Source organism: Pedobacter folensis, assembly GCF_056490665.1.
Window position 1 is genome coordinate 57,672 of the sequence record NZ_JBWJIF010000005.1, and the last position, 57,671, is coordinate 115,342.

The 57,671-nt window shown below is 38.3% G+C and carries 53 protein-coding genes (2 of these 53 cut by a window edge); 28 read left to right on the top strand and 25 right to left on the bottom strand.

Translation table 11 applies throughout. The features are described from left to right. The 14 genes from AC04QZ_RS22830 to ubiE form a co-directional block, all read right to left on the bottom strand. A protein-coding gene (locus AC04QZ_RS22830) for an amidophosphoribosyltransferase (RefSeq protein WP_086547436.1) crosses the window boundary here: on the bottom strand, positions 1-1,099 show its 5' portion. The gene continues 803 nt to the left of window position 1, outside the view; 1,099 of the gene's 1,902 nt are visible here — the first part of the coding sequence; the start codon lies at positions 1,097-1,099; its stop codon lies beyond the left edge, outside the window. A gap of 262 nt (positions 1,100-1,361) precedes the next feature. Beyond that, positions 1,362-2,180 carry a glutamate racemase gene (gene murI, locus AC04QZ_RS22835; protein WP_478359597.1) on the bottom strand — a complete coding sequence of 273 codons (819 nt, stop codon included), beginning with the start codon at positions 2,178-2,180 and terminating at the stop codon, positions 1,362-1,364. Between the two features lie 318 nt (positions 2,181-2,498). Further along, positions 2,499-3,077 (bottom strand): OmpH/Skp family outer membrane protein, encoded by a 579-nt coding sequence (locus AC04QZ_RS22840; protein WP_478359598.1) that lies wholly within the window; start codon positions 3,075-3,077, stop codon positions 2,499-2,501. Positions 3,078-3,140: 63 nt separating this feature from the next. Then, positions 3,141-3,671: an OmpH/Skp family outer membrane protein gene (locus tag AC04QZ_RS22845; RefSeq protein ID WP_086547439.1), complete on the bottom strand. Its 531-nt coding sequence runs from the start codon at positions 3,669-3,671 to the stop codon at positions 3,141-3,143. A 102-nt stretch (positions 3,672-3,773) separates the two neighbouring features. Then, a complete protein-coding gene (bamA, locus tag AC04QZ_RS22850) occupies positions 3,774-6,317 on the bottom strand; it encodes an outer membrane protein assembly factor BamA (protein ID WP_086547440.1) in 2,544 nt (847 codons plus the stop codon). Between the two features lie 148 nt (positions 6,318-6,465). Continuing rightward, positions 6,466-7,206: an isoprenyl transferase gene (locus AC04QZ_RS22855; protein WP_478359599.1), complete on the bottom strand. Its 741-nt coding sequence runs from the start codon at positions 7,204-7,206 to the stop codon at positions 6,466-6,468. A gap of 19 nt (positions 7,207-7,225) precedes the next feature. Next, positions 7,226-8,023, bottom strand: a complete 798-nt coding sequence (porG, locus tag AC04QZ_RS22860; RefSeq protein ID WP_478359600.1) for a type IX secretion system protein PorG — start codon at positions 8,021-8,023, stop codon at positions 7,226-7,228. A gap of 2 nt (positions 8,024-8,025) precedes the next feature. Then, positions 8,026-8,907, bottom strand: coding sequence for an NAD kinase (locus tag AC04QZ_RS22865; RefSeq protein WP_086547443.1), 882 nt, complete (start codon positions 8,905-8,907; stop codon positions 8,026-8,028). A gap of 9 nt (positions 8,908-8,916) precedes the next feature. Beyond that, a complete protein-coding gene (locus AC04QZ_RS22870) occupies positions 8,917-9,579 on the bottom strand; it encodes a CBS domain-containing protein (protein WP_478359601.1) in 663 nt (220 codons plus the stop codon). Next, positions 9,580-10,344, bottom strand: a complete 765-nt coding sequence (locus AC04QZ_RS22875; protein WP_086547445.1) for an alpha/beta fold hydrolase — start codon at positions 10,342-10,344, stop codon at positions 9,580-9,582. 182 nt (positions 10,345-10,526) lie between these two features. Continuing rightward, entirely contained in the window at positions 10,527-10,973 is a 447-nt protein-coding gene (locus tag AC04QZ_RS22880) for a GatB/YqeY domain-containing protein (RefSeq protein WP_086547446.1), read from the bottom strand. A gap of 108 nt (positions 10,974-11,081) precedes the next feature. Beyond that, positions 11,082-11,840, bottom strand: a complete 759-nt coding sequence (locus AC04QZ_RS22885) for an SDR family oxidoreductase (protein ID WP_478359602.1) — start codon at positions 11,838-11,840, stop codon at positions 11,082-11,084. A gap of 90 nt (positions 11,841-11,930) precedes the next feature. Then, entirely contained in the window at positions 11,931-12,728 is a 798-nt protein-coding gene (gene porT, locus AC04QZ_RS22890; protein ID WP_478359603.1) for a type IX secretion/gliding motility protein PorT/SprT, read from the bottom strand. Continuing rightward, a complete protein-coding gene (gene ubiE, locus AC04QZ_RS22895) occupies positions 12,725-13,456 on the bottom strand; it encodes a bifunctional demethylmenaquinone methyltransferase/2-methoxy-6-polyprenyl-1,4-benzoquinol methylase UbiE (RefSeq protein ID WP_215131244.1) in 732 nt (243 codons plus the stop codon). The genes porT and ubiE overlap by 4 nt, the downstream gene beginning before the upstream one ends. Before the next feature lie 166 nt (positions 13,457-13,622). On the opposite strand from ubiE, the gene yihA reads away from it, so the two are divergent. The 3 genes from yihA (at position 13,623) to AC04QZ_RS22910 (ending at position 16,945) form a co-directional block, all read left to right on the top strand. Continuing rightward, complete coding sequence (gene yihA / locus AC04QZ_RS22900; protein WP_086547449.1) at positions 13,623-14,246, top strand: ribosome biogenesis GTP-binding protein YihA/YsxC; 624 nt, start codon at positions 13,623-13,625, stop codon at positions 14,244-14,246. Positions 14,247-14,317: 71 nt separating this feature from the next. Continuing rightward, positions 14,318-15,175 (top strand): UbiA-like polyprenyltransferase, encoded by an 858-nt coding sequence (locus tag AC04QZ_RS22905; protein ID WP_086547450.1) that lies wholly within the window; start codon positions 14,318-14,320, stop codon positions 15,173-15,175. Between the two features lie 63 nt (positions 15,176-15,238). After that, positions 15,239-16,945 carry a M3 family oligoendopeptidase gene (locus AC04QZ_RS22910; RefSeq protein WP_478359604.1) on the top strand — a complete coding sequence of 569 codons (1,707 nt, stop codon included), beginning with the start codon at positions 15,239-15,241 and terminating at the stop codon, positions 16,943-16,945. Positions 16,946-17,349: 404 nt separating this feature from the next. Here AC04QZ_RS22910 and AC04QZ_RS22915 read toward each other — a convergent pair whose 3' ends face one another. Further along, positions 17,350-18,567: an MFS transporter gene (locus AC04QZ_RS22915; protein ID WP_478359605.1), complete on the bottom strand. Its 1,218-nt coding sequence runs from the start codon at positions 18,565-18,567 to the stop codon at positions 17,350-17,352. Between the two features lie 287 nt (positions 18,568-18,854). Between AC04QZ_RS22915 and AC04QZ_RS22920 the strand changes: the two genes are divergently transcribed. Beyond that, on the top strand, positions 18,855-20,804 hold the full coding sequence (locus AC04QZ_RS22920) for an amino acid permease (RefSeq protein ID WP_478359606.1): 1,950 nt from the start codon (positions 18,855-18,857) through the stop codon (positions 20,802-20,804). Between the two features lie 134 nt (positions 20,805-20,938). Continuing rightward, the gene (locus AC04QZ_RS22925) at positions 20,939-21,454 is read left to right on the top strand and encodes a transposase (RefSeq protein ID WP_478359607.1); all 516 of its coding nucleotides are present in this window, start codon (positions 20,939-20,941) and stop codon (positions 21,452-21,454) included. Between the two features lie 157 nt (positions 21,455-21,611). On the opposite strand, the gene AC04QZ_RS22930 is transcribed toward AC04QZ_RS22925, so the two are convergent. Both AC04QZ_RS22930 and AC04QZ_RS22935 read right to left on the bottom strand, forming a co-directional pair. Beyond that, positions 21,612-21,737: a hypothetical protein gene (locus AC04QZ_RS22930; protein ID WP_478359608.1), complete on the bottom strand. Its 126-nt coding sequence runs from the start codon at positions 21,735-21,737 to the stop codon at positions 21,612-21,614. A gap of 30 nt (positions 21,738-21,767) precedes the next feature. Then, positions 21,768-23,726 (bottom strand): KUP/HAK/KT family potassium transporter, encoded by a 1,959-nt coding sequence (locus AC04QZ_RS22935; RefSeq protein ID WP_086547454.1) that lies wholly within the window; start codon positions 23,724-23,726, stop codon positions 21,768-21,770. A gap of 180 nt (positions 23,727-23,906) precedes the next feature. Here AC04QZ_RS22935 and AC04QZ_RS22940 point away from each other — a divergent pair, with 180 nt between their 5' ends. From AC04QZ_RS22940 to AC04QZ_RS23000, 13 genes are all read left to right on the top strand, one after another. Next, positions 23,907-24,437 (top strand): T9SS type A sorting domain-containing protein, encoded by a 531-nt coding sequence (locus tag AC04QZ_RS22940; RefSeq protein WP_478359609.1) that lies wholly within the window; start codon positions 23,907-23,909, stop codon positions 24,435-24,437. A 75-nt stretch (positions 24,438-24,512) separates the two neighbouring features. Next, entirely contained in the window at positions 24,513-25,124 is a 612-nt protein-coding gene (locus AC04QZ_RS22945; RefSeq protein WP_478359610.1) for a fumarylacetoacetate hydrolase family protein, read from the top strand. 3 nt (positions 25,125-25,127) lie between these two features. Next, positions 25,128-26,861, top strand: coding sequence for a M23 family metallopeptidase (locus AC04QZ_RS22950; protein ID WP_478359611.1), 1,734 nt, complete (start codon positions 25,128-25,130; stop codon positions 26,859-26,861). A 173-nt stretch (positions 26,862-27,034) separates the two neighbouring features. Beyond that, positions 27,035-27,499, top strand: a complete 465-nt coding sequence (bcp, locus tag AC04QZ_RS22955) for a thioredoxin-dependent thiol peroxidase (protein WP_086547458.1) — start codon at positions 27,035-27,037, stop codon at positions 27,497-27,499. 57 nt (positions 27,500-27,556) lie between these two features. Then, complete coding sequence (locus AC04QZ_RS22960) at positions 27,557-28,402, top strand: transketolase (protein ID WP_086547459.1); 846 nt, start codon at positions 27,557-27,559, stop codon at positions 28,400-28,402. Positions 28,403-28,530: 128 nt separating this feature from the next. Continuing rightward, a complete protein-coding gene (locus AC04QZ_RS22965) occupies positions 28,531-29,487 on the top strand; it encodes a transketolase family protein (protein WP_029274068.1) in 957 nt (318 codons plus the stop codon). Positions 29,488-29,570: 83 nt separating this feature from the next. Then, the gene (locus AC04QZ_RS22970; RefSeq protein ID WP_478359612.1) at positions 29,571-30,131 is read left to right on the top strand and encodes an RNA polymerase sigma factor; all 561 of its coding nucleotides are present in this window, start codon (positions 29,571-29,573) and stop codon (positions 30,129-30,131) included. A 33-nt stretch (positions 30,132-30,164) separates the two neighbouring features. Further along, positions 30,165-30,821, top strand: a complete 657-nt coding sequence (locus AC04QZ_RS22975) for a hypothetical protein (RefSeq protein ID WP_478359613.1) — start codon at positions 30,165-30,167, stop codon at positions 30,819-30,821. 5 nt (positions 30,822-30,826) lie between these two features. After that, a complete protein-coding gene (locus AC04QZ_RS22980; protein ID WP_478359614.1) occupies positions 30,827-31,267 on the top strand; it encodes a hypothetical protein in 441 nt (146 codons plus the stop codon). Between the two features lie 70 nt (positions 31,268-31,337). Continuing rightward, positions 31,338-32,534: an aspartate aminotransferase family protein gene (locus AC04QZ_RS22985; protein WP_478359615.1), complete on the top strand. Its 1,197-nt coding sequence runs from the start codon at positions 31,338-31,340 to the stop codon at positions 32,532-32,534. Positions 32,535-32,586: 52 nt separating this feature from the next. Then, positions 32,587-33,264, top strand: coding sequence for a response regulator transcription factor (locus AC04QZ_RS22990; RefSeq protein ID WP_086547461.1), 678 nt, complete (start codon positions 32,587-32,589; stop codon positions 33,262-33,264). A gap of 106 nt (positions 33,265-33,370) precedes the next feature. Beyond that, positions 33,371-34,675: a sensor histidine kinase gene (locus AC04QZ_RS22995; RefSeq protein WP_478359616.1), complete on the top strand. Its 1,305-nt coding sequence runs from the start codon at positions 33,371-33,373 to the stop codon at positions 34,673-34,675. Positions 34,676-34,872: 197 nt separating this feature from the next. Then, positions 34,873-35,346, top strand: a complete 474-nt coding sequence (locus tag AC04QZ_RS23000; RefSeq protein ID WP_478359617.1) for a hypothetical protein — start codon at positions 34,873-34,875, stop codon at positions 35,344-35,346. 108 nt (positions 35,347-35,454) lie between these two features. Here the strand turns inward: AC04QZ_RS23000 and AC04QZ_RS23005 are convergent, their stop codons facing one another. The 4 genes from AC04QZ_RS23005 to AC04QZ_RS23020 form a co-directional block, all read right to left on the bottom strand. Beyond that, entirely contained in the window at positions 35,455-35,883 is a 429-nt protein-coding gene (locus tag AC04QZ_RS23005; RefSeq protein WP_478359618.1) for a hypothetical protein, read from the bottom strand. Between the two features lie 115 nt (positions 35,884-35,998). Then, entirely contained in the window at positions 35,999-36,685 is a 687-nt protein-coding gene (locus tag AC04QZ_RS23010; RefSeq protein ID WP_478359619.1) for an RluA family pseudouridine synthase, read from the bottom strand. A gap of 103 nt (positions 36,686-36,788) precedes the next feature. Next, a complete protein-coding gene (gene panB, locus AC04QZ_RS23015) occupies positions 36,789-37,604 on the bottom strand; it encodes a 3-methyl-2-oxobutanoate hydroxymethyltransferase (protein ID WP_478359620.1) in 816 nt (271 codons plus the stop codon). 120 nt (positions 37,605-37,724) lie between these two features. Next, positions 37,725-37,850, bottom strand: a complete 126-nt coding sequence (locus AC04QZ_RS23020; RefSeq protein ID WP_478359621.1) for a hypothetical protein — start codon at positions 37,848-37,850, stop codon at positions 37,725-37,727. A gap of 35 nt (positions 37,851-37,885) precedes the next feature. Here AC04QZ_RS23020 and carA point away from each other — a divergent pair, with 35 nt between their 5' ends. The 5 genes from carA to AC04QZ_RS23045 all read left to right on the top strand — a co-directional run bounded on the left by carA (position 37,886) and on the right by AC04QZ_RS23045 (position 42,999). Then, positions 37,886-38,998: a glutamine-hydrolyzing carbamoyl-phosphate synthase small subunit gene (carA, locus tag AC04QZ_RS23025; RefSeq protein WP_478359622.1), complete on the top strand. Its 1,113-nt coding sequence runs from the start codon at positions 37,886-37,888 to the stop codon at positions 38,996-38,998. Between the two features lie 225 nt (positions 38,999-39,223). Continuing rightward, positions 39,224-39,988 (top strand): ABC transporter ATP-binding protein, encoded by a 765-nt coding sequence (locus AC04QZ_RS23030; protein ID WP_478359623.1) that lies wholly within the window; start codon positions 39,224-39,226, stop codon positions 39,986-39,988. Positions 39,989-40,066: 78 nt separating this feature from the next. Beyond that, positions 40,067-41,188 carry an ABC transporter permease gene (locus tag AC04QZ_RS23035; protein WP_478359624.1) on the top strand — a complete coding sequence of 374 codons (1,122 nt, stop codon included), beginning with the start codon at positions 40,067-40,069 and terminating at the stop codon, positions 41,186-41,188. Between the two features lie 115 nt (positions 41,189-41,303). Beyond that, entirely contained in the window at positions 41,304-42,260 is a 957-nt protein-coding gene (locus AC04QZ_RS23040) for a Fic family protein (RefSeq protein ID WP_478359625.1), read from the top strand. Positions 42,261-42,315: 55 nt separating this feature from the next. Next, positions 42,316-42,999: an XAC2610-related protein gene (locus AC04QZ_RS23045; RefSeq protein ID WP_478359627.1), complete on the top strand. Its 684-nt coding sequence runs from the start codon at positions 42,316-42,318 to the stop codon at positions 42,997-42,999. Positions 43,000-43,178: 179 nt separating this feature from the next. Here the strand turns inward: AC04QZ_RS23045 and AC04QZ_RS23050 are convergent, their stop codons facing one another. From AC04QZ_RS23050 to kbl, 4 genes are all read right to left on the bottom strand, one after another. Then, positions 43,179-43,754, bottom strand: coding sequence for a TetR/AcrR family transcriptional regulator (locus AC04QZ_RS23050; RefSeq protein WP_086547471.1), 576 nt, complete (start codon positions 43,752-43,754; stop codon positions 43,179-43,181). Between the two features lies 1 nt (position 43,755). Then, complete coding sequence (locus tag AC04QZ_RS23055; RefSeq protein WP_478359628.1) at positions 43,756-44,166, bottom strand: Rieske (2Fe-2S) protein; 411 nt, start codon at positions 44,164-44,166, stop codon at positions 43,756-43,758. Further along, positions 44,166-45,206: a phenylalanine--tRNA ligase subunit alpha gene (gene pheS, locus AC04QZ_RS23060; protein WP_478359629.1), complete on the bottom strand. Its 1,041-nt coding sequence runs from the start codon at positions 45,204-45,206 to the stop codon at positions 44,166-44,168. Before pheS ends, AC04QZ_RS23055 begins: the two co-directional genes overlap by 1 nt. 148 nt (positions 45,207-45,354) lie before the next feature. Next, positions 45,355-46,542 (bottom strand): glycine C-acetyltransferase, encoded by a 1,188-nt coding sequence (kbl, locus tag AC04QZ_RS23065; protein ID WP_086547474.1) that lies wholly within the window; start codon positions 46,540-46,542, stop codon positions 45,355-45,357. A 248-nt stretch (positions 46,543-46,790) separates the two neighbouring features. Between kbl and AC04QZ_RS23070 the strand changes: the two genes are divergently transcribed. From AC04QZ_RS23070 to AC04QZ_RS23090, 5 genes are all read left to right on the top strand, one after another. Continuing rightward, complete coding sequence (locus AC04QZ_RS23070; protein WP_478359630.1) at positions 46,791-49,238, top strand: DUF5686 and carboxypeptidase regulatory-like domain-containing protein; 2,448 nt, start codon at positions 46,791-46,793, stop codon at positions 49,236-49,238. Positions 49,239-49,363: 125 nt separating this feature from the next. After that, entirely contained in the window at positions 49,364-50,299 is a 936-nt protein-coding gene (gene trhO, locus AC04QZ_RS23075; RefSeq protein WP_478359631.1) for an oxygen-dependent tRNA uridine(34) hydroxylase TrhO, read from the top strand. A 355-nt stretch (positions 50,300-50,654) separates the two neighbouring features. Then, a complete protein-coding gene (locus AC04QZ_RS23080; RefSeq protein WP_478359632.1) occupies positions 50,655-53,558 on the top strand; it encodes a ligand-binding sensor domain-containing protein in 2,904 nt (967 codons plus the stop codon). A gap of 365 nt (positions 53,559-53,923) precedes the next feature. Then, a complete protein-coding gene (locus AC04QZ_RS23085) occupies positions 53,924-56,938 on the top strand; it encodes a SusC/RagA family TonB-linked outer membrane protein (RefSeq protein ID WP_478359633.1) in 3,015 nt (1,004 codons plus the stop codon). Between the two features lie 12 nt (positions 56,939-56,950). Next, on the top strand, positions 56,951-57,671 hold the 5' portion of the coding sequence (locus AC04QZ_RS23090) for a RagB/SusD family nutrient uptake outer membrane protein (protein ID WP_478359634.1). It continues 764 nt past the right edge of the window; 721 of the gene's 1,485 nt are visible here — the first part of the coding sequence; its start codon is at positions 56,951-56,953; its stop codon lies beyond the right edge, outside the window.

Here is a 57,671-nt window from a genome sequence, read left to right on the forward strand (position 1 = left end):
GAATAAACGAGAATACCGTATTTTTTAAATCGTAATTAACCGCCTGAAGAATTTTATCACTCAATAAACGGCCTAACTGTTTACGCTCGCGGTAAATTTCTACATCACTTCCTTTTGAGAAATAAATACGTTCGAACGAGCAAGATAATCTTTCGGTAGGCTCACGGAATTGCTCCATGCTCACCTCTCCGTTTTTCTTGATAATTAAAGCATGACCTGGATCTATCTCTTTAACATCTTTAAACTGGATATTAAATGCAGTTTGTAAAGCTGGTCTTTCAGAAGCCGCTACAACAATTTCATCATCATAATAGTAATACGCCGGACGGATACCTGCCGGATCGCGCATAATAAACGAATCGCCATTACCCACCATACCACAGATAGAATAACCTCCATCCCAGGTTTTGGCCGAGCGGCGAAGAATGTTCGCGATATCTAAGTTATCTGATATTTTGTGCGTAATTGCAACGTTATCATGCCCTTCCTTTTTATACTGATCGAAAAGCTCCTGATTTTCATCATCTAAAAAGTGACCGATTTTTTCCAATACCGTTACGGTATCTGCTTTTTCTTTTGGATGCTGACCTAACTCGTACAATTGCTCCAATAACTCATCAACATTCGTCATGTTAAAGTTACCCGCAATCACCAGGTTACGTGTCATCCAGTTGTTTTGCCTTAAAAAAGGGTGGCAATTTTCGATACTGTTTTTACCATGCGTACCATAACGCAAATGGCCCATTAACACCTCGCCAATAAAGCTTACGTTGTTTTTGAGCCATTCTGTATCCTGCATTAATTCAGGAGTGTTTTCTTGGATATCAACAAATTTGTTCTGCACATATTCGAAGATATCAGCTACCGCATTAGATGCCATGCTCCGGTATCGGCTAATGTACCTACTGCCCGGTTTCATATCCAGCTTAATGGTAGCAATACCTGCGCCATCCTGGCCCCGGTTATGCTGTTTTTCCATTAAAAGGTATAATTTGTTAAGGCCGTAAAGTGCTGTACCGTACTTTTGCTGGTAGTAAGAAAGTGGTTTTAACAGGCGAATAAAAGCGATTCCGCATTCGTGTTTTATCTGATCACTCATTGTGTGGGTTTGAAGCCGCAAAGTTATCCTTTTAACTCGTTACAACCTAAAGAAAAATGTTTTCTTTTATTATGATGAGTTTAATCTGACAGATACGCTAAATGTATTCTAATCTGCCTTACCTACTTAAAATCATGTATTATTAATTAGAACCTTTCTAAATAATTTGCATAGTTAGTGTAAAATTCACAATTTCCAGTTAGCAGTTTACAATTGGCAGTTAACCATTAACCGATTTAAACGGTTAACCAATTAACCAACTTCACATTTTACTCGATTTCAACGGCGCTCCAAAGAATATCGAGGCATGTTCATCAAAAGCCAAAGGATCGCCACTGGTATAGAAATGCCTTTCGCCCTGTTTGGCTAGTTTTTGTTCGATCTCTGGATGCCTTTCTAAATAATCGATCAAACTATTGGCAACGATCTCGCCCTGCGTTAAAACGTTGATGTGATCAGGAAATACTTTTATCAGCCTGGGCATCAACAAAGGATAATGGGTACAGGCCAATAATACACAATCGATGTCTTTTGACTGGCTCAATAACTGATCACAATATTCATTGATAAAAAAATCTGCTCCTGGTTGCAGGTGTTCATTGTTTTCGATCAGCGGCACCCACATCGGGCAACTTTGCTGATAAACTTTGATCCCGGGAAAAAACTTATTGATCTCTAAAAGATAGGATTGAGAATTAACTGTTCCCCTGGTTCCCATTACACCAACCTGTTTCGTGCTGGTATACGCGTCAATCACTTCTGCGGTGGGCCTGATAACGCCCAGCACCCTCCTATCTGGGTATTTAGCCGGAAGATCGATTTGCTGAATCGTTCTAAGCGCTTTTGCCGAAGCAGTATTGCAGGCCAGGATGACCAAATGGCACCCTTTTGCAAAAAGCCATTCTACGCACTCTAAAGTATATTTATAAATGGTATCAAAAGAATGGTCGCCATAGGGCGAACGGGCATTATCGCCTAAATAGATATAGTTGTAATCGGGCAATTTATCGGCAATAGAACGGAACACCGTTAATCCACCGTAACCTGAATCGAAAATACCTATGGGCGAAGAGTTTTGCATGGGTGCTGTTGAAAAGTTGTAAAGTTAGTTGGAAATATTAGAAAACTTAGTTGGAAGGTTGAAATGTTTTACTCAATAAAGTATCTGTATTTCAATTTCTAATTTGCCGTCATTTCGAGCGGAGTACAACGAAGTCGAGAACCCGAAGGCCCTGCAAAGCAAAATCTATCCCGAGGTAGATCTCTCCACTTCACTGCGTTCCGGTCGAGAAGACGATTTATCTTCCAACAAAAAAGCGGAACTAAGTTAAACTTAATTCCGCAATATCATATTTCCTGACTTGAGACTTAGGACTCAAGACTGGGGACTGATAAAAGACTATTTCTTAGGAGCAGCTGGTTTTGCAGCAGTTGCTGAAATACCTAATTTAGATTTAACTGCAGCAGTGATATCGTCACCACCTTCCCAGAATACTAAATTGTTACCACCTTGTCCGTTTGCGATATCGAAAACGTAAGCTAAACCTTTTTCTTTAGCTACAGCAGAAATTGCAGTTGCTACTTTTGCCTGTATAGGTTGAAATAACTCACCTTGTTTAGTACCTATATCTTGTGAAGCTTTAGTACGCGCATCTTCAATTCTCTTACCTAAATCACCTAATTCAATTTGTGCCTGCTGTAATTCTTTGCCTACAGCTTCTTTGTTGGCTTCGCTCAAAGTTTTTTCTTTGTCTTGCGCAGCTTTTAATTTAGCCTGATATTCTTTGATCATTGCATCAATATCGCCTTGCTTTTGTTTACCTAAGGTTTCTAAAGTGGTTTGAGCTGTTTTAGCCTCTGGTAAATTTGCAAATACCTCCTCAGAATTAATGTGACCCAATTTTTGTTGTGCACTTGCCATATTCGCTGTAAACAATAACCCTGCTGCTACAAAGAATACGTTAATTAACTTTCTCATCGTTTTATTTTACTTTTTTATTTTTTTCTAATTGTTTTTCTTCAAAAATCAGGGGCGAATATACTAATTATTTACAGTCCCTGGTTTATAACCTAATTTTACAATTACGTCATTACTCACATCGTAACTGCTGCTTGCATAAATCATCATTGTTGCCTCACTGCTCTTGTCGAAAATGAAGTCTAAGTATTTAGATTTTGCAATCTGTTTAATCGCCTCGGCAACTTTATCCTGAATAGGTTTAATCAATTTTGCCCTGCTTTGAAAAAGATCACCATCGGGTCCAAACTTAGATCGTTGAAATTCTTTAGCCTGTTTTTCTTTTTCGATAATTTCATTTTCACGGCGCTTGCGCATATCATCGGTTAACAAAACCTGATCGGCCTGATAGGCCTTATACATTCTGTCGATTTCAGAAAAATTCTGATCCACTTGTTGCTGCCATTGTTTAGAGGCAACATCTAACTGACTTAATGCCGATTTATATTCTGGTAAATGCTTCAAAATATACTCCGTGTCTACATAAGCAAACTTCTGTGCAAAGGCACCAAAAGAAGTGCAAAGCAGGAATGCGATAAAAAGATACTTTTTCATTTGTGTGTGTGTGTTAATGATACAGTTAATAACCTAAGCTTTCTTTAAACTCCTATTGCAATGATTTATTGCATAATTAGTTAAATTTTTGTTCTTTATCAATTAAAATCCACCTAATTGTTGTGCGATACTAAAATGGAACTGACCTTTGTTCGCATCTGGTAATCCAGGTATAGCATCAAATCCGTATCCGTAATCAATACCTAACAAACCAAATATAGGTAAGAATATTCTGGCACCCACACCAACTGATCTTCTAATATTGAAAGGGTTAAAATCACTAAACCTGTTCCAGGTGTTACCACCCTCGGCAAAGGCCAGAACGAAGGCTGTAGCTTGCTGACTTGCAATAACCGGGTAACGTGCCTCTAATACATATTTAGTGTAAATCGGGCTACCAGATTGTTGCGCCACATTTGGATCAGAACCTACCGGAATTACTGTATTATTAGAATAACCACGCATGGCAATTAACTCAGATCCCTGTAAGAAATCGAATCCCTGCATACCATCACCACCTAGTTTGAAACGCTCGAATGCTGATTGGCCAACTGCTTTATTGTATTGACCCAAGAAACCAAACTGTGCTTGTGCTTTAATTACCAGGTTACCTACCACACGCTGATACCATTGTGAATCGAATTTCCATTTATGATATTCTGTAAAACGGTATTTTTCTTTATCAGATGCAGTTGCATAATTCACCTTGTTAAATAGTGAATATGGTGGCGTTGCCTGGATAGTGAAACGTAAGAACGACCCTGATTTAGGGAAGATTGGCGAATCTCTTGAATCGCGGCTAATCTCTTGTGATAAGTTTAAGTTATAAGAAGTACCCGTGCTAAATAAATATCCTGAATAGTTATTTAAGATATATTGTTGCAGGTTAACAGCATGGCTTAACTGGAAATAGTTATCTGGCCAGTTTAATCTTCTACCCAAACTAACAGTTACACCATTTAAACGTATTTTTTGAAACTGAACATCTCCACTACTTAATCCATTAGATTGTAATGAAGTAAACGCACTTACACCAAAACTTACTGGTTTCTCGCCACCAAACCAAGGTTGCGAGAATGAGAAACTATATGATTGATAGAATTTACCATTTGTTTGCCCACGTAAGCTTAGTTTTTGTCCATCACCTTTTGGTAAAGGTTTGTAAGCTTTTAAATTAAATAAGTTACGTAACGAGAAGTTATTAAAGGTTAAACCTAATGTACCAATGATACGGCCACCACCAAAACCACCTGATAACTCAATCTGATCTGAAGGTTTCTCTTCTACAGCATATTCAATATCTACTGTACCATCTGCCGGGTTAGGGCGAGGTGTAGGAACCGTTTTAGACTCGTCGAAGTTACCTAACTGACCAATTTCGCGAATGGTACGGATTAAATCACTTTTGTTAAATTTCTGTCCTGGTTTAGTACGGATCTCACGTAAAACAACCTTATCGTTTGTGATGGTGTTACCTTTTAAAGTAATGCGGTTGTTGGTATATTGCGGACCTTCGTACATGCGTAATTCCACATCAACCGTATCGCCGTAAATTTTGGTCTGTACCGGATCGATATTAAAAGTTAAATAGCCATTATCGGTATACATACTGTTAATGTCGCCACCGTTTTCGCCACCACCGTTTAATTTTTTATTTAATTTTTCTTCGCTAAAAACATCACCTTTTTCGATGGTTAATACTTTTTGCAAAATACTATCCGGATAAATGGCATTACCTGCCCAGGTAATATTACCAAAATAATACTTTTTACCTTCGTAAAGGTCCATTCTGATGTTCACCTTTTTCTTGTTGTACTGGTAAATGGTATCCTTTAATAATTCTGCATCACGATAACCTTTCTCGTGCATTTTGGCAATCATTTTTACCTTGTTCTCTTCGTATTTCTCTTTTGCGAATTTTCCAGAGCCCCAAAAGCGCCACCAGGCAAATTGTTTAGGGTTTTTAAGGTATTTTCTAAGTTTTGCCGATTTAAAATCTTTGTTTCCGGTAAAATCGATATGCTGTACTTTAACACGGTGACCTTTATCAATATTGGCTTCTAATACCACACTGTTTTCTGCATTCGGATCTTTACGTGTTTTGTAATCGATCTGGGTAAAGAAAAAGCCCTTATCCAATAAGTATTTTTTAACAATGGCTGAGGTCGTGTTGTAAAGGTTATCGTTTACGATTTTACCTGTTTTATCATTTAGCTTTTCCTGAATGGCCGTTTTTTCAGATTTACGGATACCTTTTAAATCGATAGAGCTTAAACGCGGGCGTTCAACTACTTCAATTTCAAAATAAACAGAATCCTGAACAAATTTTTCGATGTTAAGTTTAACATCATCAAACAAGCCCTGTGCCCACAACGTTTTAATGGCATCAGAAGTTGCCTCGCCGGGAAGAACGATTTTATCGCCTTTGGTTAATTTAGATAAGGTAATTAATACTTCTTTATCTAAATATTGGGTTCCGGTTACCGTGGTACCACCAATGATATATTCTTTTGGACTAAAATAATCGAGATCTAAGCCACCAACCTTTAAAGAGGGGGTTACCGGTGCCTGACCTTGTGGACGTACTTGAGCGAAGGCCGGAGCGGCTAAAACTAGTAGGATTAAAACTTGAAATATTCTTTTCATTAAAATTATTTGTTCAGTAATGGCCAAAAGGTAACGATATTTTATAAAGCAAAATGTCTTTATGTTGTTCCCTATTATGGTTTCATTTATCGTATAAAAGTGGTGCTAAGTTAGTTTAAACGCTTGTTAAAAAGTGTTAAAAGAAAAATTAGTTTAATTGCTCGCTAATTTTGCCAAAACGGCGTTCGCGTTTTTGATAGTCTACAATAGCCTCGAAAAGATCTTCACGTCTGAAATCCGGCCATAAAACATCCGTAAAATAAAACTCGGTATAAGCCATTTGCCAAAGCAGATAATTGCTGATCCGGTGTTCGCCACTGGTCCTGATCATGAGTTCAGGATCGGGTATATTTACGGTTGTTAGTTTTGATGAAAACAGGTCTTCGTTAATATCATCCAACGAAATGGTATTGTCTTTTACAGCTGATGCAATTTTTTTGGCGGCCTCTAAAATCTCCCACTTGGCGCTATAACTTAAGGCCAGTGTTAAGGTACATTTTTCGTTATGGGCCGTTTTCTCCATGGCTTCTTTTAAATCATCAATACACTCCTGGGGTAAAGATGAAATATTGCCAATGGCATTTAGCTTAATATTGTTTTTATTAAGTGTTTCGGTTTCTTTGTTGATGGTCGAAATCAGAATCTGCATCAAAGCATCTACTTCTTCTTTGGGTCTGTTCCAGTTTTCAGTAGAAAAAGCATATAAAGTGAGGTACTCAATACCCACCTCAACACAACCTTCTACAATGTCTTTTACAGAAAGTACACCTTGTTCATGTCCGAAAACCCGCACTTTACCCTGGCCTTTTGCCCATCTTCCATTACCATCCATGATTACGGCAATGTGCTTTGGCAGGCGGCTATAGTCTATTTGTTCTTTAAATCCCATTAATTATGTCAAAATCAGCTTAAAAGGAATAGCATTTTGAGGATACAAAGGTAAAAGATATGCCAACACTAACAAATAGATAAGTGTCCCTTTTTCGAAAATCGCCTCTTTGGATACCTGGCTGTCCGATTTGGTTGCGCGAAGGATCAGATAAATTAACCTGATTCTGGCCATTTCCAACAATCACCTGGTTAACCGGATAGCGGCCGCTCACATCATCAATATAATCTGTAGAGGGTGTTCTGTAGCCCAATTCGGTAAAAACACTCCAGGTATCTTTATAATTATACCTGAGCCCCAAGCCATATGGAATAGTTAAAACCGCATTTTTATATCCATTTTCCTGCCCTTCGGTGGCTAATCGGTCTAACCGGTATTTATCACCATCAACTTTTACGGTAGGTTTAAAAATAACCAAACCAGCCCCAACAAAAAGATATGGGGTAAACTGCCTGTTTCCTCCACCAAGATTAAAATTGAAAAAATTAAAATCGACCAGGCCGCTAAATTCGTTCAACGATGTTTTAAAACGCAGGTTTCTTTCGCGAAACTGTTCATTACTAGAGTTGGCATCATCTGCCTTGATCTGTCCGTAGGTATAATTTAAGCGAACGCCTACATATTGGTTAAAGTTCCGCTTTACATAAGCACCGCCCGAAAAACCGCTGATTTGTAAAGGATTGTTCTGATTGAGGTCACCCATATAACCTGCTCCACCACCCATTAGCCCAACTTCCCATGTACCTTCCTGCGCACGAACAATTTGCCCGCTAAAGATAAATAAGAGGAGAATTAACAGAGGTTTGGCTGGCGTCATACTTAGTAGTTACGGGTATCAATGCCCCATAATAATTTATTCCTTAACGTGTTTAAGTAAGTTTCATTGTTAAGGCGGATAAGATTTACGCAAAAATCTGCCTTTTTTATGCTAATTTTTACTGATCGTTCTACAGTTACGGTTCGGCTATCGCACGAAACCAAAAATTTAGATTCCCTGGCTTCTACCTCAAAAGAGAGCTTATTGTCATCGGGCAAAATCACCGGTCGCACGTTTAGGTTATGCGGTGCAATAGGGGTAATTACAAAGTTTTCAGAATCGGGGTAAATAATCGGGCCGCCGCAGCTTAATGAGTATGCTGTAGAGCCCGTTGGGGTAGCAATAATTAATCCATCAGCCCAATAAGAATTGATAAACTCATCGTTCATGGATGCATGGATAATCATCATTGCCGAATTATCGCGACGGTGAATGGTAATATCGTTGAGTGCAAAATTTTCTTCGCCAAATAAACCATTATCAGATTCCAAGGTTAAAAGTGAACGCGAATCTAGGGTATATTCTTTATTGATCAGGGCTTTAAGTGCCGATGCGATTTCGTTTTTATTGATACTGGCCAGGAAACCCAGGCGACCAAAATTGATCCCGATTACCGGTATGCCCGAATTGCGGATTAACGATAAGGTATCGAGTAAGGTACCATCTCCGCCTAAACTCAGCAATACATCGGCAAGCTCCTTTAATTCGGTATGATTATGAAAAATAACGGTATTTGCCGGTAATTTAATTTTACCATGAAGCGATGTTTTAAATTTAGAATATAAAACCGGCTGAATATGATGTTCGGCTAAATGATTAAAAACCTCTTGTACATAGGGCAAGACCGTATCATTAAAATCTCTGCCGTAAATTGCAATCCTCATAAAGCAGGTTTATACATTTAAATAGTTCATGAAAGAATCGTAACGCTCCTGCGATCCATCATCAATCTGGGTGTTATTGTATACCTCTTTAACCAGATAATCATATCTTTCGAAAGAGGCTACCAATGAAGTAATTTCTGTTTTGTTTACTTTGAGCGTTACTTCTAAACGTGTAGAATCTTCGAAAGAATTCACATAAGAAGAGAGCACCTGTGCATTATCGGCTTCAACAATTTGTGCAATATGTGCGAGCGAATTATCGCGGTTACTAATCTCTAACACGATGATTCCGCCAGGTTCATTTACGGCATACTGTTCGGCCACAGCATTAACCATGTTATTGATCGAAATTAAACCCACATAATTTTTCTGTTGATCTAAAACAGGAACAGCTGTCAGTTTTAGCTGACTCAATAACCTGATTACATCATAAGTATGTACATTGCTCAACACGAAAACATTAAGCATGTTTACAGCGCTATCGCTTAAAAGGGTCTCGTGATTATCAATATTTAGCAAATCATCTTCAGAAACCAAACCCAATAAGGTGACCTCGTTAACAACCGGCAAATGCTTTAGTTTAAAATCGTTCATACGATCTAAAGCTTTTTGCACCGTGTCAGCGGTCCTTAACGATGGGATTGCATCTGATATGATTTCTGCTGCAAACATTTATTTTAACAATATTCTATCTAAAAATTTCTCTAAAAATGCATTAAATATTTGCGGGTGCTCCATCATCGGCGCATGCCCACATTTATCAACCCAGTTTAATTCCGAATTCGGCAATAACTCATGAAATTCCTCTGCCACTTCTGGTGGTGTAACCTTATCGTTTTTACCCCATATTAAGGAAACCGGTATGGTAATTTTCGATAATTCTTTAGCCATATTGTGGCGGATGGCCGATTTTGCCATGGTTAAAATCCTGATCACCCTGGATCTGTCGTTCACGGTTTTAAAAACATCATCAACGAGTTCTTTGGTTGCCGTTGCCGGATCGTAAAAAGTAAATTCTACTTTTTCTTTAATGTAATCGTAACTCTCTCTGCGTGGGAAAGATCCTCCAAAAGCATTTTCATATAAACCAGAGCTACCGGTAAGTACCAGGGCTTTAACAAACTCCTGATGGGCAACTGTAAATACTAAACCTACGTGGCCACCAAGCGAGTTGCCTACAAGCACTACCTGGTTTAAATTTTTATATTTTAAAAAGCGATGAAGATATCTCGACAATGCTTTTACGCCCAATGTTAAAATAGGCAAATCGTAAATGGGTAAAATTGGAATAATTACACGATAGCGATCTTTAAACTGTTCGATAACCAGTTCCCAATTGCTTAGTTCGCCCATTAGGCCATGTAGCAATACCAGTGTCTCGCCTGTTCCAGCTTCGATGTATTTAAATCCGTCTTCTTCTATTATCGGGTAAGTCATATATATTCTAGGTGGTATTGTGCTACTAAGTTAATAGAGTAAAATTAAATTTATGCATTTATATGCCATTTTTCTGAAATAAAATCGAAAACGGTATAAAAACGTCATTTGCATTGCGTAGAGCGATAAGCGGCCTGCGATTATTAAGCTTCTGCCTTACGCCTTTATGCCCTCTACCTCAATTAAGCCAGTTTTTCTTTAACAATCTCCGCAATTAATTTACCATCAGCTTTACCTGCAAGTTCCTTATTTGCCATGCCCATTACCTTCCCCATATCCTTAACCGATGTAGCACCAGATTGTTTGATTACAGCTTCGATAATTGCAGCAACTTCTGCCCTATCTAACTGTTTTGGCAAAAATTGGTTAATCACTTCAATTTCTTCTTCTTCCACCTGATACAAATCTTCGCGATTTTGTTGCTTGTAAATATCAGCAGATTCGCGGCGTTGTTTAATCAGTTTCTGAAGGATTTTAAGTTCAGTCTCTTCTGTAATTTCTTCTGAAGATCCTTTTTCTGTTTTAGCTAAAAGTAAAGCAGCTTTTATAGCTCTTAAACCTCTTAACTGTGCATTGTTTTTAGCCAACATGGCTTTTTTTATTTCCTGATCTATTGTGTTTGAAATCATTTTTTTATTGCTTAATCGGTTAATTGTTATCAGGTTAATCGGTTAACTGTTTTAATCGGTAATTGCAGGATTGCTGAATGGTTAACTGCAAATTGCCAACCGAAAACTTTATACTCTATTTATAATCGTTGCGGTAGCCTGTGCGGTTGGCATAATCAACATATCGTTAATGTTAACATGTTTAGGCCTGCTTACTACATACCAAATGGCATCGGCAATATCATCGGCAATTAGGGGTTCCAGGTTTTCGTATACCTTTTTCGCCCGGTCTTCATCTCCTTTAAAGCGCACCACCGAAAATTCGGTTTCTACCATACCCGGATTAATTTCGGTTACTTTTATGCCGTGGGGCAGCAAATCGATACGCATACCTTTGCTCAAAGCATCAACAGCATGTTTACTCGCACAATATACGTTTCCATTTGGATAAACTTCTTTTCCGGCAATAGAACCAATGTTAATAATATGGCCTGATTGGTTTGGTATCATCCAGTTGGAAACAATTTTGGTTACATAAAGCAAACCTTTTACATTGGTATCAATCATGGTGTCCCAATCGTTTGTATCGCCTTTATCAATCGGATCTAAACCCTGGCTCAGGCCTGCATTGTTAATCAAAACATCAACCTTTTTCCACTCCGCAGGTAAAACTTCCAGAGTAGCGGCAAGACTTTCTTTATCGCGAACATCGGCAAAAACCTGTTTAATGGTAATGGCGTATTTATCTTCTAAGTGATGGGCAATTTTAGCCAACCGATCTTCTCTGCGGGCCAATAATATGAGATTGTAACCTTGCTGGGCAAATGTATGTGCACAAGCTTCGCCAATACCAGAAGTTGCGCCTGTAATTAATGCGATTTTAGACATTTTTATGAATTTTAAGTCTCGGTATATCCTTTAAGATAACATCTTTGATTTACCTACTCCAACAAAGGTAAGTTTTTTTGGATTGCAGGACTATTGAAAAATCAAACTGAATGTTAATTGACGTAATTTCAACTTATCTATCGGATTAGCGTAAACCGTATTATCGTGCTGAAGCAAATCGCTGGTTGAATACGACAGTTTTATTTCGGGCGACATTTTGAAATACTCGAAATAAATATCGAAACCAATACCTGTTTCATACGACAGGTAATTTCTTTTATTTTTTAAAAACTTATTTACGGGTGTTTCTCCTTCATCGAAGGTTTTCTTTTTCGAAGCTATATCTATCGAATATTTAGCACCGCCTAACCAATAGGCCCTAAAATTGTTCATCCGGTTCGATTTTACTTTTAAACCTAAGGGAAATTCGAACATTGTGGCCTGCACTTTTCTTTCTACCACGGATTGAAAGTTTTTCGTCTGGCCGTTCCCTACGTTAATCGGCGCCATGGGTTCGTATTCGTAAGTGACTACCCTGTCGCTAAAAATAAGAGAGGGCGTTGCCCTGATATCAAAGTTATCGGAGATCATTCTGTTCATCACAAAACCTAGCCCAAAACCTTGAGACGGTGCACTAGAAATGGCATTTAATGTTGACGTAACCGGAATACCCGAATTTGGATCATAAGAAGGATCAAGCGAATTTGGCACCTCATAAAAAGGCGATCGCCAGTTTTGCTTTTTAAGGATTTTGTATTCGGCCGAGATGTACTGGAAATTAAAACCAAAACTCCAATCTTCATCGTCTATTCCACCACCCCAATTTTGAGCAAAGGCGGTTGTAGAAACTATAAAAAGTGAAAGAATGAGGCTTAATTTTCTGATCATTTGGTTCCTACATATATCGAACTTATTCCAAACGTTAAAATTCTTTGTTTGGTACTTTTAAAGCCAACTTTTTCCATCAGGTTGGTAAAATCTTCTCCATCTGGAAAAGCAGCTACCGACTCTGGCAAATAGGTATAGGCCCTGTGGTCTTTAGAAAATAGTTTCCCGAAGAAAGGTGTTACCTGTTTAAAATAAAAACTATACAATTGTTTTACCGGGAAAACCTTCGGTTTCGAAAATTCCAGGATCACCATTTTTCCATTGGGCTTTAATACGCGGTACATATCCGTTAATCCTTTTTCGAGGTTTTCGAAGTTGCGCACACCGTAAGCGCAGGTAATGGCATCAAAAGTATCATTTTCGAAGTGCAGGCCTTCAGAATCGCCTACCTGAACGGTAAAAACTTCGTTTAAACTACGTTCGTTAATTTTCTTTTTGGCTACTTCTAACATGCCTTCAGAAATGTCAACACCAATTACCTTTTCGGGATGAAGTTTTTTAATGGCTTCGAAAGCAAAATCGCCGGTTCCTGTTGCTACATCAAGCAAGGTTCGCGGGTGGATGGAAACCAGTTCTTTAATCGCTTTCTTGCGCCATAATACATCAATGCCTAAAGAAAGAAAATGGTTTAAAAAATCGTAAGTGCCGGAAATGTTGTTAAACATGGTTGCAACCTGCTCTTTTTTAGTTGCATCTTCTACTTGGTATGGGGTGATATTCTGATTCATGATATGGAGCAAAGATAGAGAAAAGTCGGGAGTCTTTAGGCCGGAGTCCGAAGTCTTTGATGCAAAGTATTCACCATAGTGTCAAAAATCAGATTTAAAAAAATTATCAAATTGTACTTCAGCCTTCCGACTTCGGACTTCGGACTCAAAACCCTACCTTTGCACTATGATTATCAAAACGGCAACATTTGTTTGCAGCAACACCCAGATTTCGGCACTACCGGTACCAACTATGCCCGAATATGCATTTATTGGCCGCTCTAACGTGGGTAAATCTTCATTAATCAATATGTTGGTTAATCAACATGGATTGGCTAAAACCTCTCAGCGTCCGGGGAAAACACAATTAATTAACCACTTTCTGATAAACGAGAAATGGTATATTGTCGATTTACCGGGTTATGGTTATGCCAAGGTTTCTAAAACGAGCAGAGAGAAATGGGAGAAATTTATCCGCGCTTATATCACCAAAAGAGAAAGTTTACAATGTGTTTTTGTTTTGATAGACAGCCGTTTGGAGCCACAGGGAATTGATATTGAATTTTGTTATTGGTTAGGCGAAAAACAGATCCCGTTTTCGTTAATTTTTACCAAAGCTGATAAACAAGGTATGACCACCACCCAGAAAAATGTAGCCGCCTTTAAGAAAAAATTAGGTGAATTTTTCGAGGAGATCCCGGCCACCTTTATCACTTCTGCAGAAAAAGGAAACGGAAAAGATGATGTTTTAAATTTCATCTATGAGGTAAATAAAGATTTTGTTGTTCCGACAGATTATAAGAAGTTTTAACCAGTTTTCAGTTCGCAGTACACAATTTTCAGTTTAACAATAAAAAATATGTGTAATCATCTTTTAAATAAATGAAAAAATACTTTTCACTCGTATTATTCGCCCACTCTGTTTTTGCGTTACCATTTGCCATGATTGGGTTCTTTTTGGGTGTAACCACAACAGAAAATCCATTTTCCTGGTATAAACTGATTTTGGTTCTGCTTTGTATGGTTTTTGCCAGAAACTCAGCTATGGCTTTTAACCGTTATCTCGATAGAAATATTGATGCCAAAAATCCACGCACCAAAATGCGCGATATCCCTGCGGGTAAAGTTTCGGCAAATGAGGCCTTGATTTTCGTTATTGCCAATTGTGTGCTTTTCGCCATTACCACCTATTTCATTAACCCCCTTTGTTTCTATTTATCGCCGGTGGCTTTATTTGTGGTATTATTTTATAGTTATACCAAGCGTTTCACGGCACTTTGTCATTTGGTATTAGGCCTGGGTTTAGCGCTCGCTCCTATTGGCGCATATATTGCCGTAACCGGACATTTTGCATTGGTTCCTGTATTATACTCTTTAACCGTACTGTTCTGGGTAAGTGGCTTCGATATTATTTACGCCCTGCAGGACGAAGCATTTGACCGTGAAGAAAAATTACATTCGATCCCATCGGCACTTGGCATTAAAAATGCTTTGAATGTTTCGGTGCTGTTGCATATACTCTCTGCCACCTGTGTTATTTTGCCTGTGTTTTTTACATCCTTCAGCTGGGTTTATTACGTAGGTATTGTGTTTTTCTGTTCGATGTTGATTTATCAGCACTTACTGGTAAAACCAAATGATATCAGCAAAGTAAACAGGGCATTTCAAACCTTAAATGGTTATGCGTCGGTTGTATTTGCAATATGCTTTTTAATAGATGCGTATTTAAGACATAAATAAAAAATGAGCGAATGCGTGAATGGGCAACATTCTCTCATTCTATCATTCAATAATTATAAAAACATGATTATAACTAAGAAACCCAGAACATATATCCCACAGGAACTAAGCATTACCTGGGAAAATTTAGAACCACTTTTTACCGAACTTCAAAACCGCGAAATAAACAGCGCGGCTGATTTAGAACACTGGTTAAAAGACCGTTCGGAGCTTGAAGCGGCCTTAGAAGAAGATTTTGCCTGGAGATATATTAAAATGAGCTGTGATACCGCAAATGAAGAACTGGTTAAAAACTTTCAATATTTCGCGACTGAAATAGAGCCAAAAATTTCTCCATTAGCGAACGAACTGAACAAAAAATTTGTCGAAAGTCCTTTTATGGATGATTTGGACAAAGAAAAATATTTCGTTTACAGTCGTGCGATTAAAAAAGCATTGGAGCTTTACCGCGATGAAAATATTGAGCTGTTTACCGAATTACAGGTGAAACAACAAAAATACCAAAGCACCACAGGTGCCATGAGTGTTGAGCTAAACGGCCAGGAATATACTTTGGAGCAAGCCTCAATCTTTATCAAGGATTTAAACCGTGAGGTACGCGAAAATGCCTGGAAAACCATCCAGCAACGCCGTTTAATTGATAAAGATGACTTAAATATCCTGTTTGATGAGTTAATTAAACTGCGGAATCAGGTTGCCTTAAATGCAGGTTTTGAGAACTACCGTGATTACATGTTCCAGGCATTGGGCCGTTTTGATTATACCCCACAAGACTGTTACGATTTTGCCAATGCCATCGAGAAAGAGATTGTTCCGATTTTAAAAGAACAGGCCGAAAAACGCCGTGAAGCTTTAGGGCTGGACGTATTAAAACCCTGGGATTTAGAGGTGAGCATTAGTGGCAAACCAGCTTTAAAACCTTTTAACAATGGTGAAGAACTAATTGATAAAAGTATTGCGTGTTTTAATGCCATTGATGAAAAATTAGGTTCAAAACTGGCCACCATGAAAGCCAATAAACTTTTTGATGTAGAAAGCAGAAAAGGTAAGGCACCGGGTGGTTACAACTATCCTTTGGCCGAAACCGGGGCTCCATTTATCTTCATGAACTCGGCAAATTCGTTGCGCGATTTAACCACAATGGTTCACGAAGGAGGTCATGCGATTCATACTTTTTTAACCGCAAATTTAGAGTTAAACGACTTTAAACACTGTCCATCTGAAGTAGCCGAGCTCGCATCGATGAGTATGGAATTAATATCAATGGATAAGTGGGATGTTTATTTCGACAATGAAGAAGATTTAAACCGTGCTAAAAAAGAACAGTTGGCAGATGTGTTAAAAACATTGCCATGGGTTGCCGTAATTGATCAGTTTCAACACTGGATTTACACCAATCCTAACCATACTGCAGCTGATCGCGAGGAAACTTTTAAGCAGATTTTTAACCGTTTTGGCGCTGGTTTTGCCGATTGGACAGATTTAGAACAACAATTTGGAAATGGCTGGCAAAAACAACTTCATCTATTTGAGGTTCCTTTTTATTATATCGAATATGCAATTGCCCAGTTAGGTGCCATTGCAGTTTGGAAAAACTATAAAGAAAATCCAGAAAAAGCTTTAGAACAATATTTAGCAGCACTTGCTTTAGGCTATACCAAACCGATGAACGAAATATATGAAACTGCCGGAATCAAATTTGATTTCAGTGCAGAGTATGTGAAAGAGTTGGCCAATTTTGTGAAGACAGAACTGGAAAAACTGGGATGAGGAAAGGTAGAAGGATTGAAGGTGGAGGGTTGAAGGTTTTCCCATCCTAGTAAAATATATCAGAGGTCGTGGTATTTTGCCACGACTTTTTTATTTGTTATAATTTATCAACTGGCCACTCAACTGGCCTTAGTACTTTTTTTGCCACGGAAACACTGAGGACACGGAAACTAAGTAAAACAACAGTCACCACTTACCTTACCTTTTCGGTAATCAAAACCTATGTTTTATCTGCAGTACCCCAACTGAATAGACCTGATGGAAGTGAAAATCCCTTTTGGGCACTGGATACCTTGTTTTTACCAAAAATCCCCAAAAGGATTGTAACGTACAGTAGGACAGAACCCCACCTATGAAATGCAGATACTGCTCTTCAAAAAACATACATCTCCAATTTCCACTACCTACGCTTCATCTTTTTTCTTTATCCTAAGAATAATAAACATCACCAGTACCGATAACAGGATCATGATCAGGTAACTGTAGCTGAGGTTTCGCTCATCTTTAGCCGGAATCAGATTTACAATGCCATAACTCAGAAAAGAAACAATTACGTAGGTAATTCCACCTGTTAATCCACCTGCAATGCCAGCGTTTTTCGGGAATTTGCTCAAACAAAATGTAAAGTAGTTGTTAAAGGTAAAGCCTGCTCCTACGTGGATTAAAAAGGCAAAGAAAATTAACGACCAGAGGTTTGAAACAAAATTTAAGCTTATGATCATCAGCACAACAAAAGCAACCTGAAACAACGAGTTAATCATTAATCTTTTAAAAAAGGGCTTGTTAATGGTGGCCTTACCGATAAAGCCGCCAACCATCCAGGCAAAACCTAAAAACAGCGAACTATAACCGGCAATAACCGGTGAGAAATTTAAATGATGCTCAATAATAAACGGACCGGTCATGTTGTAAACCATCACCATACAGTAGGCTAAACCCAGCATAACGATACCCAATGTAAAACTGGTGGTTTTAATCATTTCAACATAAATCTTTGTAATTTTTTTCAGTTGAAAATCGGTAAAGTGTTTTAAGGTTTCGCCACTAAACAACAGTTCTAACAGGGCAAAAACAAGCGCAAAACCAGCCAGAAAATAGAAATTAGATTCCCAGCCAAATACCGTTTGAAGGTAACCACCTATAAAAGGTGCAACAATTGGTCCGGTAGACCAGATGATGGAAAACAAACTCAGGTAATGTTTTAACTGATCGCCCTCGAAAAGATCGACAAAATATGCTCTTTTTGCCACCACAATTGCACCTACAGTAAGCCCATGGATGATGCGCATTAAATAAATTAGGTAAATGTTATGGGTTGTGGCAATAACGATACTTGCTGCTGCGAAAATTAATAAGGCGTACAGGCAGATCTTGTACCTGCCAAAGCTATCGAGCACGCTCCCGATAAAAAGTTGCGAAACGCCATAGCTAATTAAAAAGATACTTAAGGTGAGCTGAACCTGAACACTGCTTACCTGCATTTCGCCAGCCATTGTTGGTAACGAAGGGATGTAAATATCGGTAGCAAAACCCGATAATGGAATTAAGGCAAAGGCCAGTAAAGTAGCCAAACCCTGGTGACGCTCTTTAATGTATTTTATTTGTGCGGTATCTGCAATCATATTGGTACTGTAATGGTATAAATATTCAAATCAAACATCCATTTAAGTGTCCTTATTTATCTGTTTGATTAATGACAGCAAAATTAGGGCTTTCGCTTAGCGTAAAATTATGCGAATCAAACAAAGGATTATTCAAGCCAAATAATTACAAATTTTTACTTTAATCTAATAAATGACGCTTTATTCGACGGTATTTGCGCCAAAAAGCTGTGTATTGAAAATTATATCCTGCTTTAAACGTTTTTAACCAAACTTTTTATAAGTTTGAAGAAACAAGCAAACAAAAGATGTTCGAAAAGCTATTCAGAAAGAAATCCATTTCCAAGATATTACAAGATGCGGCAAAAGGCTATGGCGACCATGAAAATACATTACATAAAACACTAGGCGTACGTGATTTAACAGCTTTTGGAATTGCAGCGATTATTGGAGCAGGAATTTTTAGTACGATTGGTAAAGCAAGTGCTGATGGTGGCCCGGCAGTAATCTTTTTGTTTATTTTTACAGCAGTAGCCTGTAGTTTTGCGGCCTTTGCTTACGCCGAGTTTGCTTCGATGGTACCTGTTTCTGGTAGCGCTTACACCTATTCTTATGTAGCTTTCGGCGAATTGGTAGCCTGGATTATCGGATGGTCGCTCATCATGGAATATTCAATCGGTAATATTACGGTAGCCATATCCTGGTCTGATTACTTTACCGGACTACTCTCCACCATCAAAATACCTCCCCTCGGGATAGAGGGCATCCATGTACCCGACTGGATGACAATGGATTACCTCAGCGCCTATAACGGCCACAAACACGCGGAAGCGCTTTTGGCTGCCGGCAAAAACCTGGCAGACTTAGATTCGGCGACAGCCTTAGCCAATAATGCATGGCTTACTGCCCCAAAAATTGGCAGTTTTCACCTCGTTGCAGATATTCCTGCCTTAGGCATTATTATTTTAATTACCTGGTTAATTTATCGCGGCATGAAAGAAAGCCGCAACGCCAGCAACGCCATGGTAGTGGTTAAACTTGCGGTAATTCTTTTGGTATTAGCGGTAGGTATATTTTATGTAGACACCAAAAACTGGGATCCATTTGCTCCGAACGGTGTTTCCGGGGTTTTAAAAGGTGTTTCAGCAGTGTTTTTTGCTTATATCGGTTTCGATGCCATTTCTACAACGGCCGAAGAATGTAAAAATCCACAGCGCGATTTACCCCGCGGAATGATGTGGGCAATTATTATTTGTACCATCCTTTATGTGGCTATTGCACTGGTTTTAACCGGTATTGTTAAATCGGATACTTTAGCCGTTGGCGATCCGCTAGCATTCGTTTTTGATCAGATTAACTTGAAATTAATGAGTGGTATTATTGCAGTAAGTGCAGTATTTGCCATGGCCAGTGTACTTTTGGTTTTCCAAATGGGTCAGCCCCGTATCTGGATGAGCATGAGCAGAGATGGCTTATTGCCAAAATCTTTTTCGAAAATCCATCCAAAATATAAAACACCCTCATTTGCGACGATTGTGGTTGGCTTTGTAGTGGCTGTACCATCATTATTTATGAACCTGACCATCGTTACGGATCTGTGTTCTATCGGAACATTATTCGCTTTCGTACTGGTTTGTGCAGGGGTTTTGGTATTGCAGAACAGACCTGATGTTCAACGTGGAAAATTCAAAATACCTTATGTAAACAGTAAGTTTATTATTCCTGTTATTTTAATTGCGACCATCATTTTTGCATTCACAAAGTATGGAAAAGAAACCAAAGCATTCTTTTTCAATTCGCCTAAAACAATCCAAACGGTAACTTTTGTTACTTCTTTAAGTGGCGATGAACTGAAAATAGTTAAGGAGGAAATTGTTAAAAATGCGGCTCCTCAAATTATTTTAGCAGAAAAAGTAGATGCAGAATCTTATTTAAGTGCATTACCGGCTGATCGTTACGAACAATTTATTTCAGCATCAAAAGTACCAGTAGAAAAGAAATACGAAAGTGGCTGGGGTTTATTTAAACACAAAATCCCAATGTGGATTTTCCTGATCATCTGCGTAATCATTACCTACTACTGCATCACCAAAAACCTGTCGTTAATCCCTGTTCTAGGATTAATCAGCTGTTTGTACATGATGTGCGAACTGGGCATTTCAAACTGGATCGGTTTCGGTATCTGGTTAGTGGTTGGACTTGTGGTTTATTTTGCCTATGGTTACAGACATAGTAAACTGGCAAAAATTGAAAGTTAATATCTATCGGTCGGTGTCTCACCGACCGAAACAAATTTCATAGCAACTACTATCATTTTTTGTATCTTGTGTTTAAATTATCCCTGCAACTTAGATACTAAACAATGCATATCTTCCATAAAAGACAGGGACAAATGGATTATAACTATCCATATTTCTACACAGATACCATCTGCAACTTTGCACATTTATTAAATGATGATAACTTAAAATTGATCATCATAAATTCGCTGAAATTTTTAGTTAATCAAAAACTTATTGAAGTATATGGTTATGTGATTATGCCCAACCACATCCATTTAATCTGGAATATGTTGAAATTAAACGGAAAGGAAGCTCCTGCAGCCAGCTTTACAAAATTTACAGCACACGAGTTCAGAAAGCACCTGTTAGTTAATAATCCTACAATATTGAAACAATACAGTTCTGAAAAGAATGATAGAGTTTTTCAATTCTGGAAAAGAGATCCATTGGCTATCCCTTTGAGTAAGGAAAACATTTTGATACAGAAACTAGATTACATACATGATAATCCGATTAAAGAAAAATGGAATTTGTGTACATATCCGGACGATTATAAATGGAGTAGCGCAAATTTTTACGAAACAGGGATTGATGAATTCGGGATTCTTACACATTTCAGAGATTAGATGTTTCGGTCGGTGAGACACCGACCGATAGCTTTCGGGTAAACCCCTGAAACAAGTCCAGAATGACGATTGAAGCCTGATGCATCAAGTTGATCTGATAGTTAGTATTCCATTTATAAAACAAAATTCCCCTTTCCGTAACAGAAAGAGGAATTATTTATTTCTTCTTTATAAAAGCCAGTGCTGTAATCATCACAAGGCCTAATCCAGAGGCAATCATATAATTATTGGCATGATCAAGATGGTATAACTTAGCTACAGGCCCGGCTATAAACAAACTCATTGCCAATATTAGAATCGCGGTCCTCATTAATTAAACCGGTAATCTATTCAATTCAATATCATCTGGCGTAACGAAAATCAATGGAACTTTCTCTACATCAACATAACTGCTATCCAAACCAAAACTCCGCTCTTCTGATAAACTTAATTTTTTAAGGATAAAGTAGTAATCCATAATCTGTCTCTCGTAGAAACTGAGTTTAGTAAACTTAGATAAATGTTTTTCTAAAAGAACAAACCTGAAATCGCCTGCAATTTTATGCTTGTTTAACGAAGTATACTGACTGGTAATATCGATCTCTCCGTTTTTCACTAACTCTTCAACCACTTTACGGTACAATAAATTCACCCGTTGCTCAATCCTGAAACCTAATCTAAAATCAATCCTGATTAGCTTGCCAGGAATTAAAAATTCGACTTTATAATCTAAGGTATACGGCTCGTCCATTACATCAACATGCACCAACCAGTACACATCAGCACGTTTTGGTTCCTTTTGTATAATAGAATAAATAATTTTCGATTCGATCTCCGTTTTAAAGTTCGCACTCGTTAAATAAACCAGTTGAGAAGAGTATTTCGGTACGGATTCGTCACCGCTGAGTTCAGTTAAAATCTCATAATAATCTTCAATTTCGACATATTTAACAAAGCGGTTTTTGATTTTCCGGGCTACAAACCAACTCCACATCACCGTGAACAATAACGAACCGATCAATACCGTTACCCAACCTCCATGTAAGAATTTGGTTAAATTACTTATCAAAAATGTTCCTTCAATAATTACATAGGTAAAAAAGAATATAGCGACTAAATATTTCGGGAAACGTTTACTTCTCAAATAAAAACTCACCAGAATGGTGGTCATTAACATGGCTATGGTGATTGATAAACCATAGGCCGCATCCATTTTCTCGGCTTTTTGAAACAACAGTACAATACCACAGCAACCAATCCACAACATCCAGTTAATCGAGGGAACGTATAACTGGCCCTTAGAAACTGATGGATAAACGATTTTAATTTTAGGCCAAAGGTTTAAACGTACTGCCTCCGCAATTAAGGTAAAGGAGCCACTTATTAAAGCCTGACTGGCAATTACTGCCGCCATCGTCGCCAGTATCACCATTGGAATTTGAAACTGATCGGGAACGATCTGAAAAAATGGATTCATTTTAGCACCAGGAACATAATTCCCGCTGTTCTGCAAAATCCAGACGCCTTGTCCTAAATAATTTAGAATAAGGGTTAATTTCACAAAAATCCAGCTGGTTCTGATGTTGTTTCTACCGCAGTGACCCAAGTCAGAATATAAAGCCTCTGCCCCTGTTGTACATAAAAATACGCCACCCAGAATTAAAAACGCCAGTTTGTTGGTAACCAGTAAATGAATGGCATAGTAAGGATTAAATGCCTTTAGGATAGTGAAATCTTTAATAATAAAAGACACCCCTAAAACACCCAAAACCGCAAACCAAACAAACATTACCGGACCAAATAGCTTCCCAACCAGGTTGGTTCCGAACTGCTGGATAATAAATAAGATGGTTAAAATGGTTAACACAATCGGAATAACCGGCACCTCAAACTTACTGGTAAGTCCCTCAATGGCTGATGTTACCGTAATACTGGGGGTAATAATACCATCTGCAAGTAAGGCACAGCCACCTACAACGGCCGGAACGACCAGCCACTTAGCCTTTTTACGCACCAGCGAGAATAAAGAGAAAATACCACCCTCACCTTTATTATCGGCTCTTAGGGTAATAATAACATACTTAATGGTGGTTTGTAAGGTTAATGTCCAGATGATACATGATAAAACGCCCAGAACATTTGTTGGATTGATATCCTGCTTTCCCCCTAAAATGGTTGTAAAAATTGCATTTAAGGTATATAGAGGTGATGTACCAATGTCACCGAACACAATTCCTAAACTAATTAGAACACCGCCGGCGGTTAACGCGTTGACATTTTTATGATTTGACACTTCGTTGATTATTTTAGTGCGGCAAAAGTAAACTAACTATAACAATTTAACAACCAAATTATTGTGTATTTTTAACACTATGAAAATTAAATTTTATTGTTAAATTGTGTTAAATTATGGGTTTTAAACAAAATGTTTAATTTCTTTGTTTTAAATTAATACATTTGCTATACCAATTTGATGAAACTCTACACTAAGATAACGTTACTCACAAAACTTGCCTGCACATTGTGCATGGTTTTGCTGTGCAGCGTAAATTCTTGGTCGCAACAAACTGATAGCATTCGCATTAGCTTAAAAAACAGAACAAAAAAAGTAAGCCGGATTCCTGAAATTAAAGCGAATATTACGCCTTACAAACCACTTTATATGACAGTTGGTGGCTCCGGAATGTTCAATGCTTACTCTACAACGCCTAAAAATGCAACGGTTGTAGCGAAAGATAAATTGTTAACCATCGTAAAAATATACCCAAATCCGGTAGAAGATCAGTTAAATATTATTTTATCGATCGGAAAAGATGGTACGCAAACCACAATCAAAATCATCGATTTATTAGGAAATGAAGTGGCAACACTTTCAAACGAGCGTTTAAATGCCGGTGAGCAAACCAAAAGCTTCGTCATCCCTAACCGAATTAACCCGGGTATTTACTTTTTAAGGGTTATTGCCGGTTCAGAAAGCCAGGTAAAACGGATCTCAGTTTTATAACACCATTTTCTTTTCTATTTTTGATTGATGTGGATTTAATTCCCCTCTATTTTATCATATTTCATATTCTTAAGAATGAAGATCATCGCCATTGGCCGAAATTATGCCGAACATGCAAAAGAACTGAATAACCCGGTTCCAACCACACCCGTAATTTTCCTGAAACCTGATACCGCTGTTTTAAAAGATAATAAACCTTTTTACCTGCCCGATTTTTCTGATGATGTTCACTACGAACTGGAAGTGGTGTTAAAAATCTGCAAGGAAGGAAAACATATTGCCGAAAAATTTGCTGCCAATTATTACGATGAAGTAGGCCTGGGAATCGATTTCACCGCACGCGATATCCAGAGCAAACACAAAGAGAAGGGATTACCCTGGGAGCTGGCCAAAGCTTTTGATAACTCTGCCCCTATTAGTATTTTTTTACCTAAAAGTGATTTCGAAGATCTTTACAACCTAAATTTCGAGTTAAAGATAAATGGTGAGCGCCGTCAGGTTGGCCATACTAAAGATTTGTTATTCTCGTTCGAGAAGATAATCAGCTTTGTTTCTCAATATATTACTTTAAAAAAAGGCGATTTAATTTTTACGGGAACACCGCAGGGTGTCGGAAAAATAAATAAAGGAGATAAATTGGAAGCCTGGTTAGAAGGAAAGCAACTTTTAAATTTTGATGTAAAGTAACGAATGATTAAAAACCCGATCCAGTACAAGTTAAAATTTTCCGTTTCAATTTGCCTTTTATTTGTTTCAACCCTTGTTCAGGCACAACAGATTTTCACTACAAATAAATACCCGATTACAGATTTCAGACAACCTTTAGACATAGCCCCTCCTGCCCTTGCTGGTTCTTTTGGAGAAATCAGGGGCAATCACTTCCATTCCGGAATTGATTTCAGGACCAATCAGCGCGAAGGTTATCCTGTTTATGCCGTTGCGGATGGATACATTTCGAGATTAAGGGTACAGAATAGTGGCTTCGGACAAGCGCTGTACATCAATCATCCTAATGGTTTTACCACAGTTTACGGGCACTTACAGCGTTTCGCCCCAAAAATTGCCACAATTGTTAAAAATCTTGAGTATGAAAAGAAATCGTTTGAGATTGATGAATTCCCCGATGCAACCTTAATTCCGGTACACAAAGGCGAGATTATCGCCTGGTCTGGTAACCGTGGTAGCTCAGGCGGTCCGCATTTACATTTCGAAATCAGAGATACCAAAACGGAAGAAACCATAAATCCACAGTTTTTCGGGATTATTATTCCTGATAACATTCCGCCTGTTATTCATGGTTTGTATGTATACCGTTTAAATGGCAAAACCTTTAACGAAAATACACCTAAACAAGCCATTGGTATTAGCGGCGCAAATGGCAGTTATAAAACCACAGCACCCATTAGCTTAACTGGCGAGGTGGGTTTCGGCATTGTAGTAACCGATCGGCATAATGGCTTATCCGGTACCAATGGCGTATATTCCATTCAGTTAGAAGTAGATGGCAAAAAAATATATACTTCTGCCCTTGAACGTTTTGCGTTCGAAGATAGTAAAGCCATTAATTCACATATCGATTATCCTACCTACGTAAATACCAAAAGAAGTATCCAGAAAAGTTTTGTTGCGCCGGGTAATCCTTTGAAAATTTATAGTGGTTTAGTCAATAGTGGTAGAATTAATTTCAACGATGGTGCCACACATCAGCTCCGTTACATCATTACCGATTCGAAAGGAAATTCATCTGTTTTGCCTTTCACGGTAAATGCGGGTTTAGCACCGATAGCAAAAGCAAGTGTTCCTGCAGGCATCATTTACCCATATAATAAGGTGAATGAATTTAATACCGACGATATCAAGGTCGTTTTCCCTCAGGGAACATTGTACAGCGATTTAAACTTCACTTATAAAAAACTTCCTAAACCAGCTGGTAATGCCTGGTCGGCACTGCACCAGATCCATAATCGATATACGCCATTACACATTGGTTTCGATATTTCGATTAAGGCTGATGATCTTCCGGAGAACTTAAGAAGCAAAGCTTTGATTGTAAACTCAAATGGCTCATCGCAAGGCGGATTTTTCGAAAATGGCTTTGTTAAAGCTACACCAAAAAACTTTGGCAGCTTTTATATTGCCACCGATACCATTGCACCACGGATAGTACCCGTAAATATTGCTGAAGGAAAAAGCATGGCAGGTTTATCTAAAATATTTTTCAGGATCAGCGATAACCTGTCTGGAATAAAAAGTTTTAACGGATATATTGATGGCAAGTGGGCATTGATGGAATTCGATACTAAAACAGCAACACTGTGGCACAGTTTCGACGAAAGAACAGCTTCCGGAAAACACACACTGGAGCTGGTAGTAGCAGACATGAAAGAGAATACCCGGAAATATACGGTAACATTTTTCAGATAGGGAAAGGATTGTGAATTTTTTACGGATTTCATAATCAAATTGCATGTTTTGAACCAAGAAATGTCATCTTTTAACATATATCCAACAGTATAATAGCTTAAACTGTTTAAATTGCACAGCGGTTAACAATAACGATTAACCGATTCAAACAGTTAACCGATTAACCAATAATTATGGCAGAGTTAAAAGAAGGTGATCAGGCACCGGCAATTACATCAAAAGATCAAAACGGCACTGAAGTTTCGTTAAGCGATTATAAAGGCAAAACAGTTGTGCTTTACTTTTATCCGAAAGACGATACACCTGGTTGTACCGCCGAAGCTTGCGATTTCAGGGATAACTATCAGGGTTTACAGGCCAAAGGCATTGTTGTTTTAGGCGTAAGTGTTGATGACGAAAAATCGCACCAGAAATTTGTAACCAAACACAATCTACCATTTACCCTCCTGGCCGATACCGATCAGAAAATTGTAAATGACTATGGCGTTTGGGCAGAAAAAAACATGTATGGCAAAAAATACATGGGCACGGTTCGCACCACTTTCATTATAGATGGTGATGGAAAAATTACGCATATCATCAAAAAGGTTGACACAAAAAACTCAACACAACAAGTACTCGATTTAATCAATAACTAATTATGATATAGCGGGTAAAATATTACCTTTGCTATGTAACAACAACCTCTTATTTTAATGAAACATACAATTAAAGAGCTAGAAGATATTGCCTCTCAAATCAGAAGAGATATCGTAAGAATGGTTCACGGATGTCAATCTGGTCACCCAGGCGCTTCGCTTGGATGTGCAGATTTTTTTACCGCTTTATATTTTGAAGTATTGAACCACAAAACAGATTTCACTATGGAAGGCGCTGGCGAAGATTTATTCTTCCTTTCGAACGGACATATTTCTCCGGTTTGGTACAGTACATTGGCTCATGCCGGTTATTTCGATAAAAGCGAACTGGCAACTTTCCGTAAACTAGATTCCAGATTACAAGGTCACCCAACTACCCACGAACATTTACCAGGTATCCGCATTGCTTCGGGTTCATTAGGCCAGGGTTTATCAGTAGCCATTGGCGCTGCATTGGCTAAAAGGTTAAATGGCGATAAATCTTACATTTTTGCCTTATTGGGTGATGGAGAATTACAGGAAGGCCAAAACTGGGAAGCAGCTATGTTTGCTCCTTTCAATAAAGTAGATCATTTAATTGCATCTGTTGATTATAACGGACAACAAATTGATGGTCCTACCAGTAAAGTTCTTGCCTTAGACGATTTACAAGCTAAATTCGAAGCTTTCGGATGGCACGTCATTAATACCGACGGTAACGATATGCAAGCCATTGTTGAAGGCTTACATTATGCTAAAACACTAACCGGAAAAGGTAAACCAATCTTAAATTTAATGAGTACGCAGATGGGTGCTGGTGTAGATTATATGATGGGTACACACAAATGGCATGGTACTGCGCCTAATGATGAACAGTTAGCTGCAGCTTTAGCACAATTACCAGAAACTTTAGGGGATTACTAGCCCCCCTTACCCCCTGAAGGGGGCGTAAATAACTTTTAATTTTAACTACAAATAAAGCCCCTTTAGGGGTTTGGGGTATGAAAACCTGCGAAGCAAGCTTGAACACCTTTAAATAAAAATATAAGCTCGTGAAAAAATATACATATACAGAAAAAAAAGATACACGTTCGGGTTTTGGCGCTGGCTTACATGAGGCTGGAAAGAAAAACGAAAATGTGGTTGCCTTATGTGCCGATTTAGTTGGATCGCTTAAAATGGATGCTTTTATTAAAGATTTTCCTGAGCGTTTTACACAGGTTGGTATTGCAGAAGCAAACATGATCGGTATTGCAGCAGGTATGACCATTGGTGGTAAAATCCCTTTTACAGGTACTTTTGCCAACTTTTCTACAGGCCGTGTTTACGATCAGATCCGTCAATCGGTAGCTTATTCTAACAAAAACGTTAAAATCTGCGCATCTCATGCTGGTTTAACCTTAGGTGAGGATGGTGCAACACACCAGATTTTAGAAGATATCGGCTTAATGAAAATGTTGCCAGGAATGGTGGTGATTAATCCTTGCGATTACAACCAAACCAAAGCCGCAACCATGGCTATTGCAGAATATGAAGGTCCGGTTTATTTACGTTTTGGCCGTCCGGTAATCCCTGTATTTACAGATCCTGATCAAAAATTCGAGATCGGTAAAGCATGGATGGTTAATGAAGGAACAGATGTAACCATTATTGCTACAGGCCATATGGTTTGGAAAGCAATCGAAGCTGGTGAGAAATTAGCTGAATTGGGTATCGATGCTGAAATTATTAATATCCACACCATTAAACCTTTGGATGACGAAGCGATCTTAAAATCAGTAAAGAAAACCGGTTGCGTGGTTACCTGCGAAGAGCATAATAAATTTGGTGGCTTAGGCGAAAGCGTAGCCCGTTTATTAACAACCGAATTGCCAACTCCACAAGAGTTTGTAGCCACTAACGATACTTTTGGCGAAAGCGGAACACCAGATCAATTAATGTCTAAATATGGCTTAGATGCTGTAAACATTGTTGAGGCTGTTCAAAAGGTAATTGGCAGAAAAAAATAGATTTGGGACATAGATGTGAGATTTGAGACGTTGTGTCTAAGCGAATCTCACGTCTCATATCTCGCATCTCATCTAAAAAAATAATGAAACAAGTTGAAGATTCAGAAATTCTTGCCATGTTTGCGGTCGAGCGCACGCGTAATGAAGCCTTTAACCTGTTGTTGAAAAAATATCAGCAAAAAATATACTGGCACATCCGCAGGTTGGTTTTAAACCATGATGATTGTGACGATCTTTTGCAGGAGGTATTTGTTAAGGTTTGGAAAAACCTCGATAAATTTAGGAGCGATTCTCAACTTTATACCTGGATTTACCGTATCGCGACCAACGAATCCATCACTTTCTTAAATAAGCAAAAGCAGCGCAACAATACGCCTTTAGATGAGGTATCGTCAGAACTCGCCGATAATTTGGTGGCATCATCTTATTTCAACGGCGATAAACTAGAGCTTAAACTGCAAAAAGCAATCCTTAGCTTACCTGAAAAACAACGGATTATCTTCAACATGAAATATTTTGATGATATGAAATATGAAGAAATTTCGGAAGTTTTAGGCACCTCAGTAGGCGCTTTAAAAGCATCATTTCACATCGCGGCGAAAAAAATTGAAGCTTTTATTACAAATGATGAAATAGACTATTAAACCTTTTCACTTTAATTGTATCATATATCTGTGATGAACGAAAATATAGAAAATAACGATTGGATGAACGAAGCTCCTGCACTTGCGGCAATGGGGAAACGCAATCCATTCGCCGTTCCTGATGGATATTTCGAAAATTGTGATGAGGCTATTTTTTCTGCTGTCTTTTTAGATGGATTGAAACAGAAAACCAGTGATAATAATTTTGAAGTTCCGCAGCATTATTTTGAAGATTTAACGGAACGGATACAAACCAGAATTGCCCTGTCTGAAATACCTAAGGCAGAACAGGCCTTTGCTGTGCCCGAAAATTATTTCGATACGCTGCAGGGTAGAATTGCCGATAGGATTGCAGCAGCGGAGCCTAAAAAGGAAGCTAAAGTTATTCCTTTATGGAGACGCAACATTGTTAAATATGCAAGTGCCGCCTGTTTCTTATTAATGGCTTCATTTGGCGTTTATTTTTACCAGAACGGCTCAACTTCTACCGTTCAGCAGGTACAATCTGCAGAAGCAATAAATGAGCAACTATTGTACGATATTGATGAAAGTACAATTATCGATCATTTAGAGGCGCAAAATACCACATCATCTAATATAAAAACTACTTCTGCGTCAGATACAGAAATGGAAAACTACATCTTGAGTAATTTCTCGTCAAGTGATTTATCTCAGGAATTAAATAATTAATGAAAATGAAAAATTTACTTTTTGTTGCTTTAATGTTTCTATTGCCCACTACACTTTTGGCACAAAGGCCTAAGGGAGAAGAAATAGAATCACTTAAAATAGCTTTTTTCACTCAAAAATTAGACTTATCACCAGAAGAGGCTAAGATTTTCTGGCCGATTTATAACGATATGCAGGCAGAACAAAATGCCCTGCGTAAAGAACGCATGCAGAAAATGATCTCTTTCAGAAAAACGACTGAAATAGATAACCTTACGGATGCACAGGTGCAGAGTTTAATTACCAGCGAATTCGATTTTAAACAAAAGGACCTTAATCTCGATAAAAAATATTACAACAAACTTAAAGCGGTATTGCCGATAAAAGTGGTAGGCAAGTTTTACCGGGCACAGGAAGGTTTTAAACGCGAGTTACTCAATAGATTTAAAGGCGGCCAAAAGCAATAAAGAAAAAGACTTACAGCAATGTAGGTCTTTTTTGTTTTAAAGCACTCTTTCATTTCCGTACTTTTGTGCCATGCTTACCCAACGTCAGTTGTTTTTACAACACAATGCACAAACCTCTCCAGAGCCGCTTATGCTCGAATTTGTAAGGGCAAAAGGAATCTATATTTACGATGCCCGGAACAAAAAACACATCGATCTTATTGCCGGTATCGGCGTAAGTAATGTTGGCCATTGCCATCCAGCGGTAGTGAAGGCCATTCAGGAGCAGGCAGAAACCTATATGCACCTGATGGTTTATGGCGAATACGTGCAAACACCTCAGGTAAATTTCGCCAAGGCCCTTGCCGATATTTTGCCCGAAAGCTTAAGCTGCACCTATTTTTTAAATTCAGGAACTGAGGCTGTAGAAGGTGCCATGAAACTGGCCAAACGTTACACTGGCCGCAAAGGATTTATTGCCTGTAAAAATGCTTACCATGGTAGTACCCAAGGGGCTGAAAGTTTAATGGAAAGCGATTTCTATTCTTCTGGATATGGCCCTTTCCTGCCTCATGTAAGTTTTATTGAGCATAATAACCTTGCTGATCTCGAAAAAATAACCACCGAAATTGCTGCTGTTTTTATCGAACCTATACAAGGAGAAGCTGGAATAAGAGTTTCCAATTTAAGCTATATGCAAGCATTGCGGGCTAAATGCACCGAAACCGGAACTTTGTTAATCTTCGACGAAATACAATCAGGCTTTGGCCGCAGCGGTAAAATGTTTGCTTTCGAGCATTACAATGTTGTACCTGATGTGCTGCTCCTGGCAAAAGGAATTGGTGGTGGAATGCCCATAGGGGCGTTTATCAGTTCGCTGGAGATCATGTCGGTATTATCGCATACACCAATTTTGGGTCACATGACAACTTTTGGGGGTCACCCGGTTTGTTGCGCTGCCGGATTGGCTACTTTACGTACCCTGGTTGATAATCACATTGTTGATGAAGTAGAAGAAAAAGGGCAATTGTTTAAACAGCTCCTTCAACATCCTGCTATTAAAGAAATCCGCGGCAAAGGCTTAATGCTGGCCGTTGAGTTTGAAAATTTCGAGATCAATAAAAAAATCATCGATGCCTGTATCTTAGACGGCGTATTGTCAGACTGGTTTTTACATTGCAGCAATTCAATGCGCATCGCCCCTCCTTTAATTATTACCAAAGAAGAAATTGCAGAAGCTTGCACAATCATTCTTAAAAATGTAAATTCAGTTTTCGGTTCCCAGTGAGCAATTTTCAGTTTACAAAGAATTGAGCAATAAAACACTTTAGCAATATAAAATGAATGTACTAATCGTTGAAGATGAAAAAAGCCTGGCGCTTGAAATGGATGAATTTTTGAGTAAAGAAGGATTTATTGTAGAGCATGCCTGGAAAAAATCTTCTGCAGAAGAAAAGATATTTGTAAACAATTACGATTTCATTTTATTAGATCTGGGCTTGCCCGATGGCGATGGTTTCGATATTTTGAAACAATTAAAATCGACAAAAGACCGGGATGACGCCGTAATCATTTTAACCGCCCGTAGTGCCGTCGACGACCGGATTAAAGGCCTTGATGAAGGTGCAGACGATTATTTACCCAAACCATTTTCGCTAAATGAACTTTTAGCGCGTATGCACGCCATTACCCGTAGAAAACATAAGTTAGAAAAAAACGAAATCAACATTCATAACTTCCTGCTCAATATTCAGAACAGGACCGTTTCATTTGGTGATGAAAGATTAAACCTCACCAAAAAGGAATTTGAAATATTTAACTATTTGGTGCTGAATAAAAACCGCGTGGTATCGAGAATGAGTTTAACGGAACACGTTTGGGGAGATATTTTAGAAGTCAATTCTGATTCCAACTTTGTTGATGTTCATGTTAAAAACCTGCGAAAAAAACTTGCAGCGGTTAGCCCGATAGACTGGTTTGAAACGGTAAGAAGTATTGGCTACAGGATTAATTGCTAGTGAGTTTGGGTTTAGCGTTTGGTGTTTAGCGTCGATCTATCACTGACTATTGAATCATTGAGCTATTGACCATCATCCATCTTACATTAAACATTTTCCATATAAAATGAAGTTACAGGTTAAGTTTTCTTTGTACAATGCAGTCACCAAAATCGCCATTATCCTGGTGTTGGGGGCTATCATTTTATTCTCGTTAGACAGACTTGCCTACAACCAGCTTGATAACCGTTTAATCAAAAAGAAGAACAAAATTATCGAGAATTTAAATGATGATGAGATCGACAGCCTTTTAAACAAAGAACAATCATTTACCGACTACAATATTTTAAAGGAAGAATTTATTGTGCTGACGGACATTCCCGACAAGCAAAAAGATTCTACCGCGAAGGTATTTACCGAAAAAAGAGAGATTGAGGGCGATATTGAAGTATACCGCATCTTAAACTATAAATTCTCTTATCATACAAATTGGTACAACCTCGAAATCGGAGAAACCATGACAGCACTCCAATCGATTAAAAATTCGATCCGCTTCTATATGCTGATTGTACTTGTTGCTGCGTTGCTCATTACCCTGGTGGCCGATTATACATTCTCTAATTTTTTACTCAAGCCATTTTATCGCATTATCGATAAAAAAATCAACCTGGTTGATGATCCTTCCCACTACAATTACCAGAATATACCCACCAGTACCAGCGATTTTAAAATCCTGGATAACAGCATAAACTCTTTAATGCGCAAAATAAACACACTTTTCGCTTTAGAAAAGCAGTTTATTGCCAACGTTTCGCATGAGTTACTTACTCCCATTTCAATTTTAAGTACACGCTTCGAAAATATGCTCAACACCCCAGATATTCCTGTAGAGCACGAAAACAAGATATACGCCTCTTTAAAAACACTAAACCGCTTAAAGGTGATTATCAACAGTTTGTTACTCATTTCGAAGGTCGAAAACAATCAGTACCTGAAAACAGAAGAAATTAGTCTTAAACAGGAAATCGATGATATTTATGAAGATCTGGAAGATCGGATAACAGATAAAAATATCAGTTATAGCGCCCATCTTTCAAAGGACTTTCATTTCACCGGAAATAAAGCATTGATCCATACCCTTTTAATCAACATCATCAATAATGCAATAAAGTATAATGTTGAGGGTGGTACCATTGCTATAACGGATAAAACGGAAGCCGAAAAATATATGCTCACCATTAGCGATAGCGGATCGGGCATGAGTGCAGCACTGGTAGAAAATGCTTTCGACCGGTTTAAGAGGGGAAATACAGAAGAAAACGGCTTTGGTTTGGGACTGGCTATTGTACAAAGTATTGCCCGGTTCCATAAAATAGACGTCGAAATTAAATCTGAAGAACAAAAAGGAACTAGCATTTCATTACTGTTTTAAAATAAAATTCAGCTGATCATGCAATCCGTACGGAGACAGACTTGTATTGAGGCTTTCTCGTTTAAAATGATCTGCAAATATCTTCTAAATTCATTATAAAACCCAGGCCGTAATGTAAACATCGGCACAGGATCATGTTTTTCTGGCAGGGGCTTTGCTTAATAATAAAAAAATCAATCCTAAAAGAACATATAATAATGAAAAACATCATCCCAATACTAGGAGCAGCCGCTTTGTTGATGGCATCCTGCCAGGGCGGCACAGCAAAAAAAACGCAGGCCAAAATAGATTCTACTATCGTAACCAATGCAGCGGCAACACCCGATTCTATTCAGTGTTACCAGTACATTAAAAACCGTGATACAGCTACCCTATCGCTAAAAACAGCCGAGAATAAGGTAACAGGTACATTGGGTTATAACTTATATGAAAAAGATAAAAATGCAGGCACTATAGCCGGTGTTGTTAAAGGCGATACCATAATTGCCAGTTATACTTTTCAGTCTGAAGGCAAAACATCAGTTAGGGAAGTGGCTTTTTTGAAAAAGGGCACTCAGCTGGCAGAAGGATTTGGTGATGTACAGGAAGTAAAAGGAGAAACCAAGTTTAAAGACCAAAGCAAACTAAACTTTGATGGCTCAATGACTTTTGACAAAATTGATTGTAAATAAATTTCGAAGAACCGTCATTCCCAACTTGATTGGGAATCTTAATGCCTAACAAACATGCTTTAAGATTCCCGCATACGCGAGAATGACGATTTTTCTATAATTGGAGCTTTAATTAGTTACTGCTTCCTTCGCTGCTTTCGTCCACTCTTCGCTTAACTTAAGCACATAATCAGAATATTTTTGTATTTCATCCGGCTTTAGCTTGCTGGCCCAGCCAGTAGCTTGATTTGCCCAGGCGGTATATTTATCGTTAATAGCTTTAATCTCCGTTGCGTTTTTACTTTTTACAGCTTCAACATACTCGTCCTTTAACTTGCTATATTCAGCAAGTCCCTTATTTACTTCTTCGCTTGAGAAAGTGGGAACCTCTGTTTTAACGGTTTCTGTTGTTTTCGTGGTCACTTTTGTAATGGTGTCTCCAGTAGCAGAAATTTCGCTTGAATCTTTAGTCGTTTCCGTTTTTTTAGTGCTTTCGCACGAAACCAATGTAGAAGCCAGTAAGCCTGCTGTAGCGATAGATAAGATGGTATTTTTCATAATGGATTTGGTTTTTAGTCCTGAACAGACGAAATATGATGCCAAATCACAAAAAATCCGGTCAAATACTTAAATATTATAACCGGATATCTAAATGATATGAAATATTATGATGCTATAACTCTTCAAACCGCTCCCAAAAGCCGTCAACTGGCAATTTGGCGAATATATTTACGGGTTCTTTTTTTACCGGGTGTATAAACTGTAAGCGACGGGCATGCAGGCAAATACTTCCTTTTCTGCTTCCGCGTGGATAACCGTATTTATTATCGCCCATAATCGGGCACCCCATTGATGAAAGCTGAACCCTGATCTGATGCGAACGTCCGGTTAATGGATCTACCTCCAGGAGGTAATAATCGCCAACCTTGGCCTTAACTTTATAAGAAAGCTCAGCCCGCTGGCTACCGGGAACTTCTGTATTATAATAAGAAACCACATTTTTCTGTGGGTTTTTAACCAGCCAATGCACCAAAGTAGCCGATTCTTTCTCTGGCTTATTCTTTACCACTGCCCAATAGGTTTTCTTTACTTCCCTATTTTTAAAAACAGCATTCATTCGCTCCAAAGCCTTACTCGTTTTGGCAAATAAGATGACACCACTTACTGGCCGGTCTAAACGATGTACCACCCCTAAAAACGCGCCATTGGGTTTATTATACTTCTTAGCGATATACTTTTTCACCTGCTCATCCAAAGGCTCATCGCCTGTTTCATCAACCTGCACAATATCACCCGCCCGCTTATTTATGGCGATTAAATGATTGTCTTCAAAAAGGATGTCGTTATCGGTAATTGGCATTTAACCCCTCCGCCCCTAAAGGGGGACTTAATTTTAATTATATATTGATTTATTCTTTTAAATATTAACCTCATCTAATAAAGGCCCCTTTAGGGGTTTGGGGTTAATACTGTTCTTTCTCGTTCGGAAAATCGTTTGCTTTTACATCACGGATGTATGATTGTGCTGCCTCTAAAATTTCATCGTAAAGATTTATATACTGGCGCAAAAACCGAGGCTTAAAGCCTTTGGTTAAACCAATCATATCATTTACCACCAAAACCTGTCCGTCGCAATTTTGTCCTGCGCCAATGCCAATCGTTGGGATATGCAAACTTTCTGTAACTTCTTTACCTAGCGCAGCGGGAATTTTCTCCAATACGATTGCAAAGCAACCGGCAGCCTGTAAAGCCAAAACATCTGTTTTTAACTTATTGGCTTCTTCTTCTTCCTTCGCGCGAACCGTATAGGTTCCGAATTTATAAATAGACTGTGGTGTTAAACCCAAGTGCCCCATTACCGGGATTCCTGCTGTGATGATCCGTTGAACGGATTCGATAATTTCTTCTCCGCCTTCCAATTTTACACCGTGGGCACCTGATTCTTTCATAATCCTTATCGCCGAATTCAAAGCTTCCTTCGAATTTCCCTGATAAGAGCCGAAAGGTAAATCGACTACAACAAATGCACGTTTAACTGCCCTGATTACAGATGCAGCATGATAAATCATCTGATCCAGGGTAATAGGCAAAGTGGTTTCATGACCAGCCATTACATTCGAAGCAGAATCGCCAACCAGTAAAACGTCTAATCCTGCATCATCCAGGATGGTTGCCATCGAATAATCGTAGGCCGTTAACATAGATATTTTTTCACCACGTTGTTTCATTTCCTGTAAAATGTGTGTGGTGATGCGTTTGATTTCTTTATGTACCGACATTGGATTTGTTTTGTGTTGCCAAAAGTATTGTTTTTTCTTTAAAAAGGCATAAGGTAAAAGGTTTAAGGTTTAGGACCAATCAACCTTACATCTTTTTACCTTCAAGCTTTACACCTTTATTTAATTTTTCTCTTTACATTCCCAATCTAAAACTCTATCTTTGTACCCCGAAATGGAAGGGATATATTCATCTTTTTTTGCACCCAGCAAAAACGGCTTTAATGCCGAAAGCCATTCTTTTTTCAACTCTTTTTTAAATCAAAATCCATATTGTAATTACCATGACTAACTACACCAAGTTACCTGCGATTTTATTACTGGCCGATGGCACAGTTTTTTACGGCAAAGCGGCCGGAAAAATTGGAACCACTACTGGCGAAATTTGTTTTAATACCGGGATGACAGGTTACCAGGAAATTTTCACTGACCCAAGTTATTTTGGACAGATAATGGTTACCACCAATGCACATATTGGTAATTATGGTATCCACAAAGATGAAATCGAATCAGGTTCGATCAAAATCGCCGGTTTAGTCTGCAAAAATTACAACATCGTTTATAGCCGCAAGGAAGCAACTGAATCTATTCAGGATTATTTCCAGAATGATAACCTGGTTGCCATTTCTGATATCGATACCCGTGCATTGGTTCGTCACATTAGAGATAAAGGTGCAATGAATGCCATTATTTCTTCTGAGATTACTGATCTTGAAGAATTAAAACAAAAGCTGGCCGAAGTACCATCAATGGAAGGTTTAGAGCTTTCGTCTAAAGTAAGTACAACAGAACCATATTTTTACGGTAACCCTGAGGCAAGCTTAAAAGTTGCTGCTTTAGATTTAGGTATCAAGAAAAACATTTTGCGCAATTTCGAAAACCGCGATATCTATGTGCAGGTTTTCCCAGCTAAAACTAGCTTTGCCGAAATGGAAAAATTTAGTCCTGATGGTTACTTTATTTCAAACGGCCCTGGCGATCCATCGGTAATGCCATACGCTGTAGAAACGATTACAGCAATTTTAGCGGTTGATAAACCATTGTTCGGCATCTGTTTAGGTCACCAGTTATTGGCTGAAGCCAATGGTATTGGTACCATGAAAATGTTTAATGGTCACCGTGGATTAAACCACCCGGTTAAAAACATCATCAAAAACCACTGCGAGGTTACTTCACAAAACCATGGTTTCGGTGTAATTCCTGATGAGGTTAGAAACTCAGATAAAGTAGAGATTACCCACATTAACTTAAACGATAAATCGATAGAAGGTATCCGTGTTAAAGGTAAAAAGGCATTCTCGGTTCAATATCACCCGGAGTCTTCTCCAGGTCCACACGATTCGCGTTACCTGTTCGACGATTTCGTTGACGTTATGAAAGGCGAGCTGGTTTGGTAGTATTAAGGTAGAAGGCTGGAAGGCGGAGGGCTTAAGGTAATAGACCGAAGCTTAAAGACCAAATACAATAAACGATCTGCGGATTTGCGGCAAAAATAAGCTGCCGATCCGCAGATTTCTTTTATAATCTATTTTCGCCCGTATAAAACATCATTTTACCGACATTTTCGACCAACTGTATTAAAATTCATTTTCTATTCATTTAAAGCTCCTTACATTCGCAACATGGAAACAAAAAAAGCCATTATCAGTGTTAAAGACCTGGTAAAAAAATATGATGATTTCGTAGCCGTTCAAGGACTTAGTTTTGAAGTTTACGAACATGAGATTTTCGGCCTGCTTGGTCCAAATGGCGCCGGAAAAACCACTACGCTCGAAATTATCGAGACTTTGAGGGCTAAAACATCCGGCGAAATTATTGTTGATGGTTTTTCTGTTGACAAACAGCCGCAGGATATTAAACAGATTATTGGTGTACAGCTACAGGCAGCTGGTTATTATCCAAATTTAAACCTGATCGAACTGATCGAACTTTTTGCCGGTTTATATGGCGCCAACATCAAACCGATGGAGATGCTGGAGAAAGTAAACCTTCAGGATAAGGCCAAAGCAAAATACAAAGCGCTTTCTGGTGGGCAAAAACAGCGCTTCTCCATAGCCACTACTCTGATTAACCAACCTAAGATTATTTTTTTAGATGAGCCCACAACAGGTTTGGATCCTCAGGCCAGAAGGAATCTTTGGGATCTGATTATCGAAATCCGTAATGCAGGCACAACAGTTGTAATTACGACCCACTACATGGACGAAGCTGAGCAGCTTTGCGATCGCGTTGCTTTTGTAGAACGCGGGCAAATTATCGCTTTAGATACACCTGACAACTTAATAGACAAACTGGTAAACAGCGGTTTTGAGCGTAAAAAAGAAGTTAAAAAAGCCAATCTGGAAGATGTTTTCATCAACCTTACCGGGCAGGAATGGAGAGAATAAGGCCCCTAGCCCCCAGAAGGGGGAACCTGAAACCTAGTGCATAATACATTTTAAAAAATATAATCCAGCAGAACCAACATGCAAAAAGATATACACGAAAGAAACTCAAACTCCCCTTCAGGGGCTGTGGGTTACAGTAACACCACAGCAACCCTTGCCCTTGCCAAAGCGAGTTTCAGATCGATTATGCGAAGCCCTTCGGCAGTGGTATTCACCCTTGCTTTCCCTTTAATATTTATTCTGGTCTTCGGATTTTTAGGTGGTGGTGGAACACGCATTGATGTTGGTGTGACCCCAGGCGCTGATTTAAATAACCCGGTGATGGGCATGCTGGAAAAAACAGGGATGATCCGTCTGGTAAAAGATAAATCAAAAGCCGAGTTTGATAAATTACTTGAAAAGGGAAATGTTGATGCCATGATTGATGTGCATAGAAAAGTAAATTCTGCGGCTTATTCGGTTAATGTGATATACACTTCTGCATCGAGGGATAAAGGCGGGATTTTAAAATCAGTTTTAAACAATGTTCTTTACGATAAAACTTTAAAACCTACAGTAGCAGAAATAAAAGAAAGTACCATTACAGGCCGCGAATACAAAACCATTGATTTTATCCTTCCAGGCCAGCTAGGTTTTTCATTATTGAGTACAGGCGTTTTCGGAACAGCGTTCGTATTTTTAAGTCTGCGCCAAACCTTAGTCATTAAACGTTTCTTTGCAACTCCCGTAAAGCGTTCGAGCATTGTTATCGGCGAAGGTATTGCCCGAATTGGCTTTGCATTAATTGGCGCCTTGTTTATTATCTTAATTGGCCATTTCTTCTTTGGCTTTACGCTTGTACATGGCGCACTTACGGTCGTCAATATGCTTATACTCGCTACGCTTGGTGTGATTGTTTTTATGGGCTTTGGTTTTATCATTTCGGGCATTGCCAAAAACGAAAGCATGGTGCCTCCAATATCAAACATTATTACCTTGCCCCAGTTTTTATTATCGGGAACCTTCTTTTCTATCGAAGCTTTTCCAAGCTGGCTACAGCCCATTAGCAGAGCATTGCCCCTCACCTATTTAAACGATGCCATGCGTAAAGTAGCTTTTGAAGGATTAGGTTTATGGGATGTTAAATTCCAGATTATGATCCTGTTACTATGGGGTATTGGTATTTATGCGGTTGCGGTAAAAGTGTTTAAATGGGAATAACTAAATAAAATAAGATTGTAAATGATAGCAAATCAGCTATCATTTTTTTTGATAAACAATTTTAATATCGGATAAGTAAATTTTTTAGTTCAACCGATAATTAGTACATTTGGGTATGTGGGAATTCGATTTAAGCGATTTAGAAGAGCTACTACCTCAAATAGACAGGCTGTACGAAAAAAAAGCCAGGTTAGAAACCTCGAGGCCCTTGCCCAATAGCGCGCTACGTCGCATCAAAGAAGACCTCACCTTAGAATGGACTTATAACTCCAATAGCATAGAAGGAAACACCTTAAGTTTGAAAGAAACCCAAATGGTTTTACAGGAAGGGATGACCGTTAAGGGCAAATCTTTAAGGGAGCATTTTGAAGCTTATAACCACGAAAAAGCCATCGATTACCTCTATACCTTAGTTAACAAAAACTACAAGCTCAGGAGTATCGATATTTTATCGCTTCATGGCTTAGTGCTCAGAAGTATTGAAGATGATTATGCAGGCCGCTTAAGAAATGGTGGCGTTCGTATTGTTGGTGCAAATTTTACACCACCCAATGCCAATAAAGTTTCTGATTTGTTAGATGAATTAATTGGCTTTGTTAATAATAATCCATTAGGCTTAAATGATATTTTACTGTCTGCTATTTTCCACCATAAATTAGTTTGGATACATCCTTTTTTTGATGGGAATGGCCGCACTGTAAGGCTTGCCATGAATTTACTACTCATGCGAAATGGCTTCCCTCCTGCTATTATCCTCAAAAACGATAGAAAGAAATACTACGAAGCCCTTAATCAGGCAAACAAAGGTAAATACCATAAAATTTGCCTATTGATGTTGCAGGCCTTAGAGCGTTCGTTAAATATTTATATAAATGCATTGCCAGGAAACGATTATGGAGATTATGAACCCATATCTAATATTGTTTCAGAACCTGACGTGCCATATGGGCAAGAGTATGTGAGCCTGCTGGCCAGGCAGGGCAAAATAGATGCCTACAAAGAAGGGCGGGATTGGCTTACCACAAAATCTGCCGTACAAAGCTATATCAAAACGCGTAAAAGAAAACGTTAACCTTTTTTAACTTTTCAGCGGGTGATATTGATGTAATTTTAGCAAAAAATATTTAATGAAAAGTTTGATCATCTTTTGCGGTATTTTACTGATAACCCATACTTCGAAAGCGCAGTTTAAATTCCTGGCCAATAACAGTTCCAACCAATACAAAGCCAAAATTTTTGTCGATAAATGTGAAGGAAATGCTTGCAGCGGAAAAGCTACAATTATTATTTATGATAAGATCTCAGACAGAGAAGTGAACACTTTCCACTCTGAAGATTTAGATTTTGGCTTAACTGAAACTCAAAATGCCAAACTTGGATGGCTGGAACTCGGCAAATACCAAACCCCTTTAATTTTTGGGGATTTTAATTTTGACGGCCTTGAAGATCTCGCCATTAGAAATGGCAATAATGGCGCTTATGCCAGCCCATCATATGAAGTCTATTTATCATCAAAAGGAAATAAATTTCTACTGAGTAAGGAACTTACCAAACTGGCGAGCGAAAACCTGGGCATGTTTGATATTGATAAAAAAACAAAGCAAATTGCCATCCATCAAAAAGATGGATGCTGTTTTGATAAAACCATCAACTACAAATTTGATGCTAAAAACGTACCATATGAAGATTCATCAGTTATTGAAGATTCGAGTATCGCAGATAACGTGACGGTGATTACTCAAAAACTTGTAGATGGAAAAATAAAAAGAACTGTGCAAAAATTTAAAATCAAAGATTATTACAATCAGTAGCAGCGGCTGAATTGGTGATTTGATCCGAGATATCGTCATTTCGAGTGAAGGGCAACGCAGCCGAGAACCACGATTGCTCAGCGAAGCTAAATCTATCTGGAGAGCACTTTTGATTTAGATCTCTCCACTCCGCCAGGTTTCGGCCGAGATGACGAACCTTTTCTTAAAGACTTTTCTATTTATAGTGCTGCTTTTACTAAAAAAGGCAATATTTCTTTCTGGAAACTAACAAAGTTCTTACGAACGTCAGAATCGCTAACGGAAGTAAATGCAAATGAAAACACAATGCTCTTACTAGCCTTGAGCAAAAAGGCCAATCCTTCTCTTCTTGCAGGGTTATTTTTAAAATTATCCAACTGCAGATAAGCAGCCAATAACAAAGCTTCCAGCTGATCGGATAAATGTTTTAAAAATTCCTGTGAGTTTGCATTTTCACGAACAAAATCCCAACCGATAAATTCATTACATGCCGTAAATGATAATCGGCTTGTTTTCATTACCAGTGCTTTTAAGTGCTCTTCTTCCGAGGCGTAACTTACTTTATTGTGCAATATTTCATAAAGGTTTTGATCGAGGTAATCCATCAGGATACTATCTAAAACCTGCTCCTTACTTTCAAAATATTTGTAAATAGTTGCTTTAGCGATACGGGCCTTTTTTGCAATTTCGTTTACACTGGTTTTGTGATAACCGTATTTTCTAAATAGTTCTTTGGCAGCCTTTTTTACTGTTTCTTTTATTTTTTCAGCTTCCATTTTAATTGCTTACGTGTATTAGTGTATTGCCTTGCAAAGAAACATTATATGCTTTTAAGCTTCTTTCTGCCGGTGCTTTTTGAGGGCTACCATCAAGCAGTGAAAATTTAGCACCCGAACAAGGGTCGGTTGCTGTTACCCCACTGTCATCAGGGGCTACCTTGCAGATTTTCTCCGGGTTTACGGTACTACAGCGATCGAAAGCAACATAGCCTCCAAGTGGTGTTTTTACAATCAGTAGTCCACCTACCCCGTTATTCGAAACGACCAATACGTTATTTACCGATTTCAGGCTAAATTCGGTTATCGTTACATTATAATTTACAGGCACATCAGGAATATAACCTTCATCTTTACCGCAACCTGCGGTAATGAGCAGTACAAACAATATGCTGTATAGGTATTTCATCATTAAATTAAAGCAGATTTAAATTGCTTTAAGAAACGCGAATCATTCTCAGAGAATAAGCGCAAATCTTTGATTACATATTTTAGATTGGCAATACGCTCTATTCCCATTCCAAATGCAAAACCACTGTATTTTTTTGAATCGATACCACAGTTTTCCAAAACATTTGGATCGACCATACCACAACCTAAAATTTCTACCCAACCACTGTATTTACAAAGCTGGCAGCCAGAACCTTTACAAATGGTGCAAGAAATATCCATCTCTGCAGATGGTTCGGTAAAAGGGAAATATGATGGACGGAAACGCACTTTGGTACCTTCTCCGTATAATTCCTGAACAAAATAAAATAAGGTTTGCTTTAAATCGGCAAATGAAACATTTTCATCAACATACAACCCTTCTACCTGATGGAAAAAGCAGTGTGCACGGGCAGAAATGGCTTCATTACGGTAAACACGGCCCGGCATAATTGCCCTGAATGGCGGCTGACCTTGTTCCATCATGCGCACCTGTACTGAGGAAGTATGCGTACGTAAAGCAATATCGCCCTTTTCACCACCTTTTTTTATAAAAAAAGTATCTTGCATATCTCTTGCAGGATGCTCTTCAGGGAAGTTTAGTGCGGAGAAATTATGCCAATCATCTTCAATTTCAGGACCTTCTGCCACTGTAAAACCAAGTTTTGCAAAAATCTCTACAATTTCTCTGCGTACCAGGGCTAAAGGGTGGCGCGAACCAATTTCGAAACCTTCGCCAGGTAAAGTTAAATCCTGTTGTATGCTTTCTGTTTTCGCTTCAGCATTTTCTGTAGATTCTTTTAAAGTGAGGTATTTAGATTCTGCCAGTTGTTTAAACTCGTTTAAAACTTTACCTAATGATCTTTTTTCCTCAACAGAAACCGATTTAAATTCGTCAAAAATTTCTTTGATTATACCTTTACTCCCTAAATATTTGATGCGGAATTGCTCTAACTCGTCTGCTTTTTCAGTTACGAAAGCATTTATTTTATCGGTATATTGTGTTATTTTATCCTGTAACATGGCTTCAAATATACAGCAAAATATCCAATAATTTTAGGGTTGATGAGTCCAAATAATCTGTTTACAATACCATTATAAAAGAAAATGAACCCATAAACTATAAAAGCCGCTTAAAGCGGCTTTTATAGTTATCGTAGATTAGCAGGTTTTAAATTACACCTAATTCTTTACCAACTTTGGTAAATGCTGCAATAGCCTTATCTAAATGATGTTGCTCGTGTCCGGCTGATAATTGTACACGGATCCTCGCTTTGCCCTGAGGTACAACCGGATAAAAGAATCCGATTACATAAATACCCTCTTCTAACATTTTAGCGGCGAATTGCTGTGCAATTTTTGCATCGTACAACATTACCGGAACAATTGGATGGAAACCTGGTTTAATATCAAAACCAGCCTCCGTCATTTTCTCACGGAAATATTTTGTATTATTTTCTAATTTATCTCTCAATGATGTGGTTTCGCTTAACATATCTAATACCGCGATAGATGCTCCTGCAATTGCCGGCGCTAAGGTATTAGAGAACAAATAAGGACGTGAGCGTTGGCGCAACATATCGATAATTTCTTTCTTACCAGAAGTAAAACCACCAGATGCACCACCTAAAGCCTTACCTAAAGTACCTGTAATGATATCGATACGGTCGATCACATTGAAATGCTCGTGTGTTCCGCGACCGTTTTTACCGATAAAACCAGTACAGTGCGATTCATCAATCATAATCAATGCCTCATATTTATCAGCTAAATCAGCAATTTTATCTAATGGAGCAACAGAGCCGTCCATAGAGAAAGCACCATCGGTAACAATAATTCTGTGTCTGCAATCTTTGGCTGCAATTAATTGTTTTTCCAAATCTTCCATATCGGCATTTTTATAACGGAAACGTTGTGCTTTACACAATCTCACCCCGTCGATAATTGATGCGTGATTTAATTCATCAGAAATAATCGCATCTTCTGCATTAAACAATGGCTCAAAAACGCCACCATTTGCATCAAATGCCGCAGCATATAAAATGGTATCCTCAGTACCTAAAAACTTAGAAATCTTAGCTTCCAGTTCTTTGTGCACATCTTGTGTTCCACAGATAAAACGCACTGAAGACATTCCATAACCATGATCGTCGATTGCTTTTTTAGCCGCTTCTATCACTTTTGGATGAGAAGAAAGTCCTAAATAATTATTTGCACAAAAGTTGACCACTTCAGCACCACCGCTTACTTTAATGTCGGCACCCTGAGGTGTAATAATAATACGTTCGCGTTTAAATAATCCAGCGTTTTCGATTTCTTCAAGTTCTTTTTGAAGAACAGGTTGTAATGTTTTATACATGGCCTTTTTATATGGTTGATTTTACGTCCAAAGTTATAAAAAAAAGTCTTTTCCGACCTAAAAAGGCAATTTTATCCCTATATTTTGCAGACAAACGTTTGATCAATTCAGTAATCAATGCCAATCTGGTGTTATTTTTAAAAACCGTCCATCCAGATTATTTTTTTTCGATCTTAACAAACTTTAACACACACCTATATGTATAGTCTTAAAAGTTATTCGATATTTATAGCTTACTAATCTAACTTATGATAAGAATTTGCGCGCTCCTGTTTTTTTGTAGCCTTACCAATATTATTTTAGCACAACAGTTTACCATTACAGGTACAGTTAAAGATAATAGTGGACAACCTATTCCTTTTGCTTCGGTTTACTTAAAAAGTACAACCAGTGGAACATCGGCAAATGTTGATGGGAAATACGCTATGAAATTAAAAACCGGCCAATATACTTTAAGCTTTAGGGCCGTGGGGTATAAACAGCAAGATCATATTATTAATCTTTCAGCAGATCAGTCGCTTAATGTAACATTAACATCAGAGAGTTATACTTTAGAAAACGTAAACATCAGGGCAAATGCCGAAGATCCGGCTTACGCCATTATCCGTAAGGCCATTAAACAGAGAAAAACACATCTAAATGAAGTTAAAGCGTTTAGTTGCGATGTTTATATCAAAGGTGTACAACGTTTAAGGGGTGCTCCTAAAAAGTTCTTTGGCCAGGACATCCAAAAAGTGTTAGAGCTCGATACCAACAGAAAAGGCATCATTTATTTATCAGAATCGCAAAGCAAGTTTAATTTCAGAAATCCAAATGACGTGCATGAGGAAATGATCTCTTCAAAAGTTGCCGGCAGAAATAATTCTTTTAGTTTTAATAAGGCATCTGATCTAATTATTAATTTCTACGACAATTACCTGCTTGAAAACAAATTGAGCGCCAGGGGCTTCATCTCTCCAATTGCAGATAATGCCTTATTTTATTATAAATACAAATTACTCGGCGAAACCAAAGAAAACGGAGAGCTGATCCACAAAATCCAGGTGATTCCCCGTCGTGAAAACGACCCGGTATTTAGGGGGATTATCTATATTATTGACGACAGCTGGAGAATATACAATACCGATGTTTACCTAACCAAAAACGCAGGGATCAATTTTATTGATACCTTAAACATCAGTCAGCAGTTTACCAAGGTTAAGGATGTTTATATGCCTACCGCCATTAATTTTCAGTTTGCGGGGAATGTGCTGGGCTTTAAAATTGCGGGTTATTACGTGGGTATTTATAGCAATTACAACATCGATCCAAAGTTTCCTAAAAACTTCTTCAATGGCGAAATACTGAAAATAACGGAAATGGTTAATAAAAAAGACTCCGCTTACTGGACCAATAACAGACCTATTCCTTTAACAGAAGATGAAAAAATTAATTACGTTAAAAAAGACAGTATTGCAAAGTTAAAAGAGTCGAAAAAATACCTCGATTCGATTGAAAAAGACAATAATAAATTCGGAATAGGCAAATTGTTACTTAGAGGGGTAAGTATTAATGACCGGTACGATAAGGAATACTGGTATTTTGACCCGGTGCTTAAAGCTATATTTTACAATACGGTAGAAGGTTTTGCGGTAAAATATGGGGTTACTTACAGAAAGGATTTCGAGAATAGAAGATCTTATTCCATTCGTCCTGAATTGAGATACGGTTTTGCCAACCAAAAACTTACGGGAAGTTTAACCGGGAGTTACTATTACAATCCCCTTAAAAGGGCAAGTGTAGGTTCATCATTCGGAAACGGCATTTTCGACCTGAACAATTTAGGCTCCATGACTGCATTGGGAAATACCATTAACTCGTTACTTTACGAAAAAAACTTCTCCAAATTTTATGAGAAAAGTTTTATTAACATTAATACCACCAGAGAACTGGCAACTGGCCTGCAGGGAAGCGTAAGTGTAGATTATAGCAAAAACAAAAGCTTAACCAATAATTCTACCTTTAAATTCTTCGATGCAAAAGATAGGGAGTTCACATCCAACAATCCTTTTAGTCCAGCTACTGAAACAATACTCTTTCCTACCTATAAATCGTTAAGTGCCACCGCGAGTTTAACCTATACCATTGGTCAGAAATACATAACCCGTCCTGATGGTAAGTTTTATACCGAATCGCGGTACCCTAGAATTACAGTTTTATACAAAAAAGGATTAAATAATGTTTTAAACAGTGATGTTGATTATGATTTTGTAAAGGCAGAGGTATATCAGGATCGGATTGGATTAGGTTTATTAGGCTATACTTCATTTTTGGTTGGTGCAGGTAAATTCCTAAACAATAGCAAAATGTATTATCCTGATTTCAAACATTTTTCTGGTAACATCTCTACCATCTTCCCGCCTAATTTAAGGAAGTTTCAATATTTAGATTTTTATCAGTTTAGCACCAATCAACAATACTTCGAAGCGCATTTAGAACATAATTTCGCAGGTTTTTTTATGAATAAAGTTCCATTACTCCGTAAGGCCAAGTTAGAAGAATTTATTGGTGGTGGCTATCTTTCGTCGCCCGAAAAGCGGAATTATAAAGAATTTTATTTCGGCATCCAGCGTCTGGTGTTAAGGGCCAGTTATGGTTTTGCATATGATGGCGGACGTAAATTAACACAAGGATTTAGGATTTCTTACGGATTTTAATACTGCTGGAGGTGTAGGGTTTAAGGCGTAGGGTAATGCCTTCTACCATAAGCCTTTTAGCCTTCAACCTTTTTTATTATCTTTGCCCCGCTTTAAACGCCGTTTGCAACGGTATCAACAGCGTTATGAAAAAATATCAGACACTACTTTACTATTGCTATAGTTACATAGCAGATGCAGAACAATTTGCTGCCGATCATCTTAAATTTTGTAAATCGTTAGACCTGGTTGGACGTATTATCGTTGCCGATGAAGGATTAAACGGAACGGTTTCCGGAACCGTTGAGTCTTGCGATGCTTATATGAAAGCGGTACACGCCGATGAAAGATTTGCAAAAACAGAATTTAAAATAGACGAGGTTGAAGAGCCTTCTTTCCTGAAGATGCATTGCCGTTATAAATCGGAAATCGTACATTCTGGTTTAAGGGATACCTCAATCATTAATCCGAATGAAAAAACAGGCAAACATTTAGAACCTGTAGATTTCATGAAAATGAAGGATGATGAGGATGTAATTATCCTTGATGTGCGTTCTAATTATGAGCATAATTTAGGTAAATTTAAAAATGCAGTAACGCTTGATATTGAAAATTTCCGCGATTTTCCTGAGCAGATTAATCAACTTGCCCAATACAAAGACAAGAAAATATTAACCTATTGTACCGGAGGGATTAAGTGCGAAAAGGCTTCTGCTTTGCTTTTACACCATGGTTTTAATGATGTTTATCAATTACACGGTGGCATTATTAAATACGGAAAAGAAGCTGGTGGTAAAGACTTTGAAGGCAAATGTTATGTTTTCGACAACCGCATTGCAGTTGATGTAAATGAGGTAAATCCTACTATTGTTTCGGTTTGCTATAACTGTGGTAAAACTACCCCAAAAATGATTAATTGCGCCAATCCGGAGTGTAATGAGCACATTACCCAATGCGACGACTGTGGCGATCAGCTTCAGGGTTGCTGCTCAACAGCATGCACCACTAACCCACGCAAGCGCCCGTACGATGGTACTGGTTATTATGTAAAGGTTCCGCAGCCTGTTGCTGTGAAGGCGTAAAGAAATTAAAGTTACTATAAATATAATCCTCTTTTCAAGAGAATTTATCTTTCAACGGATCAAACGGACTGACAAGGGGTTATTACAGACGTGATAACTCCTTGAAATCGTGACATTTTGGTATCGTCACCCTGAATTCATTTCAGGGCCTACCTTGCAGGAAAGATGCTGAAATAAATTCAGCATGACGATCGCATTAGGCAATGAAGTATTAGCCACTCTTAGCCATGAACTGTAACATGAACCACTTACCTAAGCAATTTGGCAATCAACCATGAACTAAAAGCCATTAACGCCAGGACAACGGTTAAACACTCGCCTGTATTAAACAATTTTTCATTTACTTTGTGTAATAATGGCTTTACCCGGTTACCATTTTATGCTAAACTACTTCAGGCTGCTAATACTGCTATGCTGCTTCGCTATAAATACCTATGCATCAGAAATTAAAAGCATAGGCGTTCCCTATATAGAAAATTATCCAAAATCTGTTTATTCATCCGGTAACCAGAACTGGAGCATAGCAAAAGATAAAAATGGCGTAATGTACTTTGGCAATGCCGAAGGATTATTAACTTTCGATGGGCGTTACTGGCAGAAATACCAGATGCCGAACAGGCAGATCGTGAGATCAGTTGCTACAGACAACAAAGGCAGGATTTACACAGGAAGTTTTGGCGAGTTCGGCTACTGGTCCATTAAGAACAACAAACTAAGCTACAGCTCACTTACCAATTTACTACCAAAAGGCGTCAAAATCAATGATGAAGTTTGGAAAATTTATGTTGACCAGAATCGGGTAATTTTCCAATCCTTTTCGAAGATTTTTATCTACAAAAACAACAAAATCGAGGTCATAAAATCGCCGTCCTCATTTCTTTTCCTTCATAAGGTAAACAGCAGGTATATTATTGAGGTGCTCGAAAAAGGTTTATTTGAGCTTGTTGGTAACCAATTAATCCATATCCCAAACAGCGAAAAGCTGGGCAAAGAGGGCATATTGTCTATTCTCCCTTATAAAACCAATGGCCTGATCATCGGTACAAGTAAAAACGGGCTATTTACATATGATGGAAAAGATTTCAGTCCCTTAAATACGAGCGCCAACAACTATCTTAAAACCTATCAGCTCAACAACGGTGTGAGTTTACTGGGCAAATATTTTGCATATGGTACCATCCTTAATGGTTTGATTATTATTGATGAAAATGGAAAAGTTGTTCAACGCATCAATAAATCCAGTGGTTTACAAAACAACACTGTTTTAAGTTTATATGCCGATAATGAGCAAAATCTTTGGGCAGGGCTGGATAACGGGATCGACCGGATAGAACTTAATTCACCCTTATATTTTTATTTCGATAAAACAGGTCAGTTTGGAACTGTGTATTCCAGTATTATCTTCAACAATAAAATTTATCTGGGCACCAATCAGGGCTTGTTTTATAGCCAATGGTCGCCAGATAATCTCCTACCCTTTAATTTTCAGTTAATCCCCAACTCACAAGGCCAGGTATGGGAACTAACCATTATCGATAATGAGTTAATATGTGGTCACAACAGCGGTACATTTAAAGTAAATGGCGATAAAATTGACTGGCTATCGAGATCTTCAGGTGGCTGGACCATTAAAAAGTTAAATTCAAATCCAAATTACCTTATTCAGGGCACCTATACAGGGCTTTCGCTATATACAGAATCTTCGGCTTCGGGATTAAAATTTGCTACTAAGATTGCAGGTTTTGATGCCCCATCAAGATATGTGGAACAAGATAACAAAGGAGACATCTGGGTGGCACATGCCTACAAAGGTTTATATAAGCTTAGCTTAAGTGCCAATTATGCAAGGGTAACCAGCACTAAATACTTCGACGAAAAAAACGGGCTTCCCGGCAACTACAACATTAATATATTCAACCTAGAGAACAAGATTGTTTTTTCTTCTGATGCCGGTTTTTATACCTACGATGAGCTAAGTGATAAATTTACCAAATACGAAGCCCTCAATAAAGAGCTTGGTTCTTTTGAGTCTTCCAATAAGATTATTAATGCAGGGGGTAAAAAATACTGGTTTATCAATCATGGCAAAACTGCTTTGGTTAATTTTAGCGAACCAGGCAAGGTAGAAATAGATTCAAATCAGTTTAGCATTTTAGATGGCCGGATGGTTCAATATTATGAGAATATAAGCCGCATCAGCAATTCTATTTACCTGATTAGTGTTGATGATGGTTTTGTGATCTATAACCCAACAGCCAGGCTTAATGCACAAAAGCAAAAACTTCCTGCAGTCTTGATCAGACGGGTAGAGGATATTACGGATAAGTTTTCACTCATCAGCGAAGCGGGTAATGGCGAGGAATCAACAGAGATCCAAAACAGCCGTAACAATATCCGTATTTCCTATGCACTACCTTATTACCGGCAGGCTAAGGTTAAATATCAGTTTTATTTAGAAGGTTATTCGAGGGCATGGTCTGACTGGACTTATGCCACTGAGAAAGATTTCACCAACTTAAGTGCAGGCAACTATATTTTTAAAGTAAGGGCAAAAACAGACGACAGCTCAGTAAGTGAGGAAGCCGTTTACACATTTACCATTTTACGCCCCTGGTATTTAAACAACTGGGCCATTTTGTGCTATGCCATCTTATTTGTGGTTGTATTGATTCTGGGCAAGAAAATTTATGAAAGAAAACTCCGCAGGGATAGTCAAAAAATCAGCGACCGTTTACAGGCGGAGCAGGAAGAGATATTACGACAGGAAACTGAAACCAACGAGAAACAGATCATCAAACTCCAAACGGAGAAATTACAGGCCGAATTAGCCTCGAAAAACAGAGAACTGGCCAATTCAGCCATGACCCTTGTTTATAAAAACGAACTACTCCAAAAACTGAGTGATGAGATCACTAAATTAAAAGACGAAAACGGAAAAAAACTTTCCGATGATCAGACACGCAAAATCCAGAAAGTGATCAATGATGGCATGAACGATGAACGTGACTGGCATTTGTTTGAAAACAGTTTTAATGAGGCGCACGAGAGTTTCTTTAAAAAGTTAAAAGCACAACATCCAGATCTTGTTCCGAACGATTTAAAACTCTGTGCCTACCTCAGGATGAACATGAGCAGTAAGGAAATGTCGTCACTGCTGAACATCAGTCTAAGGGGTGTAGAAATACGCCGGTATCGCCTACGCAAAAAGCTCGAGGTACCTCACGACAAAAACTTAACTGAGTTTTTGATGGAGCTTTAATCTTAGCGCTATAATCAAATTCAGCGATCAAAAATTACTTCGCTAAGCCTCGGGAACGTTTGCATAAAAAACAGTTTTTGAGTCTTTTTCTGGCTATCTTACCAAATCGGCACTACATCATTACCTCTCATGGCTGGTTTCTTAGCCCCACAAAACACTTAGTGTTAGTTATACACTTGTGCATGTGTTAATGTTATGTTAAAATCTAAAAAAACTGCGTTTTTAGCCTAAAATGGCATCTGGTTTATTTCGTTGAGATACCCCATCGCACCCTTTGATGTATTAATGTAGAGGTAAAAACACTTGCACATCAACAAAAACAACCTCACATTTAACTAACAATTAAACTAAATTAATAATAAAGCATGAAAAGAATCTTTACAAGAATTTCTGTTCTCGCTGCATTTTGTTTGCTAACAATTAACGTAGCACTAGCGCAAAACATTACTGTAAAAGGTAAGGTAATTGATGGAGGTGATAAGACACCTCTACCAGGCGTAACTATCTTAGTTAAAGGAACACAAAATGGCACGCAAACAGATGTGAACGGCAACTACTCTATAAGCGTGCCGGGTAACGCCACATTGGTATTTAACTTTGTAGGTTATACAGCACTTGAGCAAGCTGTAAACAATCAAACTACCCTGAATGTATCATTAGTTTCATCAACACAACAACTAGAGCAGGTTGTGGTTGTAGGTTATGGTACGCAACGTAAAATTGATGTCACAGGATCAGTAGCTACAGTTAAAGGTGAAGACATTGCAAAACAAGCCTCCACCAATGCGGTAAGCGCATTACAGGGAAAAGTTGCGGGTGTAAATATTACCAACAACGGTGCGCCAGGCTCTTCTCCAAAAATCACCATTCGTGGTACCGGATCTATTTATGGCAATACAGGTGTATTGTATGTGGTAGACGGCGTTTGGTATGATGAAGTTAGCTTTCTAAATCCAAGTGATATTGAAAATTTAAGTATCCTGAAAGATGCTTCTTCTCAATCTATCTATGGTATCCGTGCGGCAAATGGTGTTGTGTTAATCACCACCAAAAAAGGCAAATCAGGTGATCCGGTAATCAATTACAACGGATCTATTGGCTATCGCGTGGTTACCAATCAATTGGCTATGGCTAACGCAACAGAGTATGCTACTATAATAAATGAGTTATCTGCAATTAATGGTGCGCCCAACCTTTTCGCCAACCCATCTAGTTTTGGTGAGGGTACGAACTGGTATAACCAGGCATTTAGAAACGCGTTACAAACCAATCATCAGGTATCTATCAATGGTGGCAGTGAAAAAAACACTTACAACTTTTCTTTAGGTTATACCGGTGAAGATGGAATTGTTAAAACACAAAACTATAAACGTTATACCGCTAAATTTTCTAACGACATCCAGGTATTAAAGCCTTTAAAAATTGGTTATACCATTTCGGCAACAGCATCAAACTCTGATGATGTTAACGGTTCTATTTTCCGCCAGTTATATGCAGCCGGACCAGTAGTTCCTGTTTATTATGCTGATGGTACCTACGGTGATGCGAATGATTTTAGTTTAGGTGGAGGAAATAATTTTAACCCTCAGGTAACTTTAGATTATTTTAATCAAAAATCTAAGAATTATCGTTTCAATGGTAATTTTTATGCAGAGTTAAATTTTGCTAAGCATTTTACTTTTAAAACAAGCATAGGTGGAGATTTTGGCCAGGCCGAAGTTCGCGCCTATAATCCTGTTTATAAAGCAACGCAAGGACAAAGAAACGATAAGAGTTTATTGGAAATTAAAAGAACTGAGGATAGAAACTGGATTTTAGAAAACACCTTAACCTATAAAAACACTTTCGGTGATCATAACCTAACTATTTTGGCAGGTCAAACGGCTCAGCGCAGAAAAAATTACTATATTAATTCATCAGCGCTTAATGTTCCCTATTCAAGCGAGGGTGATTTATACTTAGCGCTTGGTAATGCTGCGGATAGATCAGTAATTGATGGTGGTAGTTTAACCACCTACTCTTCTTATTTTGGCAGGGCAAATTACGCATTCAAAGACCGTTATCTTTTAAATGCAACCATACGTGCTGATGCTGCATCGCAATTTTATGGTGGAGGTGATCTTTGGGGTTATTTCCCATCAGTGGGTGCTGGCTGGGTAATTTCTAATGAGGATTTTATGAAAGATCAAAAAATCTTCAATAGCTTAAAACTTAAAGGATCATGGGGAAAAGTGGGTAATGCCGGCGTTCCTGTAAACCCAACAACACTTGTAGTAAAACAAGATGGGGCTTATGTAGTCGTGTTTAATGGCGTTGCTTATACGGGTGCAAATGTGAGCTCACTGGTACCCTCTTTCCTAAATTGGGAACGTACTACGGGCACGGATGTTGGCTTAGAAGCAAGTTTCTTAAATAACAGATTAAATGTAGAAACTGGTTTTTACAACAAAAAAACAGAACAGGCAATTTTTGAAATCCCTATTTTATCTTCAATTGGTACATCTTCTGGCAAGCAGATTGGTAACCAGGCTGATTTACAAAATCGTGGCTTTGAGTTTATGGCTACCTGGAGAGATCAGACTAAAAGCGGTTTTTCATATTCTATCAGCGGTAACGTTGGCTTAAATAACAATAAAGTTTTATCAGTTGTTACCGGCTTAAATCCTATTTATGCAGGTGGTGCAGGTCTTTCTAACGGGGGCTTGGCAACACGCACTATACAAGGCGGTGCAATAGGAGAATTTTTTGGCTATAAAGTAGACGGGATATTTCAAACTCCTGCAGAAGTTGCCGCATCAGCTCAAAAAACAGCAAAACCTGGCGACTTTAAATACGTGGATCAAAACAATGATGGTGTAATTGATGGCAAAGACAGAATTGTATTAGGTAATCCTAATCCTAAATACAATTATGGTTTAAGCTCTACATTTGGCTACAAAAACTTCGATTTAACAATTGATATACAAGGTGTTGCCGGCGTTGATGTTTATAACGCCAATATTGGATCGCGTTTCGGAAATGAAAATTTCAGTAAAGATTTTTACGATAACAGATGGCATGGAGCAGGTACATCAAACACTTACCCTTCTGCAGCAGTTGGTTCAACTTTTAATTCAGCGCCAAACTCTTTCTATGTTGAAGATGGATCATATATCCGTATCAGAAATATCCAATTGGGTTATTCTTTACCATCAACCTTAATGAATAAGTGGACAATGAAAAAAGTAAGAGTTTTTGTTGATGCACAAAATCCTGTAACCTTATTTGGATATAAAGGTTTTACACCGGAAATCGGTGGTACGCCAACAAACGCTGGTATCGATGCAAGTGTGTATCCATTATCAGCAGTTTACAGATTAGGTGTTAATGTTACTTTTTAATATCAAATAGCGATGAAAATAAATTATAAAAATACATATATACAAAAGTTCGGGATCGTAGTAATCTGCTCCTCACTTTTAATAATACCTGCTTGTAAGAAAAGCTTTTTAGATGTTGATCCGCAAGCACAGCAACCTGCAGTGGTTTTCTGGAAAGATGCCAGTGATGCTGCAAAAGCGGTTAATTCTATGTATGCACAGCTTAGAACCTGGGGAAATACGGCTTTCCCTGCTTTGGCACTCGAAAGTATGGGTTCAGACGAAGCAGAAAAAGGTAGTGCAGCAAATGATTCTGACTATTTAAATGCCTACGATAATTTTACAGTAACGTCAACAGAAGGGCAAATGGGCGGATTTTGGGAAGCACAATACCAAAACATTAATCTTTGTAACCAGGTACTTGATAACGTTCCGGGAATAAATATGGATGCCAGCTTAAAAGCCCGTTATTTAGCAGAGGCCAAATTTATCAGAGCCTATTCTTATTTTAGATTAGTTCGTGCTTTTGGCGATGTACCTTTACGTTTAAACGTACCAAAAACACCAGCCGAATTTAATATTCCAAGAACGCCTAAAGCCCAGGTATGGACTGCGATCGAAAAAGATCTGGATGAAGCTGCCGCAGTTCTGCCTCAAACCTATCCAGCTGCTGATCTCGGCAGAGCAACCAAAGGCGCAGCACTTGCGCTCCATGCAAAAGTTGCGATGTATCAGCAAAAATGGGATCAGGTAC

Bases quoted from the DNA above. Each gene is read 5' to 3' on its own strand.
- AC04QZ_RS22915 (WP_478359605.1), bottom strand. From the start codon at position 18,567: ATGATTGCAGATACCGCACAAATAAAATACATTAAAGAGCGTCACCAG.
- porG (WP_478359600.1), bottom strand. From the start codon at position 8,023: ATGACGCCAGCCAAACCTCTGTTAATTCTCCTCTTATTTATCTTTAGC.
- AC04QZ_RS22960 (WP_086547459.1), top strand. From the start codon at position 27,557: ATGAAACATACAATTAAAGAGCTAGAAGATATTGCCTCTCAAATCAGA.
- AC04QZ_RS22905 (WP_086547450.1), top strand. From the start codon at position 14,318: ATGAAAAAATACTTTTCACTCGTATTATTCGCCCACTCTGTTTTTGCG.
- AC04QZ_RS22970 (WP_478359612.1), top strand. From the start codon at position 29,571: ATGAAACAAGTTGAAGATTCAGAAATTCTTGCCATGTTTGCGGTCGAG.
- AC04QZ_RS23010 (WP_478359619.1), bottom strand. From the start codon at position 36,685: ATGCCAATTACCGATAACGACATCCTTTTTGAAGACAATCATTTAATC.
- AC04QZ_RS22995 (WP_478359616.1), top strand. From the start codon at position 33,371: ATGAAGTTACAGGTTAAGTTTTCTTTGTACAATGCAGTCACCAAAATC.
- AC04QZ_RS22845 (WP_086547439.1), bottom strand. From the start codon at position 3,671: ATGAAAAAGTATCTTTTTATCGCATTCCTGCTTTGCACTTCTTTTGGT.
- bamA (WP_086547440.1), bottom strand. From the start codon at position 6,317: ATGAAAAGAATATTTCAAGTTTTAATCCTACTAGTTTTAGCCGCTCCG.
- carA (WP_478359622.1), top strand. From the start codon at position 37,886: ATGACTAACTACACCAAGTTACCTGCGATTTTATTACTGGCCGATGGC.
- AC04QZ_RS22980 (WP_478359614.1), top strand. From the start codon at position 30,827: ATGAAAAATTTACTTTTTGTTGCTTTAATGTTTCTATTGCCCACTACA.
- AC04QZ_RS22910 (WP_478359604.1), top strand. From the start codon at position 15,239: ATGATTATAACTAAGAAACCCAGAACATATATCCCACAGGAACTAAGC.
- AC04QZ_RS22930 (WP_478359608.1), bottom strand. From the start codon at position 21,737: ATGAGTTTGTTTATAGCCGGGCCTGTAGCTAAGTTATACCATCTTGAT.
- AC04QZ_RS23055 (WP_478359628.1), bottom strand. From the start codon at position 44,166: ATGATGAAATACCTATACAGCATATTGTTTGTACTGCTCATTACCGCA.
- AC04QZ_RS22855 (WP_478359599.1), bottom strand. From the start codon at position 7,206: ATGGGATTTAAAGAACAAATAGACTATAGCCGCCTGCCAAAGCACATT.
- AC04QZ_RS23045 (WP_478359627.1), top strand. From the start codon at position 42,316: ATGAAAAGTTTGATCATCTTTTGCGGTATTTTACTGATAACCCATACT.
- AC04QZ_RS23005 (WP_478359618.1), bottom strand. From the start codon at position 35,883: ATGAAAAATACCATCTTATCTATCGCTACAGCAGGCTTACTGGCTTCT.
- AC04QZ_RS23080 (WP_478359632.1), top strand. From the start codon at position 50,655: ATGGCTTTACCCGGTTACCATTTTATGCTAAACTACTTCAGGCTGCTA.
- pheS (WP_478359629.1), bottom strand. From the start codon at position 45,206: ATGTTACAGGATAAAATAACACAATATACCGATAAAATAAATGCTTTC.
- AC04QZ_RS23035 (WP_478359624.1), top strand. From the start codon at position 40,067: ATGCAAAAAGATATACACGAAAGAAACTCAAACTCCCCTTCAGGGGCT.
- yihA (WP_086547449.1), top strand. From the start codon at position 13,623: ATGATTATCAAAACGGCAACATTTGTTTGCAGCAACACCCAGATTTCG.
- AC04QZ_RS22875 (WP_086547445.1), bottom strand. From the start codon at position 10,344: ATGACTTACCCGATAATAGAAGAAGACGGATTTAAATACATCGAAGCT.
- panB (WP_478359620.1), bottom strand. From the start codon at position 37,604: ATGTCGGTACATAAAGAAATCAAACGCATCACCACACACATTTTACAG.
- AC04QZ_RS22945 (WP_478359610.1), top strand. From the start codon at position 24,513: ATGAAGATCATCGCCATTGGCCGAAATTATGCCGAACATGCAAAAGAA.
- AC04QZ_RS23085 (WP_478359633.1), top strand. From the start codon at position 53,924: ATGAAAAGAATCTTTACAAGAATTTCTGTTCTCGCTGCATTTTGTTTG.
- AC04QZ_RS22865 (WP_086547443.1), bottom strand. From the start codon at position 8,907: ATGAGGATTGCAATTTACGGCAGAGATTTTAATGATACGGTCTTGCCC.
- AC04QZ_RS23040 (WP_478359625.1), top strand. From the start codon at position 41,304: ATGTGGGAATTCGATTTAAGCGATTTAGAAGAGCTACTACCTCAAATA.
- AC04QZ_RS23070 (WP_478359630.1), top strand. From the start codon at position 46,791: ATGATAAGAATTTGCGCGCTCCTGTTTTTTTGTAGCCTTACCAATATT.
- AC04QZ_RS22985 (WP_478359615.1), top strand. From the start codon at position 31,338: ATGCTTACCCAACGTCAGTTGTTTTTACAACACAATGCACAAACCTCT.
- AC04QZ_RS22925 (WP_478359607.1), top strand. From the start codon at position 20,939: ATGGATTATAACTATCCATATTTCTACACAGATACCATCTGCAACTTT.
- AC04QZ_RS22975 (WP_478359613.1), top strand. From the start codon at position 30,165: ATGAACGAAAATATAGAAAATAACGATTGGATGAACGAAGCTCCTGCA.
- AC04QZ_RS22990 (WP_086547461.1), top strand. From the start codon at position 32,587: ATGAATGTACTAATCGTTGAAGATGAAAAAAGCCTGGCGCTTGAAATG.
- ubiE (WP_215131244.1), bottom strand. From the start codon at position 13,456: ATGAATCAGAATATCACCCCATACCAAGTAGAAGATGCAACTAAAAAA.
- AC04QZ_RS22870 (WP_478359601.1), bottom strand. From the start codon at position 9,579: ATGTTTGCAGCAGAAATCATATCAGATGCAATCCCATCGTTAAGGACC.
- porT (WP_478359603.1), bottom strand. From the start codon at position 12,728: ATGATCAGAAAATTAAGCCTCATTCTTTCACTTTTTATAGTTTCTACA.
- murI (WP_478359597.1), bottom strand. From the start codon at position 2,180: ATGCAAAACTCTTCGCCCATAGGTATTTTCGATTCAGGTTACGGTGGA.
- AC04QZ_RS22840 (WP_478359598.1), bottom strand. From the start codon at position 3,077: ATGAGAAAGTTAATTAACGTATTCTTTGTAGCAGCAGGGTTATTGTTT.
- kbl (WP_086547474.1), bottom strand. From the start codon at position 46,542: ATGTATAAAACATTACAACCTGTTCTTCAAAAAGAACTTGAAGAAATC.
- AC04QZ_RS22920 (WP_478359606.1), top strand. From the start codon at position 18,855: ATGTTCGAAAAGCTATTCAGAAAGAAATCCATTTCCAAGATATTACAA.
- AC04QZ_RS22950 (WP_478359611.1), top strand. From the start codon at position 25,128: ATGATTAAAAACCCGATCCAGTACAAGTTAAAATTTTCCGTTTCAATT.
- bcp (WP_086547458.1), top strand. From the start codon at position 27,035: ATGGCAGAGTTAAAAGAAGGTGATCAGGCACCGGCAATTACATCAAAA.
- AC04QZ_RS23030 (WP_478359623.1), top strand. From the start codon at position 39,224: ATGGAAACAAAAAAAGCCATTATCAGTGTTAAAGACCTGGTAAAAAAA.
- AC04QZ_RS23050 (WP_086547471.1), bottom strand. From the start codon at position 43,754: ATGGAAGCTGAAAAAATAAAAGAAACAGTAAAAAAGGCTGCCAAAGAA.
- AC04QZ_RS22880 (WP_086547446.1), bottom strand. From the start codon at position 10,973: ATGATTTCAAACACAATAGATCAGGAAATAAAAAAAGCCATGTTGGCT.
- trhO (WP_478359631.1), top strand. From the start codon at position 49,364: ATGAAAAAATATCAGACACTACTTTACTATTGCTATAGTTACATAGCA.
- AC04QZ_RS22940 (WP_478359609.1), top strand. From the start codon at position 23,907: ATGAAACTCTACACTAAGATAACGTTACTCACAAAACTTGCCTGCACA.
- AC04QZ_RS23000 (WP_478359617.1), top strand. From the start codon at position 34,873: ATGAAAAACATCATCCCAATACTAGGAGCAGCCGCTTTGTTGATGGCA.
- AC04QZ_RS22885 (WP_478359602.1), bottom strand. From the start codon at position 11,840: ATGTCTAAAATCGCATTAATTACAGGCGCAACTTCTGGTATTGGCGAA.